Origin of the sequence: Streptomyces chengmaiensis, assembly GCF_029846775.1 — a bacterium.
GTDB lineage: Bacteria > Actinomycetota > Actinomycetes > Streptomycetales > Streptomycetaceae > Streptomyces > Streptomyces chengmaiensis.
The window spans coordinates 114,029-170,806 of record NZ_JARWBG010000007.1 but is presented as its reverse complement, the minus strand read 5'-3'; the positions used below and the strand labels follow the sequence as shown (position 1 = coordinate 170,806).

Annotated in this window: 49 protein-coding genes and 1 pseudogene (2 of these 50 only partly in view); 24 read left to right on the top strand and 26 right to left on the bottom strand. The window is 72.5% G+C overall.

All coding sequences use genetic code 11. The annotated features are described in order from the left end of the window. From QCN29_RS09275 to QCN29_RS09265, 3 genes are all read right to left on the bottom strand, one after another. Positions 1-931, bottom strand: partial view of an MDR family MFS transporter gene (locus tag QCN29_RS09275; RefSeq protein WP_279927253.1) — the 5' portion only. Its footprint begins 359 nt before the window's first position; 931 of the gene's 1,290 nt are visible here — the first part of the coding sequence; the start codon lies at positions 929-931; its stop codon lies off the left edge, out of view. Beyond that, the gene (locus QCN29_RS09270; protein ID WP_279927252.1) at positions 928-2,154 is read right to left on the bottom strand and encodes a PLP-dependent cysteine synthase family protein; all 1,227 of its coding nucleotides are present in this window, start codon (positions 2,152-2,154) and stop codon (positions 928-930) included. Before QCN29_RS09270 ends, QCN29_RS09275 begins: the two co-directional genes overlap by 4 nt. Positions 2,155-2,785: 631 nt before the next feature. Continuing rightward, entirely contained in the window at positions 2,786-3,124 is a 339-nt protein-coding gene (locus tag QCN29_RS09265) for a hypothetical protein (protein ID WP_279927251.1), read from the bottom strand. A gap of 274 nt (positions 3,125-3,398) precedes the next feature. Between QCN29_RS09265 and QCN29_RS09260 the strand changes: the two genes are divergently transcribed. The 5 genes from QCN29_RS09260 (at position 3,399) to QCN29_RS09240 (ending at position 12,521) form a co-directional block, all read left to right on the top strand. After that, a complete protein-coding gene (locus tag QCN29_RS09260) occupies positions 3,399-5,063 on the top strand; it encodes a TIGR02677 family protein (RefSeq protein WP_279927250.1) in 1,665 nt (554 codons plus the stop codon). Next, the gene (locus QCN29_RS09255) at positions 5,060-6,292 is read left to right on the top strand and encodes a TIGR02678 family protein (protein ID WP_279927248.1); all 1,233 of its coding nucleotides are present in this window, start codon (positions 5,060-5,062) and stop codon (positions 6,290-6,292) included. Before QCN29_RS09260 ends, QCN29_RS09255 begins: the two co-directional genes overlap by 4 nt. Next, complete coding sequence (locus QCN29_RS09250; protein WP_279927246.1) at positions 6,289-10,404, top strand: TIGR02680 family protein; 4,116 nt, start codon at positions 6,289-6,291, stop codon at positions 10,402-10,404. Before QCN29_RS09255 ends, QCN29_RS09250 begins: the two co-directional genes overlap by 4 nt. After that, positions 10,395-11,690: a TIGR02679 family protein gene (locus QCN29_RS09245; RefSeq protein WP_318036701.1), complete on the top strand. Its 1,296-nt coding sequence runs from the start codon at positions 10,395-10,397 to the stop codon at positions 11,688-11,690. Before QCN29_RS09250 ends, QCN29_RS09245 begins: the two co-directional genes overlap by 10 nt. Before the next feature lie 231 nt (positions 11,691-11,921). Continuing rightward, positions 11,922-12,521 (top strand): DUF998 domain-containing protein, encoded by a 600-nt coding sequence (locus QCN29_RS09240; protein WP_279927245.1) that lies wholly within the window; start codon positions 11,922-11,924, stop codon positions 12,519-12,521. Between the two features lie 39 nt (positions 12,522-12,560). Here the strand turns inward: QCN29_RS09240 and QCN29_RS09235 are convergent, their stop codons facing one another. Together QCN29_RS09235 and QCN29_RS09230 are read right to left on the bottom strand one after the other, a co-directional pair. Continuing rightward, entirely contained in the window at positions 12,561-13,232 is a 672-nt protein-coding gene (locus QCN29_RS09235; protein ID WP_279927243.1) for an HAD family hydrolase, read from the bottom strand. Between the two features lie 26 nt (positions 13,233-13,258). After that, a complete protein-coding gene (locus QCN29_RS09230; RefSeq protein WP_279927242.1) occupies positions 13,259-13,741 on the bottom strand; it encodes an Lrp/AsnC family transcriptional regulator in 483 nt (160 codons plus the stop codon). A gap of 271 nt (positions 13,742-14,012) precedes the next feature. On the opposite strand from QCN29_RS09230, the gene QCN29_RS09225 reads away from it, so the two are divergent. From QCN29_RS09225 to QCN29_RS09210, 4 genes are all read left to right on the top strand, one after another. After that, positions 14,013-15,521: an FUSC family protein gene (locus QCN29_RS09225; protein WP_279927278.1), complete on the top strand. Its 1,509-nt coding sequence runs from the start codon at positions 14,013-14,015 to the stop codon at positions 15,519-15,521. 482 nt (positions 15,522-16,003) lie between these two features. Beyond that, positions 16,004-17,029, top strand: a complete 1,026-nt coding sequence (locus QCN29_RS09220; protein WP_279927241.1) for a TAXI family TRAP transporter solute-binding subunit — start codon at positions 16,004-16,006, stop codon at positions 17,027-17,029. 261 nt (positions 17,030-17,290) lie between these two features. Then, a complete protein-coding gene (locus QCN29_RS09215; protein WP_279927240.1) occupies positions 17,291-19,285 on the top strand; it encodes a TRAP transporter permease in 1,995 nt (664 codons plus the stop codon). A gap of 197 nt (positions 19,286-19,482) precedes the next feature. Continuing rightward, positions 19,483-20,442: a TAXI family TRAP transporter solute-binding subunit gene (locus tag QCN29_RS09210; protein ID WP_279927239.1), complete on the top strand. Its 960-nt coding sequence runs from the start codon at positions 19,483-19,485 to the stop codon at positions 20,440-20,442. Positions 20,443-20,453: 11 nt separating this feature from the next. Here QCN29_RS09210 and QCN29_RS09205 read toward each other — a convergent pair whose 3' ends face one another. Together QCN29_RS09205 and QCN29_RS09200 are read right to left on the bottom strand one after the other, a co-directional pair. Further along, positions 20,454-21,902: a HAMP domain-containing sensor histidine kinase gene (locus QCN29_RS09205; protein WP_279927238.1), complete on the bottom strand. Its 1,449-nt coding sequence runs from the start codon at positions 21,900-21,902 to the stop codon at positions 20,454-20,456. 144 nt (positions 21,903-22,046) lie between these two features. Then, positions 22,047-22,703 (bottom strand): annotated as a pseudogene (locus tag QCN29_RS09200) (response regulator transcription factor); the annotation flags it as partial. Positions 22,704-23,058: 355 nt separating this feature from the next. On the opposite strand from QCN29_RS09200, the gene QCN29_RS09195 reads away from it, so the two are divergent. Further along, positions 23,059-23,502, top strand: coding sequence for an ATP-binding protein (locus tag QCN29_RS09195; RefSeq protein ID WP_279927236.1), 444 nt, complete (start codon positions 23,059-23,061; stop codon positions 23,500-23,502). A gap of 170 nt (positions 23,503-23,672) precedes the next feature. Continuing rightward, a complete protein-coding gene (locus tag QCN29_RS09190) occupies positions 23,673-24,758 on the top strand; it encodes a lactonase family protein (protein WP_279927235.1) in 1,086 nt (361 codons plus the stop codon). A gap of 91 nt (positions 24,759-24,849) precedes the next feature. On the opposite strand, the gene QCN29_RS09185 is transcribed toward QCN29_RS09190, so the two are convergent. The 4 genes from QCN29_RS09185 to QCN29_RS09170 all read right to left on the bottom strand — a co-directional run bounded on the left by QCN29_RS09185 (position 24,850) and on the right by QCN29_RS09170 (position 29,094). Then, a complete protein-coding gene (locus QCN29_RS09185; RefSeq protein ID WP_279927234.1) occupies positions 24,850-25,773 on the bottom strand; it encodes a hypothetical protein in 924 nt (307 codons plus the stop codon). Positions 25,774-25,913: 140 nt separating this feature from the next. Further along, positions 25,914-27,260, bottom strand: coding sequence for a BadF/BadG/BcrA/BcrD ATPase family protein (locus QCN29_RS09180; protein ID WP_279927233.1), 1,347 nt, complete (start codon positions 27,258-27,260; stop codon positions 25,914-25,916). Continuing rightward, entirely contained in the window at positions 27,257-27,934 is a 678-nt protein-coding gene (locus QCN29_RS09175) for a uracil-DNA glycosylase (RefSeq protein WP_240134727.1), read from the bottom strand. Before QCN29_RS09175 ends, QCN29_RS09180 begins: the two co-directional genes overlap by 4 nt. 74 nt (positions 27,935-28,008) lie before the next feature. Continuing rightward, positions 28,009-29,094 (bottom strand): WD40/YVTN/BNR-like repeat-containing protein, encoded by a 1,086-nt coding sequence (locus tag QCN29_RS09170; RefSeq protein WP_279927232.1) that lies wholly within the window; start codon positions 29,092-29,094, stop codon positions 28,009-28,011. 245 nt (positions 29,095-29,339) lie between these two features. On the opposite strand from QCN29_RS09170, the gene QCN29_RS09165 reads away from it, so the two are divergent. Next, positions 29,340-30,419 carry an NADH:flavin oxidoreductase/NADH oxidase gene (locus tag QCN29_RS09165; RefSeq protein ID WP_279927230.1) on the top strand — a complete coding sequence of 360 codons (1,080 nt, stop codon included), beginning with the start codon at positions 29,340-29,342 and terminating at the stop codon, positions 30,417-30,419. A 125-nt stretch (positions 30,420-30,544) separates the two neighbouring features. After that, positions 30,545-30,895: an ArsR/SmtB family transcription factor gene (locus tag QCN29_RS09160; protein WP_240134724.1), complete on the top strand. Its 351-nt coding sequence runs from the start codon at positions 30,545-30,547 to the stop codon at positions 30,893-30,895. 154 nt (positions 30,896-31,049) lie between these two features. On the opposite strand, the gene QCN29_RS09155 is transcribed toward QCN29_RS09160, so the two are convergent. Both QCN29_RS09155 and QCN29_RS09150 read right to left on the bottom strand, forming a co-directional pair. Then, positions 31,050-32,423, bottom strand: coding sequence for an FAD-dependent oxidoreductase (locus QCN29_RS09155; RefSeq protein WP_279927229.1), 1,374 nt, complete (start codon positions 32,421-32,423; stop codon positions 31,050-31,052). Positions 32,424-32,524: 101 nt separating this feature from the next. Further along, positions 32,525-33,196 carry a DUF305 domain-containing protein gene (locus QCN29_RS09150; protein ID WP_279927228.1) on the bottom strand — a complete coding sequence of 224 codons (672 nt, stop codon included), beginning with the start codon at positions 33,194-33,196 and terminating at the stop codon, positions 32,525-32,527. A gap of 223 nt (positions 33,197-33,419) precedes the next feature. Here QCN29_RS09150 and QCN29_RS09145 point away from each other — a divergent pair, with 223 nt between their 5' ends. Next, positions 33,420-34,940 carry an LVIVD repeat-containing protein gene (locus QCN29_RS09145; protein WP_279927227.1) on the top strand — a complete coding sequence of 507 codons (1,521 nt, stop codon included), beginning with the start codon at positions 33,420-33,422 and terminating at the stop codon, positions 34,938-34,940. 110 nt (positions 34,941-35,050) lie between these two features. Here QCN29_RS09145 and QCN29_RS09140 read toward each other — a convergent pair whose 3' ends face one another. The 3 genes from QCN29_RS09140 to QCN29_RS09130 form a co-directional block, all read right to left on the bottom strand. Continuing rightward, the gene (locus QCN29_RS09140; RefSeq protein WP_279927226.1) at positions 35,051-35,686 is read right to left on the bottom strand and encodes a TetR/AcrR family transcriptional regulator; all 636 of its coding nucleotides are present in this window, start codon (positions 35,684-35,686) and stop codon (positions 35,051-35,053) included. Positions 35,687-35,882: 196 nt separating this feature from the next. Next, entirely contained in the window at positions 35,883-36,632 is a 750-nt protein-coding gene (locus QCN29_RS09135) for an HAD family hydrolase (protein WP_279927225.1), read from the bottom strand. Then, a complete protein-coding gene (locus QCN29_RS09130) occupies positions 36,629-37,348 on the bottom strand; it encodes a phosphatase PAP2 family protein (protein WP_279927224.1) in 720 nt (239 codons plus the stop codon). Before QCN29_RS09130 ends, QCN29_RS09135 begins: the two co-directional genes overlap by 4 nt. Before the next feature lie 232 nt (positions 37,349-37,580). Here QCN29_RS09130 and QCN29_RS09125 point away from each other — a divergent pair, with 232 nt between their 5' ends. Then, a complete protein-coding gene (locus tag QCN29_RS09125) occupies positions 37,581-38,348 on the top strand; it encodes an NPP1 family protein (RefSeq protein ID WP_279927222.1) in 768 nt (255 codons plus the stop codon). A gap of 124 nt (positions 38,349-38,472) precedes the next feature. On the opposite strand, the gene QCN29_RS09120 is transcribed toward QCN29_RS09125, so the two are convergent. From QCN29_RS09120 to QCN29_RS09110, 3 genes are all read right to left on the bottom strand, one after another. Continuing rightward, positions 38,473-39,408: a M56 family metallopeptidase gene (locus QCN29_RS09120; RefSeq protein ID WP_279927221.1), complete on the bottom strand. Its 936-nt coding sequence runs from the start codon at positions 39,406-39,408 to the stop codon at positions 38,473-38,475. Positions 39,409-39,500: 92 nt separating this feature from the next. Beyond that, positions 39,501-40,076, bottom strand: a complete 576-nt coding sequence (locus QCN29_RS09115) for a DUF5134 domain-containing protein (protein WP_279927220.1) — start codon at positions 40,074-40,076, stop codon at positions 39,501-39,503. A gap of 334 nt (positions 40,077-40,410) precedes the next feature. After that, positions 40,411-40,809 carry a VOC family protein gene (locus tag QCN29_RS09110; RefSeq protein ID WP_240134714.1) on the bottom strand — a complete coding sequence of 133 codons (399 nt, stop codon included), beginning with the start codon at positions 40,807-40,809 and terminating at the stop codon, positions 40,411-40,413. Positions 40,810-40,886: 77 nt separating this feature from the next. Between QCN29_RS09110 and QCN29_RS09105 the strand changes: the two genes are divergently transcribed. Further along, positions 40,887-41,453 carry a GNAT family N-acetyltransferase gene (locus QCN29_RS09105; protein ID WP_279927219.1) on the top strand — a complete coding sequence of 189 codons (567 nt, stop codon included), beginning with the start codon at positions 40,887-40,889 and terminating at the stop codon, positions 41,451-41,453. A gap of 116 nt (positions 41,454-41,569) precedes the next feature. On the opposite strand, the gene QCN29_RS09100 is transcribed toward QCN29_RS09105, so the two are convergent. Beyond that, the gene (locus QCN29_RS09100) at positions 41,570-42,253 is read right to left on the bottom strand and encodes a glycerophosphodiester phosphodiesterase (RefSeq protein ID WP_240134712.1); all 684 of its coding nucleotides are present in this window, start codon (positions 42,251-42,253) and stop codon (positions 41,570-41,572) included. Between the two features lie 396 nt (positions 42,254-42,649). Between QCN29_RS09100 and QCN29_RS09095 the strand changes: the two genes are divergently transcribed. The 3 genes from QCN29_RS09095 to QCN29_RS09085 are packed head-to-tail and all read left to right on the top strand — an operon-like array spanning position 42,650 to position 45,977. Beyond that, complete coding sequence (locus QCN29_RS09095; RefSeq protein WP_279927218.1) at positions 42,650-44,098, top strand: DUF6421 family protein; 1,449 nt, start codon at positions 42,650-42,652, stop codon at positions 44,096-44,098. A 35-nt stretch (positions 44,099-44,133) separates the two neighbouring features. Continuing rightward, complete coding sequence (locus tag QCN29_RS09090) at positions 44,134-44,892, top strand: SDR family NAD(P)-dependent oxidoreductase (protein WP_279927217.1); 759 nt, start codon at positions 44,134-44,136, stop codon at positions 44,890-44,892. 23 nt (positions 44,893-44,915) lie between these two features. Next, complete coding sequence (locus QCN29_RS09085; RefSeq protein ID WP_279927276.1) at positions 44,916-45,977, top strand: threonine aldolase family protein; 1,062 nt, start codon at positions 44,916-44,918, stop codon at positions 45,975-45,977. A gap of 90 nt (positions 45,978-46,067) precedes the next feature. Here QCN29_RS09085 and QCN29_RS09080 read toward each other — a convergent pair whose 3' ends face one another. Beyond that, positions 46,068-46,784, bottom strand: coding sequence for a lysophospholipid acyltransferase family protein (locus QCN29_RS09080; protein ID WP_279927216.1), 717 nt, complete (start codon positions 46,782-46,784; stop codon positions 46,068-46,070). 247 nt (positions 46,785-47,031) lie between these two features. Between QCN29_RS09080 and QCN29_RS09075 the strand changes: the two genes are divergently transcribed. The 5 genes from QCN29_RS09075 (at position 47,032) to QCN29_RS09055 (ending at position 51,720) form a co-directional block, all read left to right on the top strand. After that, positions 47,032-47,403 carry a TlpA family protein disulfide reductase gene (locus tag QCN29_RS09075; protein ID WP_279927215.1) on the top strand — a complete coding sequence of 124 codons (372 nt, stop codon included), beginning with the start codon at positions 47,032-47,034 and terminating at the stop codon, positions 47,401-47,403. Next, positions 47,400-48,020, top strand: a complete 621-nt coding sequence (locus tag QCN29_RS09070) for a flavin reductase family protein (protein ID WP_279927214.1) — start codon at positions 47,400-47,402, stop codon at positions 48,018-48,020. Before QCN29_RS09075 ends, QCN29_RS09070 begins: the two co-directional genes overlap by 4 nt. A 242-nt stretch (positions 48,021-48,262) precedes the next feature. Beyond that, positions 48,263-49,048 (top strand): electron transfer flavoprotein subunit beta/FixA family protein, encoded by a 786-nt coding sequence (locus QCN29_RS09065; RefSeq protein WP_279927213.1) that lies wholly within the window; start codon positions 48,263-48,265, stop codon positions 49,046-49,048. 90 nt (positions 49,049-49,138) lie between these two features. Continuing rightward, a complete protein-coding gene (locus QCN29_RS09060) occupies positions 49,139-50,113 on the top strand; it encodes an electron transfer flavoprotein subunit alpha/FixB family protein (RefSeq protein ID WP_279927211.1) in 975 nt (324 codons plus the stop codon). A 317-nt stretch (positions 50,114-50,430) separates the two neighbouring features. Next, a complete protein-coding gene (locus tag QCN29_RS09055; protein ID WP_279927210.1) occupies positions 50,431-51,720 on the top strand; it encodes a DUF6986 family protein in 1,290 nt (429 codons plus the stop codon). A gap of 450 nt (positions 51,721-52,170) precedes the next feature. Here the strand turns inward: QCN29_RS09055 and QCN29_RS09050 are convergent, their stop codons facing one another. The 5 genes in view from QCN29_RS09050 to QCN29_RS09030 are tightly spaced (at most 30 nt apart) and all read right to left on the bottom strand, a layout consistent with a single transcriptional unit that may run on beyond the window. Beyond that, entirely contained in the window at positions 52,171-53,442 is a 1,272-nt protein-coding gene (locus tag QCN29_RS09050; protein ID WP_279927209.1) for an MFS transporter, read from the bottom strand. After that, complete coding sequence (locus QCN29_RS09045; RefSeq protein WP_279927208.1) at positions 53,439-54,596, bottom strand: ATP-grasp domain-containing protein; 1,158 nt, start codon at positions 54,594-54,596, stop codon at positions 53,439-53,441. The genes QCN29_RS09050 and QCN29_RS09045 overlap by 4 nt, the downstream gene beginning before the upstream one ends. A 30-nt stretch (positions 54,597-54,626) precedes the next feature. Further along, on the bottom strand, positions 54,627-55,292 hold the full coding sequence (locus QCN29_RS09040; RefSeq protein WP_279927207.1) for a metallophosphoesterase family protein: 666 nt from the start codon (positions 55,290-55,292) through the stop codon (positions 54,627-54,629). 20 nt (positions 55,293-55,312) lie between these two features. Then, positions 55,313-56,515: an ATP-grasp domain-containing protein gene (locus tag QCN29_RS09035; protein ID WP_279927206.1), complete on the bottom strand. Its 1,203-nt coding sequence runs from the start codon at positions 56,513-56,515 to the stop codon at positions 55,313-55,315. Next, on the bottom strand, positions 56,512-56,778 hold the 3' portion of the coding sequence (locus QCN29_RS09030) for a glutaredoxin domain-containing protein (protein WP_279927205.1). The gene runs 39 nt beyond the window's last position; the window shows 267 of its 306 coding nt (coding positions 40-306); its start codon lies off the right edge, out of view — the gene reads right to left on this strand; the stop codon is at positions 56,512-56,514. Before QCN29_RS09030 ends, QCN29_RS09035 begins: the two co-directional genes overlap by 4 nt.

Here is a 56,778-nt window from a genome sequence, read left to right as displayed (position 1 = left end):
CCGGTACGGGAACGGCCGTGGCGGCGAGCAGGGGAACGAACGCCACCCCCATCGCGAGCAGACCCCAGGTGAGAGCCCGGCCCGGTTCCATCCGGGCCTTGCACCAGCCGGTCACCCTCGTCTGGAAGAGGATGGTGCTCAGCCCGGAGACGGCGAACAGGACGGCCACGGCCGCCGTGCCGAACGTTCCCTCCCCTCCGAGCCGCCGCACCTCCAGAGGCAGCGCCAGATAGACCTGGAAGGACAGGACGTACGAGCCGATCATGGCCATGGAGAAGAGGAGGAACGGACGGTTGGCGAGGATGCTCCGCCACTGGGCCAGCACACCCTCGCCGGTCTGTCCCTTCGCTTCCGCGGCCCGGCGCGCGGGCAGGGCGCGGATCTGGACGATGCTCAGGACGGCGAAGATTCCCGCCGCGGCGAGGCATGTGATGCGGAAGTCGACGCCGGTCAGCACCATGCCGACCAGCGGCCCGAGCAGGATGCCCGCCTGGTAGAAGACGTTGAACAGGGCGAACGCCTCCACCCGGCGTTCGCCGGCGTCGACGGCGAGGTACGCGCGGCTGGCCGGGTTGAACAGCGCGCCGGCCAGACCCGTCGCCGCGGAGGCGGCGATCAGCGCCGGGACGGAGTCCACCAGGCCCAGGGTGGCGAAACCGAGGGTGCGCAGGACGAGCCCGGCGATGATCATCGGCTTGTAGCCGAGCCGGTCGGCGAGGGTGCCGCCGACGAGGAACATGCCCTGCTGGCTGAAGTTCCGCGCGCCGAGGATGAGGCCGACCAGCCAGCCGGCGAGCCCGAGGGGCCCGGCGAGGTAGGTCGCGAGATAGGGCATCAGCATGTAGAAGCCGAGGTTGATGGTGAACTGATTGACCATCAGCAACTGCACGCTGCGGGGGTACGAGCGGAACTGGGACACGGTGCTCTTCATCGGGCCCGCTCCTCGGCGGCGTCCCGGGCCTCGGCGTCCCCGGACTCGGCGTCCCGGGCGTCGGCGTCCCCGGACTCGGCGTACCGGGCCTCGGCGTCCCGGGCCTCGGCGCCCCCGGGCCCGGCGTCGTGGGTCGTTGCGTCCTCGTCGTCGAGCCTGAGGGGGTCGACCACGGTGGTGCAACGGGTCCAGCGGGTGACCTCCTTTTCGTCCAGGCGGCCGATTAGGTCCGGTTCGGCGGCGGGAGGGCCTGTGAGCAGGCCGTGGGCGGCGCAGTAGTCGTCGTCGTACACGGTGCCGAGGTAGCGCTGCGGTCCGTCCGGGAAGATCGCGGCGATCCGGGTCCCCTTGGGGAGCGAGCGGGCGAGCCAGCCGGCTACCAGGGCGACGGCGCCGACGCTCCAGCCGCCGGTGGCGTAATGGGAGGCGGCGAGCCGGCGGCAGGTCCACACCGCCTCGCCCGGCGCCACCCAGTGCACCTCGCTGAACTGGTCGTACGCGACGTTGCGGGGGTAGATGCTCGATCCGAGCCCGCGCATGAGCCGGGGCCTGGCGGGCTGGCCGAAGATGGTCGAGCCGATCGTGTCGACCCCGACGAGGGCCAGGTCCGGGTAGAGCTGGCGGAGCACGCGGGAAACCCCGGCCGAGTGCCCGCCGGTCCCGACGCTGCACACCAGGACGTCGATGTGCCCGAGCTCGGTGGCGAGTTCGAGGGCGAGCGGCGTGTACGCCGTGGTGTTGTCCGGGTTGCTGTACTGGTCCGGGCACCAGGAGTCGGGGTGCTGCTGGAGGAGTTGGGCGACGCGGTCCCGGCGGGCCTGCTGCCAGCCGCCGGTGGGGTGCGGCTCGGCGACCACCTTGACCTGGGCTCCGTACGCGGTCAGCAGCCGCGTCATGGACAGCTCCAGACCCGGGTCGGTGACGAGGGTGACGGGGTGGCCGTAGACCATGCCGGCCAGGGCGAGCCCGAGTCCGAGCGTGCCGCTGGTGGACTCGATGATGCGGGCGCCCGGGCGCAGGCAGCCGCGGGCACGGGCCCGTTCGACCATGTGGAGACCGGGACGGTCCTTGATCCCGCCGGGGTTGAAGCCCTCCAGCTTGGCCCAGAAGCCGCGGCCCGCCGGGGCGAGCGGCTCCGTCACATGCAGCAGAGGGGTGTTGCCCACCAGCCCGGACAGGGCGGAACGGGTGGGAGGGGTGACGTCGGTTGTCGAAGAGTGCATGGTTTCGCTCTCGGGTCGATGGTGCGCATCAGGGACTGTTCGTCCGCGAGCCGGGTGAGGACGGCCGCGGCAGGGAACGGCCTAGATGCGCCACCGGCACACGCGTATCTGCGTCGCTCGGCCGGAGCAGGCTCTGGGCGCCGTGTTGCCGGTCGATGCCATGGACCGCGTGTGCGGAGCCGACGCCGTGGAAGCCATGGGCAGTGCTGCGCAGAGGACTTGCGGGTCGACGGCAGGTGCGGGCTGTGCCCGCGTCGCGAGGCCGGTGGGCGCGCAGCCGACGCCGTCGTCATGGTGGTGGCCCGAGTCCAGGGCGGACGCGGCGGCAGCGGGGGTTCCAGCGGTCGGGTGCGGCGCGCTCTCGCCCAGATGCGCGAAGCAGAAAACGGCCGACAGGAGGAGGGCGCCGACAACGACGGCAGTTAACCGCGCTGCCCCATGGATGCGTTCGACGCAGGGGTGTGCGAAGGGATGGTGTGACACGGTCTCTCCGCGCGGACACGCCGCGCCGGCCCCGCGGCGGCAGGGCGGACGGACTTCCGCGAAAACTCAGGGGGTGGTGGGAGACGGGGCGCCGCTCACGCCTCGGCCGTGCGGATGCGCATCGGCCGCGGGGCGAGCGCGGGAGAATCTAGACCTGCAGGATGGCGGCAGTTCTCGGCGGCACCGGGGCGAGGGCGTGGGCTCGCGGCGTTGGGGCGGGCGCGGGCCGACCGGGACGGTCTGCCTGGGGCCTGTCGCACCACTGCGGCGTGAGCGGTCCGTTCTGCGCCTGCGTGCCCACCGGTGACCCGGAGTGGCACTCGTGCGAGGGGTGCGGCGGTTCGGGGTCGCCGGGGGCATCCATGACGTCGGCAGGCGCGATGATCGGTGCGCTGGAGGTGAGTTCGGCGGCGCCGTCCTCGGTTCCTCCGTGGCCGGCCAGAAGGCCGAACAGGAGGAGCACGGTCAGGCCGACGAGGCGCCGCATGGCCGCCGTGGGGCGGGAATGCGGAACGCGAGGGCGAGACCGGTTAGTCGTCACGCCGTGATCGTAACCCCCGTCTTCGAGCGCACCCGGAATTGCGTGGAAGCATGGCGTGAATCAATCGTATGAGTGCTCGACCGGTTGTCGGATTTCAACGGTTCTATCAAGGTGCTTACTAAGGACACCAGGAACAAATCGAGCACCCATCAGTGCTGAATCAGCCAGTTACCCTGGCCCATGACGGTGACGGGCAGCGTCTGAGGGAGAATGTCCGGCGATGACCGTCACCGCTTCCACCGCCTCGGCCGTTCCGGATCCCGAGCCGGCGGGATTTGGCCCCTTCGCCCACCTCACCGTGCGGAACACCCCGCTCTATCGCGGGGCGATGCGGGTTTTCCTGGTGGCCAAAGAGCGGTTCGCGGTTCATCTGCGCCCCGAGGACGTGCACGCCGCGCTGCCGGCGGACATCCGCCCCGCCGAGTTGGAGACCGTCGTCGGCGCGCTGGACAGGCTCGTCGGCTGGGGCAATCTGCGGGCTGACCCGGACACCGCCCGAGTGACCGCGGTCGAGGACTTCTACCGGAAGCGGTTCATCTACCAGCTGACGCGGGAGGGGGAGGCCGCCGAGGAGGCCCTCTCCGCCTACGACGAAGCGCTCGGCCGTCGCGGCGCGCTGCAGGCCGTCGCGCTGCACGACATCGTCACCCAGTTGCGCGCCCTGCTCGTCCTGGCCGCCGAGGACGAGCCCGACCCGGCCAAGGCACACCTGGCACTCGACGCGCTGGCCAGCCGCTTCGCGGCGCTCGCCGACAACGCACGGGCCTTCATGGGCTCGCTCCAGCGGACCATCGACCTGCACGACGTCGAGGAGCGGGTCTTCCTCGCGTACAAGGACCGGCTCATTCAGTACCTGGAGCGCTTCATCCAGGACCTCATCACGCTGGGCGGGCGCATCACCCGGCTGATACTGGAGCTGGAGGAGGACGGCGGCGCCGAGCCCCTGCTGAGGGCCGCCGCCGGCCGGGAGGCCGCCGACGCCGCGCCTGAGGAGGCCGAACGCGCCGAGGACGAGGCGTTCGAGCGGTGGGCCGCGCGCTGGGCGGGGCTCGGCGCGTGGTTCATCAGCAGGGACGGGCGAGAGTCGCAGGCCCGGCTGCTGCGAGGCCGGGCTCTCGGTGCGATTCCGCAGCTCCTGTCCGTCGTACGGGCGCTGAACGAGCGCCGGTCGGGGCGCTCGGACCGGTCCGCGGACTTCCGGACCCTGGCCCGCTGGTTCGCCGAGGCGCCCGACGACGACACCCGGCACCGGCTGTGGCGGGCCGCCTTCGGTCTCTATCCGGCGCGGCACCTCACCGTCGACGCGGACACCCTCACCGCCCGTGCGGCGCGGCCCGTACCGGCTGCCACCCCCTGGGCCGAGGCGGAGCCGCTGCGGATCAGCCCCCAGCTGCGCCGCACCGGGAGTTATGAGCGGCGCGGCAAGCCCCGCAAGGTCGAGGACCGGGAGGAGAGGCGGCGCGCTCTCGCCCAGACGGCCGCCAAGCAGGCCGCGGAGACCGCGGCCGCCCGGGCCCGGCTCGTCACCGACGGCGTCACCCGCCTGTCGGGCCTCGGCGAGCTCGACCCGGCCTCCTTCGGGCTGTTCCTCCAACTGCTCGGAGACGCGCTGGCCACCTGGCGGCCCGGGACGAGGCAGACCGTGGCCACCAGCAACGACGGCTCCATGGAGATCAGGCTCACCGCTCTCACCGACGGCACTGCCGCCGAGATCCGCACGCCCGGCGGAGTCTTCAGCGGCCCGGACCACCTCGTCGAGATCGTCGACCTGACGGACGGAGACGACCTGACGGACGGAGACGACCTGACGGACGGAGACGACCTGACGGACGGAGACGACCTGGTGGACGGAGACGAGCCGATGGACGGAGACCCCGACCGATGACCGCACCGCTCGCCGAGGTACTGGAGGGCCAGCACGCTGCCGACCTGCGCAAGGCAGCACGCGCCCTGCTGAAACACCCCCTCCTTCTCGCCCGCGGCCGGCACGCCGACGAGTTCCGTCTCGTCCGCCGGCACGCGCCCGAACTGAGGGAGTGGTTCGATCGCAACACGGGCTGGTCCCTCCAGGTGGACGCCGAGACGGCGCGGCTGCGCAAGACCCCCGGCGTCCTCACCGACCCCACGCACCCGGCCCGGGAGGCGAGCCGGGGCGCCGCCCCCTTCACCCGCCGCCGCTATGTGCTGTTCTGCCTCGCACTCGCCGTCCTCGAACGGGGCGAGGCCCAGATCGCCCTCGGACGCCTCGCCGACCAGATCGTCCTCGACGCGGCCGATCCCCGACTCGCCGCCGCGGGAGTCGAGTTCGTTCTGGAACGCCGCGACGAGCGCCTCGACCTCGCCGCCGTCGTACGGCTCCTGCTCGACCTCGGCGTGCTGCGTCGGGTCGCGGGCGAGGAGGAGGCGTACGTCAGCGGGGTCGGCGACGTCCTGTACGACGTGGAACGCCGGGTCCTGGCCGGTCTCCTCGCCACCCGGCGGGGCCCCTCCACCGTGCGGGCGGACACCATCGAGGACCGGCTCGCCGAACTCGTCGCGGAAACCGCACTGGACAGCGACGAACTGCGCTTCCGCGCCATGCGCCGCTCACTCACCCGCAGGCTCCTCGACGACCCGGTGCTCTACTACGACGACCTGACCGACGCCGAGCTCGGCTACCTCACCCGACAGCGCGGCTTCCTCACCGTCCGGATCACCGAGCTGACCGGACTCGTCGCCGAGGTGCGGGCCGAGGGGATCGCCATGGTCGACCCCGACGACGACCTGACCGACCTCCGCATGCCCGAACAGGGCACCCACGGCCACATCACCCTGCTGCTCGCCGAGCATCTCGCCGGCGCCGACGGGCCGGTCACCCTCGACGCACTGGCCCTCCGCGTCCGCGAACTCGCGGCCGAGCACGGCGGCTTCTGGTCGAAGTCCGCCCGGGAGCCGGGCATGGAGTCCGAACTCGTCGGTCAGGCCGTCGCCCGGCTTGCCGCGCTGGGCCTGGTCTCCCGCACCCCGCATGCGGCGGTGGCCCGCCCCGCCCTCGCCCGGTACGCGGTCGGGGCGACCGTCGTCCGCGAGCCCCGCTCCGCCTCCGTGCCCCCGCAGCGAAAGGCCGCTCTGTGACCCGCCTCCCCACGCCGCGGCGTTCCCGCTGGCAGCCTCTGCGCGTCGGGCTCGTCGACCTGTTCCACTATGACGTGGAGGAGTTCCACTTCCGGGACGGGCGGCTGTTGCTACGCGGCAACAACGGCACCGGAAAGTCCAAGGTGCTCGCCCTGAGCCTGCCGTTCCTGCTCGACGGCGACCTCAGTCCGCGCCGCGTCGAACCCGACGGCGACCCCGGCAAGAGGATGGAGTGGAACCTGCTCCTGGGCGGCGAGCACCCGCACTCGGAACGGCTCGGCTATACGTGGATCGAGTTCGGCAGGCTCGACGACACGACCGGCGAGCAGCACTTCCGTACGCTGCTGTGCGGGCTCAAGGCCGTCAGCGGGAGGGGTGTCGCCCGCCACTGGCACGCCGTCACCCGCCAACGTGTCGACCATGGCTCCGCCGATCGCACGGAGGACACCTTCCGGCTGCTCGACGCCACCGGCACGGCCCTGTCCCGGGACCGGCTCGCCGAGGCGGTCGCCGGGTACGGCATGGTGTACGACCAGGCCAAGGCATACCGCCGAGCCGTTGACGAAGCGCTCTTCGGCCTTGGAGAACAGCGGTACGCCGCCATGGTCGACCTGCTCATCCAGTTGCGCCAGCCCCAGCTCTCCAAACGGCCCAACGAAGCCGCGCTCTCCCGCGCCCTCACCGAGGCCCTGCCGCCCATGGACCAGGCCGTCATCGCCGACGTGGCCGAGGCGTTCCGCTCCCTCGACGAGGAGAAGGACGAGCTGGCCGCCGCCTCAGCCGCCGAACGGGCCGCCTCTGCCTTCCTGGAGCACTACCGGCGCTACGCCCGCATCGCCACCCGCCGCCGGGCACGGCTTCCGCGTGCCGAACACTCCCGCTACGAGCGCGTCCAACGGGATCTGGCCGAGGCGCAGGAACGGCGCAGGCGCGCCGAGGAGAAACGGGCGGCGGCCGGGGAGGAGGTCACCTCCCTGGCGGAGACCGCGGAACGCCTGCAGGCCCAGGAGAAGGCCCTGCGTGAGGCGCCCGAGATGCGCGACGCGCGGGAACTTGAACACGCCGCCCGGGCCGTGACGCGAACGGCGCAGGCGGCGGACCGGGCGCGGGAAGACCGGGAGCAGGCGAGGGCCCTTCACACCAAGGCGCTCGGGCGGCTCGGCGCAGCCGAGAACCGGCTCCGTGCCACGCGGCTCGGCGTCCGGGAAGCCTTCGCCCAGGCAAGGCAGCACGCCGCCGCCGCGCACATCGCCCTGCCCCTGGACGACCGGCTGCCGGAGCCCGAACTGCGGCGCGCCGCCGAGGACGCCGCCGACCGCGCCCAGCGCTCCCTCACCCACGTCGAGGGCCTCCTCGAAGCAGCCGACCGGGCCGCCGCCGTGCACCGCCGGGCGTCAGGCCGTCTCGACGAGGCGGAGACCGACCTCGCCCTGGCCGCCGAAGCGCACGGCGCGGCGGAGGAGGGCAGCGCGCGGGCCGGACGGGCCCTCCTGGACGACGTACGCGACCGCGCCCGCGCCTGGACGGAGCTGGCCTTCCCCGACGAGACCGGCCTCCTCGACGAACTCCAGGAATGGACCCGCCACCTCGACGGCCCCTACCCGGCACGCGCCCACGCAGCCAGGGCGCACACCGTCCGCTCGGCGGACCTCGCCGACCAGGCGGCCGAAACCGCGCGCCGGGCCGCGGAGCTGGCCCAGCGCACCGACGAGGCGAGGCGGGAGCTGGCCGCCCTGGAAGCCGGCGGCCAACGCGAGCCCCGGCCCCCGGCCACCCGCACCCCCGGCCTTCGCGAGCAGCTGCCGGGCGGACCGCTCTGGAGCCTGGTCGACTTCCGTGACGACCTGCCCGAACCCGAACGCGCGGGGCTCGAAGCGGCGCTCGAAGCCTCCGGCCTCCTCGACGCCTGGGTGCTCCCCGACGGCTCCGCCCTCGCCGTCAACGGGCACGACGTGCTGCTCTCCCCTTCGAACGGACCCGTGAGCGGGCCCTCGCTCGCCGATGTGCTGCGTCCGGCCACGGGCCACGGGGACGGGAGGACCGAGAGCCCGGACGAAGCGAGGGTGATCGGTCTGCTCGCCGCCATCGGCCTGGACGGCGGGGGAGGCGCCGGGACATGGGTGGCGGCGGACGGGCGCTTCCGTGTCGGCGCTCTCACCGGCACGTGGGCCAAGCCCGCCGCCGTGCACATCGGCGAAGGCGCCCGCGAGGCGGCGCGGAGGGCCCGCGTCGCCGCGCTCGGCATCGAACTCGCCTCCCTGCACGAGGAGTCGGCAGTCGTCGCGGAACGATCCGAGGCGATCGCGGGCCGCCGTCGCACCCTCGACGCCGAACTCGCATCCGTCCCCGACGAGTCGCCGCTCACCCGGGCACACGCGCTCGTGAGCGCCGCCGCCGACACCGTACGCAAGGCCCGCAGACGGTGCGAGGAGCGTGCCGCCGAGGTGACCGAGGCAGCCGGGCAGGCCGAGCGTGCCGCCGCCGAACTCACCGAGACCGCTGCCGATCTGGGGCTGCCCCCCGACCGGGCCGGACTCACCGCCGTACGCCACGCCCTCGGCTCCCTCGCCGCCGCGCTGGCCGCCCTGTGGCCCGCCGTGCGCGAACAAGGCGAGGCCGCACGCCGGGTGGACGACGAGCGCGCCGAGGCGACCGACGCGGAGCGGCGGGCCGTCGATCTCACCCAGCGAGCCGAGGACGCGGAGCGTGAGGCGGCAGCGGCGGACGAGCGCCACCTGACCTTGCGCTCCACCGTCGGAGTGGCAGTCGCGGAACTGCAACGGCGACTCGCCGAGACCGCCGAGGCGCAGCAGATGTGCGAGGCCGACCGGAAGTCCGCCCTGCGGCGTCACACGGAGGCGGACCGGGAGGCCGGCCGGGCCGAGGGGAGGATCGAGCAGCTGGAGAAGGACCTCACGGAAGCCGTCGGCACACGCGCGGAGGCCATCGCCGCGCTCCAGGGCTTCACGGCCACCGGCCTGGTCGCGGTCGCGCTGCCCGAACTCGCGGTCCCCGCCGCGGACGAAGGCCCCTGGGCCGCCACCCCGGCCATCGCGCTCGCCCGCGCCATCGAGACCGGGCTCTCCTCGGTCGACGACACGGATGCCGCCTGGGAGCGCGTCCAGCGTCGGCTCAGCGAGGAGCTCAAGACCCTGCAGGACACCCTCTCCCGGCACGGACACAGCGCCTCCGCCCGCATGGTCGAGGACGGCATGGTCGTCGACATCGTCTACCAGGGCCGCGAGCGGGCCGTACCCGAACTCGCCGAGGCGCTCGCCACGGAGGTCGGCGAGCTCACCCGCATCCTGTCCGCACACGAACGGGAGATCCTCGAAACCCACCTGATCACAGAGGTCGCCGGCACACTCCAGGAACTCATGGGCACCGCCGAACGCCGGGTGCGGGACATGAACGCCGAACTGGAGGACCGCCCCACCTCCACCGGCATGAAGCTCCGCCTGGTGTGGCGGCCCTCTCGCAAAGCCCCGCCCGGGCTCGCCCAGGCCCGAGAGCGGCTGCGCCAGTCAGCCGACGCCTGGACCGCCGAGGACCGCACGGCGGTCGGCGAGTTCCTCCAGGCCCAGATCGCCCGCCAGCAGTCCGACAACGGCTCGGGCAGCTGGCTCGAACACCTCACCGCCGCGCTCGACTACCGCTCCTGGCACGAGTTCGGCGTCGAACGCCACCAGCACGGGCGCTGGGTCCCGGCCACCGGCCCCGCCTCCGGCGGCGAACGCGTCCTCGCCGTCTCGGTGCCGCTGTTCGCCGCCGCCTCCTCGCACTACGCCAGCGCGGGCAGCCCGCACGCGCCCCGTCTGGTCACGCTGGATGAGGCGTTCGCGGGAGTGGACGACGACTCGCGAGCCAAGTGCCTCGGCCTGCTGAGCGCCTTCGACCTCGACGTGGTGATGACCAGCGAACGGGAATGGGCCTGCTACCCCCAGGTCCCCGGCATCGCCATCGCCCAGCTGTCCCGGACCGACGACGTGGCAGCGGTCCTCGTCACCCGCTGGGAGTGGGACGGCACGAGACGACGGCGCCGTGACGACCCCGTACGGCAACCTGCGCCGGACGCGGCGGGCCGGCCGGAACGGGAGCCACAGTGGGGCTGACGCCCGACGGGCACGCAGCACCCGCCGTAGCGCAGCCGGTCACGCGTGCCACGGTCGACGTGCCCCGGCTGCGCCGCCTCCTGGGCACGCCGGAACTCGAGTGGCTCGTCGAGCGGGTACGCGGCCGGCTTGTGGCCGGGCAACCCCTGGCCGGCGCCGTCTGCCTGGCCGCCCCCACCCCGGGCCAGCGATCCGCCGTCGAACGGCTGCTCGCCCGCCCCCCGGGTGGCGGCCGTTCCCTCACCGTACGGCTGGAGGCGGTCGACGCCGTGCTGCGCCGGTCGGGCACCAGCCCCGATGGCCTCGCCGCCGCCGTCACGGCGCTCACCGGTCCCGTCACTCCGCTCGCCCGGATCAGGGCCGAGGAGGACGCCGCCTGGGACCGGGCGCACGCACCCCTCGACGCGCTCGTACGGGACCGGCCCGAGCTCGCCGACTGGGCCGCCAGGGTGCGGGACGACGGCCTTGCCCGGCGACTGGGCCGCACCCCCGACTCCGTGCACACCCTGCTCACGGGAGTCCGCGCAGCCCTGCGCGTACTTCCGGCCGACCCCGCCGTCTCGCTTGCCGCCTTCGCCGCCCGCGTCCTCGGCTCGGCCCACGCGCTGGACGACGGCACCCCGCACGCCACCCTCACGCTGTCCGGGATCCGCGCCCTGACCGGGTTCGCCGACGGCAGCGGCGTCGAATGGCGACGGGAGGCCTGGGCATCGGCAGGCCTGCTGAAGGACGAACTGTCCTCGACGGTCCTCACCCTGAACCTGCGAGGGACCCCCGCCCTCGACTGGACGGCCGACGAGGGGGAACCGGCCGTTCTGACACTTCGCCAACTCCTCCGACGGCCGCCCTCCACCGCCTCCCCAGTGGTGCGGATCTGCGAGAACCCGGCCGTCCTCGCCGCGGCGGCGGACGCCCTAGGACCCGCCTGCCCGCCTTTGATCTGTCTCCAGGGCCAGCCCTCGGCCGCCGCACTCGCCCTGCTGCGCCACCTGCACGGCAAGGGCTCGGCCTTGCAGTACCACGGCGACTTCGACTGGGGCGGGCTTCGGATCGCCGGCGCACTGCTGCGCCGCGTCACATGGCGTCCCTGGCGGTACACCGCCGCCGACTACCGCGCGGCCCTGGCGGGAAGCGACTCGAGGCTCGAGCCCAGACCTCTCACAGGCGTCCCGACCCGGACACCGTGGGATCCCGACCTCGCCGAGGCGCTCACGGAAGCCGGCATCCGGGTCGAGGAGGAGCGAGAACTGGACCTCCTGCTGTCCGACCTGAGGGGACGCCCCTGAACCGGGTGTCCACGGCAACGGCCGGACGGGGCAGCGGCGGTCGCCGCGGCCCGCCCCCGCCGCCGACCGGCCGCGCTCCGCGTCGCCGTCGGACGCCCGGGGTGAGGCGGGCAGACGACGGCATACCCTCAGGGCTGCCCTTGCGTAGGTCGGCGGACACGAACAAGGACAATCCGGAGCGTCAGGTGCGGCCGCCGTTCCCGGCGCAGCGGGCGGGTTTACGGTGCGCTGATGCGATCTGTTCCCAGATGGGCCCTGCTTTCGTCGGGGTGCGCCCCCGTCCTGCTCATCGCAGGCTGGATCGTCGCGGCACTGCTGGAGGGGCCCGCCTACGATCCCGTGACGCAGACGATCAGCGTCCTGGCGTCCTACGGGGCTGCGGGTTTCTGGGTGATGACCGCGGCGCTGTTCGCCCTGGGCGTCTGCCATCTGCTGACCGCCTGGGGGCTGCGCGCCGCCGCGCCCGCCGGACGGGTGGCACTGGGCGGCGGTGGAGCGGCGGCGATCGCGGTGACCCTGTTCCCGGCCCCGAGCAGCGGGGGCTCGCTGAGCCATGGCGCGGTCGCGGCGGTCGGCTTCGTCCTCATGGCGGTGTGGCCGGTCCTGGCCGCGGATTGGGACGGCGCCGCCCCCTGGGGGCTGCGGCCCGTGCCCGCCCTCGCGGCCACCGCGCTGATGGTCGTCGGCGCCGGCTGGTTCCTCGTCGAGATAAACCGGCAGGGCGCCGCCGGCGTCGCCGAACGGCTCGTGACATGCGTGCAGTCCCTGTGGCCCCTGCTGGTCGTCACCTCCTGTCTGCGCAGTTCCGACGACGAAGGGCCTGCGACGTGACGGGGCCGAGAGCCGGGGCGGAGCTCCGCCCCGGTCCCCTCAGCCGCTCCTCAGAAACCGGTATGCCGCCTCGGCCGTGAACGCCTCCTGGCCGCCCGCGAACAGCAGACCCGCCGTCGCGAAAGCGGGGTCGCGGGCGGAGCCGGAGACGTACGGCACTGCGATGCACCGCATCCCCGCCGCGTGGGCGGCCGCCGCGCCCGCCGGGGCGTCCTCCAGGACCACGCAGTCGCCCGGCGCCGCGCCCAGCCGGGCCGCGGCCCGGAGGAAGACGTCCGGCGCGGGCTTGCCGTGGGCGACCTCTTCCGCGGAGACGGCGACCTGCAGATGCGCGTCCAGGCCGGTGCCCACGAGCACCGCCTCGATCGCGGCACGCGACGAGCCGGAGGCGACGGCCATCGGCACGCCCTCCGCGGACAGCCGCTCCACGAACACCCGCATCTGCGGAAAGACCTCGGTGGAGGCGGCCGCGAGCGCGAGGTAGTGCCGGTTCTTCGCCGCCAGGAGTTGCTCGACCGAGGCGTCGATGCCGCGCTCCGCCCGCAGGGCGGCGAGCGTCTCACGGGTGCCGATGCCGATGAAACGCGTGTGTTGCTCCCAGCTGAAGCCCCCCGCGCCGTGCTCGGCGAGAACCCTGCGCCCCGCCTCGTGGTAGTTCGGCTCGCTGTCCACCAGCGTGCCGTCGAGATCGAAGATCACAGCCGTGTTCATGGCGTCCAGCATGCCAAGCGGGGCGCTCAGCGGCGTTCGCCGGCCGCCTGCCCCACCGACTCCACCAGCGGCAGCAGGCGGTGCGGCACCCTCTCGCGCAGCGCCATCTCCGTACGGGTGCGCACCACGCCGGGCAACCGGATCAGCTGCTGGATCACATCCTCCAGATGGCCGTTGTCCCGTGCGGCGACCCGGGTCAGCAGATCGCCGCCACCGGTGATCGAGAAGGCCTCGATGATCTCGGGCACGGCGGCCAGCGCATCGCCGACCTCGTCCAGATGCCCCTGGGTGACCTCGATATGGACGAAAGCCAGCACGGGATGGCCCAGGGCGGCGGGGGAGAGGACCGGTCCCGTGCCCATGATCACGCCGTCCCGCTCCATCCGGTCGATCCTCGCCTGGAGGGTGCCGCGCGCGACGCCCAGGATCCGGGCGTACTCGCGCACGGAGGTGCGCGGCTGCTCGATCAGCAGCCGAAGGATGCGTGTGTCCAGTGCATCGACCGCCATGGTCCGTTGGCCTCCTTCTGGAATGCCTCACCTTCACTCCACTATGCCATTGGCTCAGTTCAAACCGCCTCGGTTGAGCCACTGACCGTGCTGGTGCTTTCCTGGGAGCAGAGATGGCGCCGCAGCGCCGGACGGCGAGGAGGCCGTGCCGGTCCCGCGGCGCCTTTGCCGTGTCCGACAGGGATGCCACAGGGACAGGGGGCGGGACGGCCACGTGATCAAGGTGATCGACGCGAAGGATGCGAAGAAGGTGCGCATGGGTGTGAAGCGGATGTTCGTCGCCCCCGACCCCGGGCGGCTGCGGCTGCGCACCTCGACGCGCGCCGTACTCGGGGTCGGCCTCGCCGTCGCCGCCGCGGAACTCGCCGGGCTCTCGCTGGTCGCCTCCATCACCGGCGGTCTGGCCGCCCTGCTCGCGCTCTTCACGGTCACCGACGCCACCGTGCGCCGCCAGGCGGTCACCACCGCCCTGCTGCCGCTGGCCGGCTTCCCCGTGCTGGCACTGGCGACCGTCCTGCACGGGCAGCCGCTGCTGCGCGCCGCCGCCTGGCTCACGGTGGTGTTCTGCGGCGTGTACGCCAGGCGCTGGGGCCCGCGCGGGCACGCGCTGGGCATCTTCGCGTTCATGATGTTCTTCGTCACCCAGTTCCTGCACGCCGTGCCTGCCCAGCTGCCCGAGCTGTACGGCGCCGGTGCGCTGGCGCTGGCGGCCGCCTCTGCCGTCCGCTTCGGGCTGTGGCCCGTCGAGCGCCGCACGCCGCCGCCCGTGGCGCCCGCGCCGCTGCCGGGGACCGGGCTGGCCCGCCCGACCACCCGGCAAGCCTTCCAGTCCACCGCCGCCTGCGGATTCGCCATCGCCGTCGGACAGCTCATCTCCGACGATCGCTGGTACTGGGCCGTCGGCACCGCATGGTGGATCTTCGTCAACACCGCCTCGCGCGGCGAGACGCTCGTCCGCGGCTTCCGCCGGGTCCTCGGCACCGTCGTCGGCATCGCGGCCGGACTGCTGATCGCCATCCCTCTCGGGGGCGCGCCCGCGCCGACCGCCGCGCTCGTCGCGGTCTGCGTGTTCGGCATCTTCTACACCGCCGCGCCGTCGTACAGCTGGATGATGTTCTTCGTCACGGTGATGGCGGGCCTGCTGTACGGGCTGCTGGGCGTCCTGCACCCCGGGCTGCTTCTGCTGCGCTTCGAGGAGACCGCCGTCGGCGCGCTCGGAGCGGCCCTCGGCGTCGCGCTGGTGCTGCCCGTCACCACCCATGCCGCGACGAACGCCTGGATCGGGCGGGCCCTGAGCTGCGTCCACGGCTGCACCGCGGCGGCCGCCCGCCGACTGGCCGGGGACGAGCAGGCCGACCCCGCGCCGTTGGCCGCCGAACTGGAGCTGCTGCTCGGCCGGGTACGGCTGGCGCTCGCGCCGCTCGTCCACCCGCTCAGCCCGCTGCGCGCCCGCAAGGCACGTGCCCGCCAGGTGATCGCGCTGCTCGACGACTGCGCCCGCGAGGTCCGCGGGCTGGTCCAGGTGGCCGGCGACCCCGACGCCTCCCACGACGCCCGGCTGGCCGCCGCCTGCCACCGCGTCGAGGAGGCGGTCCACGCCCTCGTGCCCTCCGGCGCGCGCTCCGCCGCCGCGCGTGCGGCCGGGGCGCCGGCGCTGCTGCCGCACCACCCCGGCGCCGAGGCGGCCCTGAGCCATCTGAACGAACTGGAGAAGGCGCTCACCGAGCTGTCCGCCCCGCTGCGCACCGCGCCGCGCGCTCCGCTCGCGCCCGCCGCCTGAGTAGCTGACAGGCCCTCAGCACCGGCAGCCGGCGGTCGCCGCCATGGGCCCCGGCCGAGACCGGATGCCGCCGGTCGGCTGCCTGTGCCCGGCCCTTCCGCTCGCACGCGACGCCACCGGGAGGCCGGAACGCGGCGCACGCGTCGGCGCGTCGTTCCCCTGCGGCAGCCGGATCGGCCGACCGTCGGCTCTCGGCTGCCCGCTGTCGGCTGTCGACTCTCGGCCCTCGGCCCTCGGCCCTCGGTCCTCGGTCCTCGGCAGGCTGTGTCCATCGGACGGCCGGCTGCCCCGGCCTCCCGGACGGGCGTGGGCCTGCCGCCGCGCCTGCGGGCGTCGACACTCCCGACGATCGCGAGCCTGAACCTTAAGGGTTGCTCAATAAGCACTTCCGAACGCTCTCCGGCCAGTCGTGCGCAAGTACCGTCCCAGCCATTCGCCCGTGAGCTGAGTCACGGAAATCCCACGACACCGAGGAGCGCTTCATGGGACGACAGCGCCGCAGACATGGCTTCGGCCTCGCCTTGGGCCTGTGCATCACGCTGCTGACCGCCGCCTGCAGCCAGCCCGCAGAGTCCGGCAGGAGCAACACCGGAGAGGCGCCGAGGATATCCATCGCCACCGGCACGACCGCGGGCATCTACTACCCGATGGGCGGCTCGATGGCGGAGGTGATCAACCGCAAGGCGAAGGGGGTGGAAGCCAGTGCGGAGACCACCGGGGGCTCGGTCCAGAACCTCCGGCTGATCGCCGGGGGGCAGAGCGACATGGCCATCGCGCAGAGCGATGTGGTCCATCAGGCCTACCACGGCCAGGGCGAGTTCTCCGGCAAGCCGGTCAAGACCCAGACCCTGATGGTGCTCTATCCGAACGTGTACCACGCCGTGTCGCTGCAGTCGCGCCACGACGACCTCGGCCTCGACTGCTTCGGCGACATCAAGGGCAAGCGCTTCTCGGTGGGCGCTCCCGGCAGCGGCAACGAACTGGCCACCAACCTGGTCTTCGACGCCCTGGGGATGTCACCCGACAAGGACATCGAGCGTCAGCGCTACGCCTACTCCGAAACCGCCCGAGCGCTGCGCGAAGGGCAGATCGACGCGGGCTCCTGGGTGGTCGGCGAAGGCCACGGATCGCTGCGGGAGCTCGAAGCCACCGACGCGCTGCATCTGATCCCGATGTGTGACGACGAGGCGACCGAGGTCACCGAGAAGTACCCCTTCTACAACAAGCACACGATCAAGGGCGGCGTCTACAGCACGGTCAAGAAGGACGTGCCGACTCTCGCACTGTGGAACGTGGTCGCCGTCCCCACGGACATGTCCGAGGAGCGCGGATACGAGCTGGCGCGCGCGCTCTACGAGAACGTGGCCACCCTCAACAAGGTCTATGAGGCAGGCGCCAAGTACCTCGTCCTGGAGAACCTGACGAAGAGTCCTGTTCCGCTGCACCCCGGTGTCATCCGCTACGCGGAGGAGAAGGGAGTGGAGATCCCCGACAGGCTCCGCCCCTGACCGGAGCAGCCGCGGTCCCGGGACGAGGCATCGCGCCGGCGAGCCCCCACTGCCCGGACCCGCAGGTGACGGCCCCCCGGCGCAGCCGTGCCGCGATCACCTTGACGCCGGGGGCGGCCGGACCGCCCGCGTCGCCCGGCACCGTCCTTGAGAACCCCCAACCAGCGATCCAGAAAGGGGCAGGGCGCCCGTCGCGCGTCTGCTGAGCGAGCTCGCTCAGCAGACACACCCCCCGCGCAGACCGGGCGCCCCCAAAGCGCCATGAGACAGACCACCGCCCCGGACACCTCCGACGACGCGCCTCCCGCCGAGGCGGCCGACGACCGGCCGCTGTGGCATCGGCTCGCCGCAGCCCGCTGGGGCCAGAGCCGGGCCGCGACCGCCGTGGGCTACGGCGTGCTCGCCATCACGCTCGCACTCGGCTGCTTCCAGATCTACACCGCCGTCAGTCTGAGCCTCAACTCCTACCTGCAGCGCGTGCTGCACCTGATGTTCGTGCTGGTGCTGGTCTTCGTCACCCGGCCGGCCGGCCGAGGCCGCTGGGCGCGACGGCTGCCGATGGCCGTCGTCGACGCTCTCCTCGTGCTCGCCGCGGTGACCGTGAGCCTCTATCCCGTACTGGACTACGACGGGATCGTAGCCCGCACCGGAATCCCCTCCACCGCCGATCTGGCCATGGGCGCGGTGGCGACCCTGCTGCTGCTGGAGGCATGCCGGCGGACCATCGGAACCTTTATGGCCGTGCTGGTGACCTGCTTCCTGGTCTACGCGTGGATCGGGCCGCTGCTGCCCGGTCTGCTGTCGCACCGCGGCTACACCGTCCAGCGCATCGTCTCCCACAACTATCTGTTCCAGGAGGGCATATACGGCCTTGCCCTCGGCGTCGCCGCCTCCTTCGTGTTCATGTTCATCCTCTTCGGGGCGGTTCTGGAGAAGACGGGCGGAGGCAACTTCTTCATCAACATCGCCTACGTGCTCACCGGCAAGTACCGCGGCGGCCCCGCCAAGGGAGCGGTCGTGGCGAGCGCCTTCATGGGATCGGTGTCCGGCAGCGCGATCGCCAACACGGTCACCACCGGCGCCTTCACCATCCCGATGATGAAGAAGGTCGGCTACCGGTCGCACGAGGCCGGCGGAGTGGAGGCGGCCGCCTCCACCGGAGGACAGCTGCTCCCGCCGATCATGGGCGCCGGCGCCTTCGTCATGGCCGAACTGATCGGCGTGCCCTACATCGAGATCGTCAAGGTGGCGATCATCCCCGCGCTGATGTACTTCGCGGTGATCTTCCTGTTCGTCGACATCCTGGCCCGGCGGAACGGGATCAGCGGGCTGCCCGCCGAGAACGTGCCCCGGCTGCGCGAGGTGATGGCCGGCGGCTTCCACTTCCTGCCTCCCTTCGTCCTGCTGGTCACCCTGCTCACCCTGCACGTCACGCCGCTGCTCGCCGGTCTGTACGCCACCGCGGCGCTGGCCGCGGCAGCCATGCTGCGCGCCGGCAGCCGGCTGACCCTGAAGGAGGCCGGGGAGGTCTTCACCCTGGCCGCCCGCAACACGCTCTCCGTCTCGGTGGCCACCGCGGCCGCGGGCGTCGTGGTCGGAGTGGTGGGTCTTACCGGGCTGGGGCTGAAGTTCTCCAGCATGATGCTGAGTTGGGGCGGCGGCTATCTGCTGCCCACGCTGCTGCTGATCGCCGCCGCCTCGCTGGTGCTCGGGATGGGGCTGCCCGTCACAGCCGCATACATCGTGCTGATCGTGCTCGCCGGTCCCGCGCTGCTCGACCTGGGCGTGCCGCTGATCGTCGCACACATGATCGTCTACTGGTACAGCCAGGACTCCAACGTGACACCGCCGGTGGCGCTGTCCGGTTTCGCGGCGGCGGGGATCGCCGGCTCCTCTCCCATGCGGACGAGTGTGGCGGCGTGGAAGTTCTCCAAGGGGCTCTATGTGATCCCGCTGCTGATGGCCTACTCGCCGCTCCTGCTCAACGGACCGCTCACCGAAGTCGTTCTCGCGGTGGTGACCGGCCTCATCGGCCTGCTGGCCTTCGCCGTGGCCATCGAGGGCTTCTGGCTGCGCAAGACCACGCCACTCGAGCGGCTGGCGGCGGTTGCCGCCACCGGCCTGCTGCTCAGCCCCTATCTGGTGGCCGACGCCATCGGGGCGGCACTGGCGCTGGCGGTGGTGGCCGCGCAGCTGAGGGGTCCCAGGCCGCCCGCCTCGGCGGCCCCGACGCCGGAGGCCGCCTCGGCGGTCTGAGGGACGGTCCGGCGGTCTGAGGGACGGCCCGGCGCGGACGGCCTCTCGGGCCGGGTCGACTCCAGACCTGGCCCGAGGCCCCCGCCGCCGCCACGGAACCGACGGGCGTCCTGGACTAGGCTGAATCGCACGGGCCGTCGGAGCCGCCGGCCGGCGGCTCCGCTGTCAGCCGGTTCGCCGTGTCCAGGGAGGCCTCCATGCGAGTGGCACGTCTCCTCGCCGCCGCCGTCGCCCTGATGACGGCGCTGCTCACCGCATGTGCGGGAAGCGATGCGCCGCCCCGGCCGACCGGGGAGATCAGCGTGGCCACCGGCAACCGGGGCGGCGTCTACGCGGCGTACGGAGCGGGATACGCCGAACTCCTCGATCAGCAGCTGCCCGGCGCGACCGCGCCGGTCCTGTACACGGGGGGCAGCGTCGACAATCTGCGCCGGGTGGGCGCCGGCGAGGCGAGGGTGGCCTTCACACTTGCAGACTCCGCCGCCGACGCCGTCGCCGGGCGCGCGCCGTTCGGCGCGCCGGTGCCCGTGGTGGCGCTGGCCGCGCTCTACGACAACTATGTACAACTCGTGGTTCCCGCCGACAGCCCGGTGCGCAGCGTGACGGATCTGCAAGGGCGGCGGGTCTCCCTCGGGGCCGTGGGTTCGGGCACCGCGGTCATCGCCGAGCGGATCCTGGATGTGGCGGGGCTTTCCCCGGACGGCGACGTGGACGCAGAGCGGCTCGATGTGCGCGCTTCGGCGTCCGCGCTGGCCGAAGGGCGGATCGACGCGTTCTTCTGGAGCGGTGGTCTGCCTACGGCGGCGATCACCGAGCTCCGCCAGAACACGCCTATCCGCCTTGTGGACCTCGGCAACGTGGTCGGCGCCCTCACCCGTTCCTACGGTGAGCTCTATACGGAGACCACCGTGCCGGCCGTCGTCTACGGGGAGCAGAGTGCGGTGACCACCGTGAGCGTGCCGAACTTCCTGGTGGTGCGGCCGGACATGCCCAAGGCGGAGGCGTACTGGCTGACCCGGCTGCTCTTCGACGGCCAGCAGGAGCTCATACGCGCCCACCCGGAGGCCCGCCGACTCGACCGCCGCACGGCGATCGCCACCTATCCGCTGGAGCTGCACCCGGGCGCAGAGCAGTGGTACCGGGAGTCCCACCCCTGACGTGTGCCGTGTCAGGACGCCGTGTCAGGGGTCGCGGGAGCGGCGGGCAGCCGGACGGTCGCCGCGAGGCCGTGCGGCCTCGCCTCCGCGAGTCGCAGTTCGCCGCCGCCCGCCTCGACCACGATGCGAGTGAGAGCAAGCCCCAGTCCCGTGCCCCGCACGTTCTGGTGACGAGGGCTGCGCCAGAACCGCCCGCCCGCCTGGGCCAGCTCCTCGGCGGTCAGCCCGGCGCCGCCGTCGCACACCGTCACTTCCACCACGCCGTCGCCTCGCCCGCCCCGCGCTCCCTCGCCGCCGCTGCCGTCAGGGGAGTCACCGCCCGGGGACCGGGTGACCGACACGCTCACCGGCGTGCCGTCGCCGAACTTGAGGGCGTTGTCGAGCAGGGTGTCCAGCGCATGGTCGAGACTGTCGGGCAGGGACAGCGCGCTCACCCCGTCCGGAATCCGCGTGGTGAGCGGGACGCCCTCCGCCTCGTAGGCCGTCCGCCAGGCGTCGACCCGGTGGGTGACCACCGCTGTGACGTCGACGCGTGTGCGCTCCGCCTCGGACGCCTCCGCCCTGGCCATTCGGAGCAGTCCGTCGAGGATCTCGCCGAACCGGTCGGCCTCCTCCGCGGCGACATGCAGTTCGTGCAGGCCACGAGGGTCGTTCACATAGTCCTCGAGGTTCTCCACGCGCAGCCGGAGCGCGGTCAGCGGATTGCGCAGCTGATGGGAGGCCTGCGCGACGAACGCGCGCTGCTGTTCCTGCGAGGCGTACATGCTGTCCGCCATCGCGTTGAAGCTGTTGGCGAGGCGGCGCAGCTCCGGAGCGCCCGTCCGCTCCGAGACCTTGGTCTTCAGCCGTCCGAGGGCGACCTCATGTGTGGCCCGGTCCAGCTCATGGACCGGGCGGAGCACCCACCGCACCATCGGGGTCGCGACGGCGATCACCACGGTGGCCAGTGCGGCGAGGCTGCCCAGGGCGACGAGGGTCAGGTGGTCCGAGACCTCGGAGCGGGCCCGGTCGGTGGGCGAGACGATGAGCACGGCGCCCAGCACCCGGCCGTCGCGCTTGACCGGCTCGGCCAGGACGAAGGGGCGGTCTTCCCACGGCCACATCAGGCCGGGCTGCCGCGCCGGGCGGTCGGCAAGGGCGCGCAGCAGCGCGGTGCGGACCTTCGGCTCCTCCAGGTCGAGCGGGCGCGGGGCGACGACGGTCTCGCCGTCCGCGTCGACGACGGCGACCTGCGAGTCGTACAGGGCGGCATAGCGGTCGGCCGCGGCCTCAAGGCGGTCGGTCCGGCCCGACTCCAGCGCGGTGGCGGCCATGTCGGCGAACCAAGCGCCGTCTTGGACGCGTCCGATGAACGAGGTCTGGACGGTGTGCTCCGCCGTGGCCCGGACGAGCGGGACGCTGAGCGCCAGGATGAGGCCCGCGACCAGGGCGAAAACGATGATGAGGAGTCGGCGGCGCATCGGCGATCGGCAGACTCAGGCCTCGGCCGCCGTGGGCGGCGAGGCAGCGGGAGGGTGGTCGGCCTGCGAGGCCGGGGGCGTTTCCGGCGTGGCGTCCGGAGCCGGATGCGAGGCCGAAGCCGCGTCCGGGGCCGTCCCGTAGGCGGCGGCGAGGCGGTAGCCGACGCCCCGCACAGTCCGCACCACGCCTCCTGCCCGCCCCAGCTTCCCGCGCAGGTTGGCCATATGCACGTCCAGGGTGCGCGACATGCCGTCGTACGTCGTGTGCCATACCTCGACGATGATGCGGTCCCGGGACACGGCGGCGCCGTCGGCGCGCACCAGCACCGCCAGCACGTCGAACTCCTTGCGGGTCAGCGGCACCGGCTGCCCGTCCAGGGTGACCGTGCGCCGCCGCAGGTCGATCTCCAGTCCGTCGACTGTGACGAGCCGGTCGTCCTCGGCGCGCTGGGGCATGCTGCGCCGGAGCACCGCCTCGATACGGGCGAGCAGTTCGGCGGCGCTGAAGGGTTTCACCACGTAGTCGTCGGCGCCGCTGCGCAGTCCTCGCACCCGGTCGGGTTCCCCTCCCCGTGCGGTCACCGCGATGACCGGCACCCTGCCGCGGGCACGCAGCTCCCGGCACACCTCGATGCCGTCCCGGTCCGGCAGGCCAAGATCGAGCAGGACCAGGTCCGCGGCGGGCGCGGCCAGTGCCTCGGCGGCGTTGGCCGCGCGCCACACCTCGTACCCGTTGCGGCGCAGCGAGCCCGTCAGGGCGTCGGCGACCCGGTTGTCGTCCTCTACAAGGAGTATGTGCACAGAGCCTCCCAGTGCCTCATGTGCCGGGTCCCGGTCCCCGCCAGGGCTCAGGTCCGAGGGCAGGGCTTGTAACGGGCCTTCGAGTCGAGCGTAGAAGTGATCTCCATCACTTAACCCTAAACCTATGTTAAGAGCTCGGTCGTGCTCTGTTGCCTGCTCGTCACGGCTGCCACGGTTCGGAGTAGAGCGAAGCGCCTAGTCCCAGGAGATGGCCGAGATGAGCATGGCAACAGTGCCGTCCGAGCCGCGGCGGCGAACAGTCGGCCAACCGGTGGTCCCGTGGGACGGCGCGGGCGTTGCAGGGGCCGCCTCCCCGGGGACTCGGCGCCAGGACCGGCGAGGAGGCCGGCGTCACATGCATACGACCGACACCTCAGGACAGCCGCCGGCCCACAGCTTCACGGTCCCCGCAGGGGACCCGGCCGCAGTGCCCAAGGCCCGTCGACTGCTTCTGTCGGCGGTCCGCACCTGGGAGCTCCCCCTCGTGGACGAGACGCTGCACGACCTCGCGCTGCTGTCGGGCGAGGTGATCGCCAACGCCGTGCTCCACACCGCCGGGCCGTGCTCGGTGACGGTGCGCTGGACCGGCGTCCGGCTGCGGGTGGAGGTGAGCGACACGGCGGGGACGCTGCCCACACAACGCGATCGCGAGCTGTATGCCGAAAGCGGCCGGGGCCTGATCCTGATCGAGACGCTGGCGGCGAGCTGGGGCAGCGCAGGCACGGCCACGGGCAAAGTGATCTGGTTCGAGGTGACGCCCGCGGCGCCGGCCGCAGCCCTCGACCGGCTGGCGTCCTGATCCCGGCGACCGCGCACTTTGACCTCCCGGACCCGGCCGTGTGCCGGACGACAGCGGTGCGTTCCCCTCTTCTGGTCTAGACCGACTGCTACCGTCGGCGGCGCATGGCAGGACATGGCAGTGCGTCAGCAACGCACCGGCAGCGCAGCAGCAGGCGGAGAGGGGAAGCAGTGGGCCGCACCAGCCCCGCAGGGGCGAACGCCGTCCGGGCATCTGCCGTACGGGCGTTCATCGGGTCGTTCACCTCGGCCGGGGGCCGGGGCGTCATCGCCACGGCCGTGGACCCGGACACGGGCGCGCTCACCGAGACGGGGGCGAGCGACGCCGTCGCCGACCCCTCGTATCTGGTGTCGGGCGCGGCCTTCGGCGGGACCCTCCTCTACACCGTCTCCGAGACGGAGGACGGCGCCGTCGCCGCCTTCGACGTCACCGGGCCGGCGCCACGCCCCATCGGAGGACGTGTGCCCGTGCGCGGCGCGGCCCCCACACATCTCGCACTCGCCGCGGGCCATCTGGTGACCGCCAACTACGGTTCGGGGAGCGTGAGCATCCTTCCGGTCGGGACGGACGGCGCTCCCGGGCCGGTCGGCGCGGTGCTGCACCACCACGGCAGCGGCCCCGACCCGGACCGGCAGGCCGGCCCGCACGCCCACCAGGTGGTCGCCGATCCGACCGGGCGCTGGGTGCTCGCCGTCGATCTGGGCACGGACCGGGTGTACGTCCACGCATGGGACGCGCAGGCCGGCGCGCTGACCCCGCACGCCGAGACGGCCCTGCGACCCGGCGTCGGACCCCGCCATCTCGTCGTCCACCCGGCGGGCACGCATGTCTACGTCGTGGGCGAGCTGGACCCCGTCGTCACCGTGTGCCGCTGGGATGCGGCCGGCGGACTGCTGAAGACGGTCGGCGAGCACCCGCTCACCCCGGGCGGCGCCACCCGGCCCGCCTACCCCTCCGAGGCCGTCGTCTCGCCCGACGGCCGCCGTCTGTGGGCGGCGGTACGCGGCCCCGACGTCATCTCCGTCCTCTCGCTCGACCGGGGTCCGGAGCGGCCCGAGCCGACGGCCGTCGTGGACTGCGGCGGGCGCTGGCCGCGGGATCTGGCGCTCGACCCGGCCGGCCGCAGACTGTACGCCGCCAACGAGCGTTCCGGGGACGTCACATGGTTCGACGTCGATGTCGACGCGGACGGCGGCATCCCACGGCGGGCCGGGTCGTTCGCGGCCCCTGCCGCATCCTGTGTGACCTTCATCTGACCGGACTCGTTCCGGGTCCTGGCAGACCGCAGGGCCCGTACCAGCCGTGAGCGGCGTGTACGGGCCCTGTGCCGGATGCGGTACGGGGTCTTCAGCGGGCGGGCGCGCCCTGCTGCTGCTGCGGGGCTATGCCCAGCGTGGTCGCGTACTGCGACAGCACAAGCTTGCCGATCGCCGGGTAGGCGCCCAGCGCCTCGGACGCCGGGCAACCCGCCTCCTTGGCGGCGGAGTCCAGCAACCCCGCCGGCGCCTCCGGGCCGACCAGGCAGGGGGCCAGCGCCAGCTGCACGGAGCCCGCGCCGCGCAGCTGCTCGGCGATGGCGGCGACCGCGCCGTCCTGGTCGAGGCCCGCGGCCATCACCGGCACGGCGAGCCGGGCGGCCAGCAGCATGCCCGTGATGCCGGCGGCCTGCACGGCCTCCTCGCCGCCGACGGTCGCCAGGATGATGCCGTCGGCCGCGGTGGCCACGGTGAACAGCCTGGCCCGGTCGGCGCGCGCCAGGGACGCCTCGGAGAGGCGGACGTGCAGGCCCTCGGCCAGCAGCGGGTGCGGGCCGAGCACATCGGTCAGCTCCGCGCTCGCGCCGCTGTCCGCGACGGCCCGGCGGATCCGGCCGGTCAGCTCGGCGTCCGGGCCGACCAGCAGCGGCACGACGACCGCCGCGGGGCCCTCGGGCTCGGCGACCTCGCGGCCGGCCGCCTTGGCGATCTCATACCGCTCGGTGCGCCGTTGCGCGGTGTACGCGAGGACGGAGGCAAGGGCGGGGTATTCGGCGTCGTCGCCGTCGAGGTAGCCGATGGCCGCCTCAAGGCCGGGCAGCTCGGACCGAGCGATGCTTATGACCTCTTCGGCCAGGCTGCGCGTGCCGGGTTCAGGCGTTCCGGGCACGGCCAGGATCAGCGCGGGCGCGCCCTCGGGAGCCGTCACGGGCTCCGGCCGGCGGTGCCGACCGGGCTGGCGGGGTCGCGGCATTCGTACAGGCAGGCCAGATGCGGGCCCAGTGGGGGAGCTCATGCGCCCGCATGCTACTGGTTTTGCCGGTGCGGCTGTTCGGGGAGGGGCCAACTCCATGACATCTGTCCGAATATGCCCGATGGGTCCTCCCGCAAACCCCGTCCCGGGGCGCTCCCGGTGTCCGTCAGCTGTACGGGCGGTCAACTGGCCGTCTCCGCAGGCCCCGGCAGATACAGCAGCGTCGGGTGCGGCGGCAGACGCAGATCGCCGAAGTGCAGAGCGGACGCCAGCAGCAGTGCTCCGCCGAGCGGGTCCCCGGCCGCGGACGTCAGCCGGGTGTGCGGCAGTTGCGCGGCGAGTTCGCCGCGCAGCGGTGCGAGCAACGGCTCGCCCAGCTTGAACAGGCCCCCGGTCAGGGCGATTTCGACGCTCGCCGCCGACTGGCTGCTCGGGGTCGCCCGGCTGCGTTCGACGGTCCCACCTCTCTCGCAGGCCCGGTCGTTCTGGGCGGTCCGGGCGGCCTGGCCGGCCCGGTCGTTCTGGGCGGTCCGGGCGGCCTGGCCGGCCTGGGCAGTTTTGTCGCTGTGGGCGCTCCTGCCGGGTTCGGCGTCCCGGCCGACCTCGGTGGCCGGTCCGGCCTCGGCGGCCCAGCCGCCCCGGTTGGTGTCGAAGGTGTGTTCTTGCTCGGTGGCGCGGGTGGCCCGGTCCGCCTCGGACTGGCCTGCCTTGCCGGCTCGGTCGTTCTGGGCGGCCCGGGCAGCCTGGTCGGCCCGGATCGCCCGGGCGGCCCCGGCGGCCCGGACTGCCGGTGGGCACACGGCGGCGGCGGTGTCCGCGATATGGCGTGCGGCCTCGGCGAGAATGCCGGCCGCCACGGGGTCGTCCTCCGCGCAGGCGGCGACCCGAGGGGCGAACGATGCCAGGACGGCGGGCCGGTCGGGCCGTGGATAGAGCCGCTCCGGCAGTTCGTCGGCCGGTCCGAACGCCGCCTCGGCATGTGAGAGCAGCGCCGCCGACCCGCCGCGCCGCCCGTCGTGGGCGCGCAGTGCGGCCTCCAGCCCGGCCCGTCCGATCCAGGCCCCGCCGCCCGCGTCGCCCAGCAGATGCCCCCAGCCGTCGGCGCGCCGCCAGCCCGACAGATCCGTGCCCAGAGCGATCACGCCGGTGCCGGCCGCGACGACCGCTCCCGGCCGCTGACCCAGCGCTCCGGCGTATGCGGTGACCCCGTCGGCCGCCAGCGCCGTACTCCGCACGCCCAGATCCGCGCGGAGGGCGCCGGGCAGCCGGGCGCGCAGCGGCCCGCCCAGCGAGGCCGTCCCCGCTGCGCCGATCACGGCCGACGCGACGTGGCCGCCCCCGGCCCGGCCCAGCAGCGAGCGGACCATCGGCAGCAGCTGCCGCAGCAGATGCCCGGCGTCGACGCCGTCCGGACCGATGCGCACCGGTTCATCCGATACGGCCGTCTCGGCGCGCGTGATGTCGTCGGCCGGGGCGAGCGCGGCGCGCAGCCCCGAGCCGCCCGAGTCGACGCCGAGCACCCAGGTCACGGCAGTCGCCAGTCCACGGGCTGCGCCCCCTGCCGCACCAGCAGGTCGTTGGCGCGGCTGAAGGGGCGCGAGCCGAAGAATCCGCGGTCCGCGGACATGGGGGAGGGGTGCGCGGACTCCACGGCCGGCGACTCGCCCAGCAGCGGGCGCAGATTGCGCGCGTCACGGCCCCACAGCACGGACACCAGGGGCTTGCCGCGGGCGACGAGCGCCCGGATGGCCTGCTCGGTGACCTCCTCCCAGCCCTTGCCGCGGTGGGCGGCGGGCCTCCGGGGCGCGGTCGTCAGCGCCCTGTTGAGCAGCAGCACGCCCTGCCGGGTCCAGGGGGTGAGATCGCCGTTGGCGGGGCGGGGCAGGCCGAGGTCCGTGTGCATCTCCCGGAAGATGTTCTCCAGGCTGCCGGGCAGCGGCCGCACCTCGGGCGCCACGGAGAAGCTCAGCCCCACCGCGTGACCGGGCGTGGGGTACGGGTCCTGGCCGACGATCAACACCCGGACCTCGTCGAACGGCTGCTGGAAGGCGCGCAGCACGTTCGGTCCCGACGGCAGATAGGTGCGCCCCGCGGCGATTTCCGCGCGCAGGAAGTCGCCCATCCCGGCGATGCGTTCGGCCGCCGGTGCGAGGGCCTCGGCCCAGCCCGGCTCGACGATTTCTCTCAACGGTCGTGCTGCCACGGAGCGTCACTCTACTGGTCGAGCGGCGGGGTTTTTCAACTCGAGCCCCTCGGTCCCGGCCGCCGTCGTCGCCGTCAACTCAGGGCCGCCGCCCGCACGCAGAGCACATCGGGCAGATGTCGGGCGAGCTGCTGCCAGCTGTCCCCGTCGTCGGCGCTGGCGTACAGCTCGCCGTTGCGGTTGCCGAAGTAGACGCCTGCCGGGTCGGCGTCGTCGGTCCGCAGCGCGTCACGCAGCACCGTGCCGAAGTGGTCGCCCTCGGGCAGCCCCGCGGTGAGCGGCTCCCAGGTCTCGCCCGCGTCCCTGGTGCGGTAGACGCGGCAGCGCCGTCCGGCGGGCACCCGGTCGGCATCGGCGTTGATCGGGAAGACATAGGCGGTGTCGGGGCGGTGCGGATGGGCGGCCATGGCGAAGCCGAAGTCGGAGGGCAGGCCCGTGCCGATGTCGGTCCAGCTCGCGCCCGCGTCGTCGCTGCGGTAGACGCCCCAGTGGTTCTGCAGATACAGGCGGTCCGGATCGCCCGCGTCCTGGGCGATCTTGTGGACGCACTGCCCGAACTCCGGGTGGGGGTCGGGGAGGAAGACCGCGGACACTCCCCGGTTGGACGGCGCCCAGCTGGCTCCGCCGTCGCGGGAGCGGAAGACCCCGGCGGTCGAGACGGCGACGGTGACCGCGTCCGGGTCGCGCCGGTCGGTGACGACCGTGTGCACGGCCTCGCCGCCGCCGCCGGGCACCCATTTCGAACGGGTGGGGTGCTCCCAGAGGGGACGGACCAGCTCGAAGGTCTCGCCGCCGTCCGCGGAGCGGAACAGGGCGGCCGGCTCCGTGCCCGCGTACACCAGGTCCGGGGTGTCCGGCCCGGCGGGGTGGAGCTGCCAGACCCGCTCCAGGGAGGCCCCCGTGTCCCGGGGGAACTTCACCGCGGGCCGCGAGGGCTCGGTCCAGGTCGTGCCGAGGTCGTCGGAGTGGAACACCGAAGGCCCCCAGTGGGAGCTGTCGCCGCCCACGAGGAGGCGCGGGGTGGCCCTGCGGGTGTCGATGCCGATGGAGTAGATCGCCTGCGCATTGAAGTACGGCCCCTCGAACTCCCATGTGCCGCGCCTTCCGCGGCCGATGAAGAGTCCCTTGCGGGTGCCTACGGTCAGAAGAACATCGGTCATCGCCGACACCTCTTGTTCTCGAGCAGCACGGTGTGCCTCCTCAGTACGGAGTACAACACGGACGACTCCCGCGCATCAGGAAACTCATCGGCGTCAGGGGTGAGGCCGTCCACGCGGCCCTCCGGGGCCCTTGTACGACGCCTCTCGTAATTCGATGAAGTTCGTAGTACGGTGTTCCTCGTACAAGGGGTCGCCCGGCCGGCCCCGTCTGTGAACCCGGCCCCGCCTGTGAAACGGAGTCCCCCATGAGCGCCTTGTTCGAGCCCTACCCGCTGCGTTCGCTCACCGTCCCGAACCGCGTCTGGATGGCCCCCATGTGCCAGTACAGCGCGGCGATGTCGGGGGCGGACACAGGAGTGGCGAACGACTGGCACCTCGCCCACTACGCCGCTCGCGCGGCCGGCGGCGCCGGGCTGATCCTGCTGGAGGCCACCGCCGTCGTCCCCGAGGGCCGCATCAGCCCCGCGGACCTCGGCATCTGGAATGACACCCAGGTCGCGGCGCTGCGCCGGATCACCCGCTTCCTCAAGAGCCAGAACACCGTCCCCGGCATCCAGCTCGCCCACGCGGGCCGCAAGGCGTCCACCGGACTCCCCTGGCAGGGCGGCGCGCCCGTCGGCCCCGACGAGCACGGCTGGCAGCCCGTCGGCCCCAGCCCGCTGCCCTTCGACGACGGACACCCGGTGCCCGACGAGCTGACGAAGGCGCAGCTGGCGGAGGTGGTCGGACACTTCGCGGAGGCCGCCCGACGCGCTCTGGACGCCGGGTTCGAGGTCGCCGAGATCCACGGCGCACATGGTTATCTCATCGGCGAGTTCCTCTCCCCGTACAGCAACCGCCGTACCGACGCCTACGGCGGCTCATTCGAGAACCGCACTCGCTTCGCCCTGGAAGTCGTGGACGCCGTCCGCGCCGTCTGGCCCGACGAGCTTCCGCTGTTCTTCCGGATCTCCGCCACCGACTGGCTCGACGAGGCCGGCTGGACGCCCGACGACACGGTGCGCTTCGCGGCGCTGCTCCGGGAACACGGCGTAGACCTGCTCGATGTGTCGAGCGGCGGCAACGCGCCGGGTGTGCGCATCCCCACGGGCCCCGGCTACCAGGTGCCCTTCGCCGCGCGTGTCCGGGCGGAGACCGGCCTGCCGGTCGCCGCGGTCGGGCTGATCACCGAGCCGGAGCAGGCGGAGAAGATCGTCGCCAACGGCGAGGCAGACGCCGTGCTGCTGGGCCGTGAGCTGCTGCGCGACCCCTCCTGGGCCCGGCGGGCGGCCCGTGAGCTGGGCGGCGAGGCCCATGTGCCGGAGCAGTACCACCGCTCGGTCTGAGGATCTCCCCCGGAAGGGAGCGGAAGCGACCAGACGCGATCCCCGTCGTACTACGGTGACTCTCGTACGATGGAGGCGTCGCATCGCCGGAGGCCGCACCGAGGGATGGGTGGGAGTGAAGCCGTATGACCCGTGAGACCGGCGGCGGCCGGGTGCTCGAGCACCCGGAGCCCGCCGCGATCCGCCTGGAGGGCGTGCTGCACGCGCTCGCGGACCCCATGCGGCTGAGGGTCGTGTGCGAACTGGCGTCCGCCGAGTCCGAGCTGTCCTGCTCGTACTTCGACCTGCCCGTCACCAAGTCCACGACCACGCACCACTTCCGCGTCCTCAGGGAGAGCGGAGTGATCCGGCAGTTCTACCGGGGCACGGCGAAGCTCAACGCCCTGCGCCGGGACGATCTGGCCGCGCTCTTCCCGGGGCTGCTCGACGCCGTCCTCGAGGCGGCCGGCAAGGAGGAGGCCCGGCTCGGCGTCTGACCGGCTCCGGGCTGCGGACGGGCCCGGGGTGGCGGACGGGCCCGGGGTGGCGGACTGGCCCGGGGCGACCCCGACAGCGGACGGGGCGGGGGGCTGGCGCGGCGACGGGGGAAGCGGCCGCGCCGCGAGTGGGGCGGCTGGTGCGGTGCGCCGCTCAGCGCGGCGTCGCCGCCTGCAACAGCCCCGGCCAGTCGGGGATCTTGACGATATGCCGGCCCAAGGACGCCCCGAGCGCCGCCTCCGCAGACTCGATCGCGAGCCAGCCCGGCCACAGCACCGGACGGCGGCCCCACTCCCGCAGCCGGGCCAGCGGATCGTCCGCCACCGCCCGCCGCGCCAGCTCCGGCGCATCCGCGAGCAGCGACGCCGCGGTCTCCTTCGCACACGGCCGGTTGGTGCCGATCACGCCCGTCGGCCCGCGCTTGATCCACCCGGCCACATACTCACCGGGCGACGGCGTCCCGTCCCGCAGCACCCGTCCGGCCCCGTGCGGCACCGTGCCGCGCCGCTCGTCGAACGGCAGCCCAGGCAGCGGCGCCCCCCGGTATCCCACCGCCCGCAGCACCAGCTGCGCCTCGATCTCCTCGTACGCACCCGTACCGCGCACCCCTCCCGACCCGTCAGGCACGGTGCGCTCGAACCGTACGGCCCTGACCCGTCCTTCCCCTTCCAGCAGCTCGACCGGGCGCAGGAAGAACCGCAGCCTTATCCGGCGGTCCCGCCCGGGCTCCGCCCGCCGTGCGTCCTCCGCCTCCGCCCAGCCCCGTACGACGCCGAGGTTGCGCCGGTTCACCGCCGGGAGCGCGGCAAAGGCCGCTCCGGCCGGATCGGCGTACGCGGGATCGAGCTTCAGCTCCGCCGGGTCGACCGCCACCGCGGCCGAGGGCAGCGCGCCCAGCTCCCGCAGCTCCTTGGTGGTGAACTTCGCCTGCGAGGGGCCCCGTCTGCCCACCATGTGCACCTCGCGCACCCGGCTGCCCGCCAGCGCGCCCAGTGCCGCGTGCGGCATGTCCGTGCCTTGGAGCTCTCCCGCCTGACGCGCCAGGACACGTGCCACGTCGACCGCCACATTGCCCACGCCGATCACCACGGCCGACCGCACGTCCAGGCCGAAGGCGCCGCCCGACGCGTCCGGGTGCGCGCTGTACCAGGAGACGAAGTCGGTGGCCGAGTGGCTTCCGGGCAGGTCTTCGCCCGGTACGCCGAGCCGCCGGTCCCGAGCCGCCCCGACGCAGTACACGACCGCGTGGTAGAGCTCCAGCAGCCGCTCGGGGCCGAGCCCGTCGGCGCCGACCTCGACATTGCCGACGAAGTCGATCCGGTCGTGCTCCAGCACGGTCCGGAGATTGTTCTGCAGTGACTTGATCTTCTCGTGGTCGGGCGCGACTCCGTACCGCACCAGGCCGTACGGGCACGGCAGCCGGTCCAGCACATGGACGCGCACATCCGGAACCGCCGACTGCTGTACCAGGGACTGGGCGGTGTAGACCCCGCTGGGGCCCGATCCGACGACGGCGACGCGAAGCACGGGTGCGCTCCTTCCCACGGGGTGGGGTTTCCAGCATGGCACCACGCGACGGCGCTGGGGAGTGTCCCCCTCCGCCCGGCGCGCCGCCGCCCGCCGAGTCGTCACATGGCGCGCATCCGGTTGATCTCGCTGGTCTGCTGGGCGATCACATCGGCCGCCATCTCCTCGATCAGGACGTTGTTCCCCTCCGAGAGAACCTCGGCGGCCATGGTGACCGCGCCCTGGTGATGAGTGATCATCAGCTTCAGGAACAGCTCGTCGAACACCGTGCCGCGTGCCGCGCGCAACTGCTCCAGCTGCGCCTGGGTCGCCATGCCGGGCATCAGGCCGTGGTCGTGGCCGCGCCCGGTGTCCTGCCGCCGGTCCCCGCCGTTGTTTTCGAGCCAGGCCTCCATCGCGCCGATCTCCGGCTTCTGGGCGGCGGCGATCCGCTCTGCCACCTTCTTGACCTGTGGAGACGTCGCGCGGTCGGGAACCAGGCCGGTCATCGTCAGCGCCTGGGCATGGTGGACGATCATCATGCGGGTATAGCTGAAGTCCGCCGCATTGGGACTGTCGTCCGGGGTGGCCTTCGCGGCCTCCTCGGGGGACAGCGTCCTGGCCGGCTCGCCGGGTTTGCCCGGCGCCACCACGGGCGGGCCCGCAGCCCCCTTGGCCTCCGCGGGAGCGCTCGGCTGCGCATCGCAGCCGGTGAGGGCGAGCAGGGCCGCCGCGAGTGCCGCCGCGGCCGCGGGCGGCGTGAGCGGGACGAGGCGGGGGCGGGATCCAGTCATACTGCGACGGTTCGCACTGCGACGGTTCACACTGCGACGGTTCAACACGCGGACCTCCTGTGGCACTTGTGGTGGTTGGGGGTCGTGCTGCGCGCCTGCGGGCGGCCGCGGTCAGGTCGCCCTCACGTCGTCTCCAATGCCCACTGTTGATATGTCCATGCAAGGGACGATACTGCCGGGGTCCGTCAACCGTTCCACCGCGAACGGACCGAGGGAGGACGCAGTGACCCTGTTGCACACCACCCGCGTACGGCGCAGACGACTGGGCGTGGCGACAGCCGCCGCCGGTCTGCTCGCCGCCCTGCTGACGGCCGGACCCGCGGCCGCCGTCCCCGACCCCGGGGACTCACCCGTCCGGCAGGACATCACCGCGCGGCAGGCGGCCGACACCCGCGCCGCCATCGCCGCGGGGGACATCCCCGATGTGGACGAGGTGGTCCACAGCGACAACGTCGAGCATCTGGCCACCATCCCGAAGGACGCGCTGAAGGGAACCAACTCGGACCTCGCCTTCCAGGGCCGATACGCCTACGCCGGCAACTACGACGGCTTCCGGATCTTCGACATCGGCGACCCGGCGTCTCCCAGGACCGTCGCACAGGTCCTGTGCCCCGGTTCGCAGAACGACGTCTCCGTCTCCGGCGACCTGCTCTTCCTGTCCACCGACTCCTCGCGCAGCGACGACTCCTGCAACAGCACCACCCAGCCCGCGACGGAGAAGTCGTCCTGGGAGGGTGTCAAGATCTTCGACATCAGCGACAAGCGCAGCCCCCGCTATGTCGCGTCGGTCGAGACCGCCTGCGGCTCGCACACCCACACCCTGGTGCCCGAGCGGCGCAACGTCTACGTGTACGTCTCCTCGTACTCGCCCAACGCCGCCTTCCCCGACTGCCAGCCGCCGCACGACGGGATCTCGGTGATCAAGGTGCCCCGCGCGGCGCCCGAGCGGGCCCGGGTGGCAGCCTTCCCGGTGCTGTTCCCCGGCGACGGCCCGGACGGCGGCGGCAACCCCGGCGGGCCGGCCAACCCCGGAGTCGCCAAGACCACCGGCTGCCATGACATCACCGTGCTGCCCGCCAAGGACCTGGCCGCCGGCGCGTGCATGGGCGACGGCATCCTGTTCGACATCAGGAACCCGGAACGCCCCCGGGTCATCGACCGCGTCCAGGACAACGTCAACTTCGCCTTCTGGCACTCCGCCACCTTCAACCAGCGGGCGGACAAGGTCGTCTTCACCGATGAGCTGGGCGGCGGCGGGGCGGCCACCTGCAACGCCGAGGTGGGGCCGGACCGCGGCGCGGACGGCGTCTACGACATCGTCGGCAGGGGCGCCAAGCGCAAACTGGTCTTCCGCAGCTACTTCAAGATCCCCCGGCACCAGGCCGACACCGAGAACTGCGTGGCCCACAACGGCTCGCTGATCCCCGTTCCGGGCCGCGACATCATGGTCCAGGCCTGGTACCAGGGCGGCGTCTCGGTATGGGAGTTCACCGACTCCCGGCGCCCAAGGGAGATCGCCTACTTCGAGCGCGGCCCGCTCAGCGCGGACACCCTGCGCGGCGGCGGATCGTGGTCGGCGTACTACTACAACGGCCATGTCTACTCGAACGACATCGCCAAGGGCCTCGATGTGCTGCGGATCGACGACCGGCGCACGGACTGGGCGAAGCGGCTGCGGATGGACGAGCTGAACGTCCAGACCCAGCCCGACTACTTCCGCGACTTCTTCCCCTTCCGGGGCTGAGGCCGTTTGCCGGGGCCGTTCCCGGGGCCGACAGGGGTCGTGGCGAAGACCGTTGGCCGGAGCCCGGGCCGCGCCGGGGCGGCATCTGCTGCGGGGGAGTGAAGCCGTGCTCAGCCGTGCAGCATCTCCGGCACCGTTCCGCCGGGCGGCCTCTCGCCCGGCGGGACGCCCAGCTCCCAGTCCAGCCCGTACCGCTGGAAGAGTTCTGCGCGCAGCCGCTCCCGGGGCATCGGCGCGCCCGGGAGCAGCACCGCGAACACCGCGCCCATGAGCAGGGCGCGCAGCATCGGATAGTCCGCTTCGACGTCCCGTGAGCCGTACCGCTCGACGGTGTCCCGCAGCAGGAACGCCAGTCGCTGCTGCTCAGGGCACTGCACGAAGCCCTCGGCCTGGAGCACCCCCGACATATGGGTGCGCATCAGCAGCGGACGGTCGACGGCGAGCCCCAGGATCGCGTCGACGGCCCGCGCCAGCCGTTCCCGGCCGTCCTCGGGCCGCGGTTCCCGCTCCAGTGCCGCCTCGAGGGTCAGATGCATCAGCCGGTGCACCGCGGACTGCAGCAGCTGGCGCTTGCCGGGGAAGTAGTACGACACGAGCCCGCGTGCCGCGCCCGCCCGGTCGGCGATGTCGCCCAGCGTCGTCGCCTCGTAGCCGCGCTCGCCCACCAGATCGACCGTCGCCTGGAGCAGACGCTCTCGGGAACGACGGCGGAGCTCTTCATTGACCGATGGGCTCCGCGGGGACATGCTTGACTCCTGCGTTGACTGGCTCCGAGCCAATATACTCAGCGCGGCCCCGCTGTGCCGGTGCCAGGGCCTGGTCAGCGGGGATGCCGCCCGAACCGGGCGACGCGGGGGATCGTCCGGTTCAGGCGGTTTTGCCGCGCCTTCATTCTCTCTCCGGCCGTTCGGTCTGCGGTGCCCGGTGCCCGGTGCCCGGTGCTCAGCGGGCCGCGGCCGGACCGGCCGACGGGCGGGTGATCCCGGCGCGGTCCAGCACCGGGAGCAGGCCCTTGGGCCGCTGGTGGACCGGCAGATGGTCCACGAAGTGCACGGCGCTGCCCAGCCTGACGGCCCCGCCGTCCGCCCTCTGGTCGTCGCCGACCATCAGCACCTCGCGCGGGTCCAGGCCGATTGCCTCGCAGGCCGTGCGGAACAGCCGGGCGTCCGGTTTCTGGACACCGTGCTCATAGGAGAGGACATAGGCGTCCACCAGCGGATCCAGTCCATGGGCACGGAAGACCGGCCGCAGATCCCAGCCGATGTTGCTGACGACGGCTACCGCGAGCCCGTGGTCGCGCAGCGCTCCGAGCACCTCGCCCGCGTCCGGATAGGGGCTCCAGGCGTCCGGCGTCATATGCCGGTCGTACAGGGCGTCGTACAGCCCCTCGTCGGGCAGCTCCACCTGGCGGGCGAGTCCCGTGTACGCCGCCCGGTGGTGCTCCCCGCTGATGTCGCGTGTGCGCCACAGCTCGGACAGCTCATCGGGCATCCGCTGCGGAAACGAGCCGCCGGGCAGCGCCCCCGCCGCCTCGAGCCCCTCGGCGCACCGGGCCAGTTCCGCCTCGTCCAGCCGCTCCCCGCGGGCGTCGAGGACCGCGCGCAGCCAGTCGGACGTCGACTCGATGCGGAACAGCGTTCCCGAGAAGTCGAAGAGCACACCCTTGATCGTCACTGCTTCCTTGACCGTCATGGTCCCGGATCCTCGCCGGACGGCCCCATGCGCCGCAAACGGGTCACGGCGCGTCCGGCCCCGGCGTACGAGGCGATGGCGAGCCCGGTGATCAGCGCCCCCAGCAGCCAGCCGCCCACCACGTCCGACGGCCAGTGCACGCCCAGATACAGGCGGGTGAAGCCCACTCCGGCCACCGACACGGCCGCGGCTGACGCACACCACGCCCATGGCCGCCCCCGCACCCCTTCCCGGCGCAGCAGCCACGCCAGCAGCCCGCAGGCGACGGCCGCCGACATCGCATGACCGGAGGGGAAGGCGGCGTAGTCGGCCGAGTCGACGGGGTCCGCCCAGCGCGGGCGCTCCCGGTCGACCGCCGACTTCAGGCCGTGCTGGACGCCCGTGCCCAGCACGCTCGCCGCCGCGACCCACACGGCCAGCAGGCGCTCCCGGCGCGCCCACAGCCAGACGGACGCGGCGAGAGTGAGCACTCGCATCGTCCAGGGGTCCCACACCCAGTCCGACAGCACCCGGTTCAGCCGGGTGAAGCCGGGCTCGGCGACCGCCGAGCGGTGCAGTTCCCCGGCCACCGCCCGGTCGAAGGAGAGCAGCGGGGCCCAGTCGAGGGCCACCAGCACCGTCAGCGCGGCCGCGGCGGCGGCGCACAGCGCGAGATACGCTCCGCGGACTGCGGTGGCCGCGGTGACGGGGCGGGCCTCCGGATGCAGCAGGTGCATAAGGAAATCCTCCCCGCTGCCGGGCCGCCCCACCAGGCCGTGCCGGGGGCGTTCATTCAGCCGGCGACGGCGGCCGGGTCCGCAGCGCCCGGTGCGGACGCCCCGACGCCTACCGGGCTCTTCTTCCGGATTTTCGGCTCCCGCCTCTTGGCCTCTGCCCCGAACACCTGGAGGCTGCGGTGGACACGTCAAAGTGGCGTGTGTCCAAAACCGTGGCTTCCAGGAGGACTTGGTGCTGAAGAGCGCACGAATCCGCAAGGCTCCGCTGATCCTCGCGGGCGCTTTCACCTTGGTGCTCGCCGTCCCGAACGTCGCTTTCGCCGCCCCGCCGCCCGCCCTGCCGGCCAACGCGGACACGCTGGACCGCACATTCCAGCCGGGATACGACTACGACACCGACGGCTGCTACGCCGTGCCCGCCATCGGCCCCGACGGCTCCATCAACGGCGGTCTGAAGACCACCGGGTCCCTCAGCGGCAGCTGCCGGGACGCATCGGACCTCGTCAACACCAACGGGTACTCGCGCTCCAAGTGCAACAACGGCTGGTGCGCCATCATGTACACCTCGTACTTCGAGAAGGACCAGGCCATCCCGGGCTGGGACCCGTTCGGGCACCGGCACGACTGGGAGCACGTCGTGGTCTGGGTGCAGGGCGACGAGGCGAAGTACGTCGCCACCTCGGCCCACGGGGACTTCGACGTCTACCCCCGCGACAAGATCCGCTGGGACGGCGCCCATCCGAAGGTCGTCTACCACAAGGACGGTCTGTCCACTCACTGCTTCCGGCCCGCCAACTCGAACGACGAGCCGCCGGAGAACCACCAGCACACCTGGCAGTACCCCGCCCTGGTCGGCTGGAACGGCTACCCGGCCGGTCTGCGTGACAAGCTGGCCAACGCCGACTTCGGCAGCGCGCACTTCGGGATCAAGGACGGCAGCTTCGAGGGCAACCTCGCCGAGGCGAAACCGTCGGGGGTCCCGTTCGACCCCTACGCCTGAGCAGCAGCCATGCCTGAGCGGCAGCCATGCCTGAGCGGCAGCGCGTTGGGCCCGTAGGTCTCCGCCGTCTGACGTTCAGGGCCGCCCTGGTGGCCAGGCCGTGTTCGGGAAACCGAAGCGCGGCCTAGCCCAGCGCCCGCAGGCCCGGGGCGAACGCCACCAGCAGCGGCGCCACGGGCGCCAGCGCGGCCGCTGCCGTCAGCCTCAGCCGGCGGCCCGCGGTGAGCCGCGGGACGGGGGAGAGCAGCCGGTTCACACGTTGCGGCAGTTGCCCGTCAGGCGTCGGGCACGGCCCGAACACACCCCGGTCCTCGTTGAGTTCGACCAGTGCGAGCGCGATCGTGAGCCGGCCGAAGCGCCGCGAGGCCACGTCGTCCGCGGCCAGCTCCACCAGTCGGTGCATCTCGTCACGGAACGCCGCGAAGACCGGCACCTGCGGGAACCCGGCGGCCAGCGCCCCGGAGCAGTGCAGCAGCCAGTCGTGCCGCGCCCGTGCGTGGCCCTGCTCGTGCGCCAGCACCGCGTCGAGCTGGCGGCCCTTCAGCCGCCGCAACGCCGCGGTGGTGACCACCAGTTGGGGGGTGGGGCCCGGAAGCCACCAGGCGTCCGGGCGCTCGCCCTCCAGCACGACCAGCGGCTCCCCGGCCGGCTTCTCCCCCGGCAGCAGCGGCGAGCGCGCCAGCAGCTCCGCACGCCGCCGCTTGCGCCGGAGCTGCGCCCGGCGGATCTCCCGCGCCAGCATCGCCGCCGTCCACAGGCCGCCGCAGGCCAGGGTGACCGCCAGCACCGCGGACCACGGCTCATGGGCGGCCAGTGCATAGGCCTCGACGACGGCATGCGGGGCGGGGGCGAAGACCTGGCCCCGTACGAGCTGCCAGGCGGCGGCTGCGCTGAAGGTCATCGACAGGGCGAAGGACAGCAGTACGGCGGCCACGGCGCACTGCCATACCCAGAGCGCCACCACCGGCTCGCGCTCCGCCCAGTCGGCCCTGGCCAGCAGGCGCGGAGCGACGACGGCGACCAGCGTGCCGAGCGAGAGCAGCGCAAGGGAGACCACCATGCAGTCCACCCTATGAGCGTGCGCCTACCCGGGGGTATGGTCGCGGGCTCCAAGTGACGCACGCCACGGTTTGCACTCCGAGAGAATCCGTCTCACAGAGCGAGAAGCATCGTCAGCATCGCCATCCCCATCGACACCCGGCAGGCCAGTGCCAGTTCCGGCCGTGCCGCCCAGGCCACCGAGGGTGGCGTCGCCACGCCCGCCGCCGCGGGCGCGGGTATCAGCCGCGCCCCGGAACGCAGCACATAGACCGTGTAGTAGACGAGCAGCAGCCCGGTCAGCAGTGGCGCGCCCCCGGCCGGGTGACTCCCGACGGCATGAGCGCCGTGCCCGGATGTGCCCGCCGCCAAGGGGTGCGCCGCGGCCATGTAGACCATGGCCAGCGAGCCGACAAGATGGTGCAGATGGTGTGTGCTGCGCACCGCGGGACGCAGGGCCGGCAGCGCGACCGCGCCAAACACCAGCGCGTACACCCCCCAGGTCCACTCCGGCGGGGTGAACACCGCGGTCGGGGCCGCCATCGCGGCCATGCCGATTCCCATCAGAGCCTCGCTCCCGGCCGCCTTGCGCGCCGCGCCCGCGCAGCGGCGCATCCGCAGCAGGCAGTAGCCGCCCGTCGCGCCGCACAGCGCCATGAGCAACCAGCCGGCCGCCGACGCTCCATACACGGCGTACCCCCCTTCGACCGTGTCGAGGAGTGAATGCCCGTCCAGACACCGCCTACGCGAGCGCACAGGCGTGCGAAGGGGGCGCGGGGCGGCGAATCGAGCGACGCTCCGCCCCGGCTCCAGCGGAAGGCCGCCCTCCGCGGTGCGGCGCCCGCACGGCGACCCGTATGCGGCACCCGGACGCCGACGAGACGCAGAGCCGCGCCCCGCCGCTCCCGCGCCGCTCCCGCGCCGCTCCCGCGCTCCGCCCCGCCGCGCTCGCGCGGCGGCCGCACGGCGCACTTGTACGCCGAAGAGGCCGCCCGTCTCCCCCGCCCCGGTCGGCCGTCGCCGTTCAGGGGCGGTAGCGCAGCGGATGGTCGGCGGGCACCTCGACCACGGCGATGCGATGGCCGTCCGGGTCCGCGATCCACATCTCGATCAGCCCCCACGGCTCCCGCACCGGTTCGCGCAGCACCGTCACGCCCGCCGCCGCCAGCTCCGCGTGGGCCGCCGCCGCGTCCTCGACCTGGAACCAGAGCTGCACCGCCGGCGTCGCCCGTGGGCCCTCCCCGTCGGGCAGCCGCCCCGACACCTCAAGGAAGCCGCCGCCGAGGAAGTAGACCGTGCCCCGCTCCGGGCCGGTGCCGAACTCGCGATAGACCGGCAGCCCCAGCTGCTCCCCGTAGAACCGCCTGGACCGCTCTGGATCCGCCGGACGCAGCAGGGTCCGGCTGCTCAGCACATGAACCATGGTCCAAACAGTAGGCCCGTCGGCGGGGTTAGGCTCAATGGCGCCCCAACCGACCATGGACGACGGAGAGTAGCCGCATGGACACCGCACCGCCCCCGAGTGCCGGCGAACTGACCTACCGCGACGCGGTCGAGGCCGATGTGCCGGCGCTTGTGCCGCTGATCGAGTCCGCCTACCGCGGCGACGCGAGCCGGGCCGGCTGGACCACCGAGGCAGATCTGCTCGACGGCCAGCGGACGGACCCCGAGGGCGTGCGCGAGGTGATCACCAAGGCCGGCAGCCGGCTGCTGGCGGTCGCGCGGGACGGCGAGCTGATCGCCTGCTGCCAGTTGGAGCGCCGCGGTGACGCCGCCTACTTCGGGATGTTCGCGGTCCGGCCCGAACTCCAGGGGTCGGGCCTGGGCCGCCGGATCATCGCCGAGGCGGAGCGCACGGTGCGCGACGAGTGGGGCGTGCGCGAGATGCATATGACCGTGATCTCTGTGCGCGAGGAGCTGATCGCCTGGTACGAGCGGCGCGGCTACCGCCGTACGGGACAGCTCAGCCCCTTCCCGTACGGCGACGAGCGCTTCGGCATACCCCAGCGTTCCGACCTGGCCTTCGAGCTGCTGGTCAAGGAGCTCGGCCCTGCGGAGCTGCCCTGACGTACTGCTCTGAAGAGCTGCCCTGAAGAGCTGCCCTGAAGAGCTGCCCTGAAGATCCGCCCGGAAGGTCCGCCCGGAAGATCCGCCCGGAAGAGCTGCCCGGAAGCGCCGGCGAGTCAGGCCGTGAACCGGCCCGTGCGTCTGATCTCCGGGAAATCGGTCGTCGCGCCGTCCAGCTCCAGGGCGCGCACCAGCCGCAGATGATCCTGAGTGTTGACCACCCAGCCGATCACCCGCAGTTTCTCGCCGTGCGCGCGCTCGACCGTCTCCAGCGTCAGCCGCCGGATGTTCAGCGCGAGCGCGCCCGCGCCGACCGCCTTGGCCCGGTCCACGATGTCCGCCCCCCAGCGGCTGGCGACCAGCACCGTGCGCACGCCCGGCACCAGCCGGGCGATCTCGGCGACCGCGTCGTCGTGGAAGGACGACACCTCGACGCGGTCGGTCAGATCGCGGCGCAGCATCACCTCGGCCAGTGACTGCGCCGCGGCCACGTCCTTGATCTCCGCCTGAAGCGGGGAGTGCACGGCATCCAGCACTTCCTCGAAGAGCGGGACGCGCTCGCCCTGGCCGGCGTCCAGCTCCCGCAGCTCCGCCAGGGTCTTCTCGGCGATGGGCCCCTTTCCGTCCGTCGTGCGGTCCACGTCGGCATCGTGCATGACGACCAGCGCGCCGTCCTTGCTGAGGTGCAGATCGAGTTCGATGGCGTCCATGCCGGACCGTTCGGCGCGGACGAACGAGCGCACGGTGTTCTCCGGCTCGACGCCCATGACTCCGCGGTGACCGATGGTGAGGAAAGTCAAGGTTCTCTCGCTTCCGTCGACGGCGGCTCCCGCGGCCGCCGCCCGTCGGCGGCCGCGCGGCAGCACGCAGCCTAACGGCCCCGTCCGGCGGCGAACCCGGTCCCGCACGGGAGGCGCCGCACTCCGTCACCCGCTCGTGGGCGTGTCCCGCACGCCTTGACGCGGGGGCCGCGACGCAGGGGCGGGCGAGCCTTGCCCGGGCCCGGCCCCGGTGCCCCGCAGCCGCCCCCGAGACTCTGTGTTCTCGCAGAAGCGAGCGTCGGCAGGGTTGCCGACAGGAAAAACTTCGGCGATCAGGGGGTGTGAACGAGAGTATCTTTCATGGGCCCCCTTGCTGTAGGAATCCGGTGCTGGATACGGTGTGGTGACGCGAGGTTCTCCCGTGGAGGAAGTGACATGACGGAAATTCTTGTGCAGGACGCCGCCGCCGGAGGTGTTTCCCGCGGGGCCGCACCCCAAGGCGACCCGGTGATCGAGCACCGGGCCTGGCCGGCGCTCAAGAATGCCGTCGAGCAGATCCGCCCATGGCAGTCCAAGGACGGATCGATCGACTTCACCGCCGAGGACGCCCCCGAGCGCGCCGCCGCAGAGGCCGTGCTGGGGCAGGTGATCAAGGGCGTCGAGGAACTCTCCCCGCTCGTCTCGCACGACGCCGCCTACCACCGTGCGCTGGTCGCCGACCTGCGCAAGTGGGCGGACGACGGCTTCGGCGCGCCCGACTTCCTCGACTCGCTGCTCGCCTTCCAGCCCGCCGCCCACCGCGTGGACGGGCTCCAGCACCTGGTGCTGTTCCCCATGTACACGCAGAACGGCAACCCGGACCGCAACCTCGAAGCGGTCGTGCTGCGCATGGTCTGGCCCGACTGGCTCGCCGAGCTGGAGGCCACCCGCTATGACAACCCCCTCTTCTGCGGCATCACCTTCGAGGACTTCACCGCGGGATACGACACCAACTCGGCCGTTCTCTTCCCCGAGACGATCGCCGTCCGCGAGGCCCCCGAGCGGTTCAGCTGGGGCGGCATCTTCTGCGACCGCGAGGCCGCGCGCTTCCGCCGCGTCACCGAGGAGGCCGTCCGCGTCCTCGGCCTGCAGCTCCCCGACGACATCCGTGAGATGGTCGGCGACCAGGAGCGCTGCCAGCAGGCGTTCGTCCTGTGGGACATGGTCCACGACCGCACCCACAGCCACGGCGACCTGCCCTTCGACCCCTTCATGATCAAGCAGCGCCAGCCGTTCTGGATGTACGGCCTCGAGGAGCTGCGCTGCGACCTCACCGCCTTCAAGGAGGCCGTGAAGCTGGAAGCCGAGGGCAACCAGCACGGACGCGACGTGCAGTACGCGGTCCTCTTCGACCGGATGTTCCGCTTCCCCGTCAGCGGCGACCGGGTGCGCAACTACGACGGCCTCGGCGGCCAGCTTCTCTTCGCCTACCTCCACAAGCACGATGTGGTGCGCTGGACCGACAACACCCTCAAGATCGACTGGGAGCGCGCCCCGCAGGTCACCAACCAGCTCTGCGCGGAGATCGAGAAGCTCTACCGCGACGGCATCGACCGCCCCAAGCTGGTCCACTGGTTCGCCGCGTACGAGCTGGTCTCCTCCTACCTCGCCCCGCACCCCGGCTCGCGCTGGGCCAAGGGCCCGGACGCCCTCGACCTGACCCAGCCGCCGCGCAAGCTCGTGGACGACGTGCTTCCGGACGAGTTTCCGCTGAGCATGTTCTATGAGGCGCTGGCCAAGAAGCTCAAGGGTGTGATCGCCTCCACGAAGGGCATCACCGCACAGAGCACGGCACAGAGCACGTCGGCCGGCGAGGCGCAGAGCGCCGGGCAGGCCGCCGCGTGAGCTCCCCCACCCACAGCACCCAGGAGGCGACGCCCATGAACGCAAACGGCAACGGAGGGCCCCTGGAGGGCGCCGTCGTCGCGGTCGCCGGAGCGGCGGGACCGGCAGGACGTGCGACCCTGCTGCGCCTCGCCGAGGCCGGTGCGACTGTCGTCGCCTCCGACGCCGACCCCGTACGCCTCGCCGAGGCCGTGGACGCCGCCCGCTATGCGCACGGCGGCTCGACCGTCACAGGGGACACCGTCGACCTGCTCGACCTCGGCGCCGCCCGCGAATGGGCGGCCAAGACCGAGAAGGAGTTCGGCCGGGTCGACGGACTGGTCCACCTCGTCGGCGGCTGGCGCGGCAGCGCCACCTTCGCCGACACCGACCTGGCCGACTGGAACCTGTTGGAGAGGCTGCTGATCCGCACCGTCCAGCACACCTCCCTCGCCTTCCACGACGCGCTGCTGCGCAGCGACCGCGGCCGCTATGTGCTGATCAGCGCCGCCGGAGCGAGCAAGCCGACCGCCGGGAACGCCGCCTACGCCGCATCCAAGGCCGCCGCCGAGGCCTGGACGCTGGCGCTCGGCGACGCCTTCCGCAAGGCGGGGGGCGAGCACGGCCCCGGAGCCGCGGCTGCCATCCTGGTCATCAAGGCACTGGTGCACGACGCCATGCGCGCCGAGCGCCCGAATGCGAAGTTCGCGGGCTTCACCGACGTCAAGGAACTGGCCGAGGCCATCGCCGGAGTCTGGGACCGGCCCGCCGAGGAAGTGAATGGACAGCGCCTGTGGCTGACTCCCAAGCCGTGACCGTGGTGAGCGCCGGGACACCGGTGAAGACCGACGCCCGACGTCACCACGACCCCGAGGTCCGCGGCTTCGCCAGCGACAACTACGCCGGTGTGCACCCCGAGATCCTGGCGGCGCTCGCCCTCGCCAACGGCGGTCACCAGATCGCCTACGGCGAGGACGAGTACACGGGGCATCTCCAGCGCGTGATGCACAGCCACTTCGGCCCCATGGCCGAGGCGTTCCCCGTCTTCAACGGAACCGGCGCGAACGTCGTGGCGCTCCAGGCGCTGACCGACCGCTGGGGCGCCGTGATCTGCGCCGAGTCAGCGCACATCAACGTGGACGAGGGCGGCGCGCCCGAGCGGATGGGCGGCCTGAAGCTCCTCACCGTCCCCACCCCCGACGGCAAGCTCACCCCCGAGCTGATCGACCGGCAGGCATGGGGCTTCGACGACGAGCACCGCGCCATGCCGCAGGTGGTCTCCCTCGCCCAGAACACCGAGCTGGGGACCGTCTACACGCCCGCCGAGATCAAGGCGATCTGCGAGCACGCCCACGGCCTCGGCCTGAAGGTGCACCTCGACGGCGCCCGGATAGCCAACGCGGCGGCCTCGCTCGACGTGCCGATGCGGGCCTTCGCCAACGCCGCCGGGGTCGACGTCCTCACCCTCGGCGGGACCAAGAACGGCGCGCTGTTCGGCGAGGCCGTCGTGGTGCTCAACCCGGACGCCGTCCGGCGGATGAGGCATCTGCGGAAGCTGTCGATGCAGCTCGCCTCCAAGATGCGCTTTGTCTCGGTGCAGCTGGAGGCGCTGCTCGCCCGCGACCTGTGGCTGCGCAACGCCCGGCACGCCAACACGATGGCCCGGCGGCTCGCGGAAGGCGTGCGGGCCGTCGAGGGGGTGGAGATCCTCTACCCGGTGCAGGCGAACGCGGTCTTCGCCCGGCTGCCGCACGCGGTGAGCGAGCGTCTGCAGAAGCGCTTCCGCTTCTACTTCTGGGACGAGGCGGTCGGCGACGTCCGCTGGATGTGCTCGTTCGACACGACCGAGGACGATGTGGACGCCTTCGTCCAGGCGCTCAAGGAAGAGATGGCGCACTGAGCGACGCGTGTGAAGCGCGCGTGTGAAGCGCTGTGGGCTCCCGTCCGTCCGGACGGGAGCCCACAGCGCTTCAGCGGATCGTGCCGCCTCTCAGTCCCGTACGGCAGCCGGCGTCGGGGCGGTGCCGCCCAGGTGCGCCGGAATCCACCAGGTGTCGTCCGCGTCCTTCGGGCGCACCGGATAGGCGCGCTGCGCGGCTTCCAGCAGTTCCTGCGCCCGCTCGCGCAACCGGCGGGTGATCGCCCCCGCGTACTGGTCGGACGGCGCCTCGACGGGTTCGCCCACCCGTATCGTCACCGGGATGTGGCTGCGCCTGAAGTTGCGCGGGCGGCCCTTGGTCCACAGTCGCTGGGTGCCCCACAGCGCCATCGGGATCAGCGGCACACCGGCCTCCTGCGCCAGCCTCGCCGCACCCGACTTGAAGGACTTCAGAGTGAAGGACTGCGAGATCGTCGCCTCGGGGAAGACCCCGACGACCTCGCCGGAGCGCAGCGAGTCCAGTGCGTGGGCATAGGCCGCCTCACCCTGTCTGCGGTCCACCGGGATGTGCTTCATACCGCGCATCAGCGGCCCGGAGATCTTGTGCCGGAAGACGGAGTCCTTCGCCATGAAGCGCACCAGCCGCTTCTGCGGGAGGGCGGCGAGGCCGGTGAAGATGAAGTCGAGATAGCTGATGTGGTTGCTCACCAGCACCGCGCCGCCGGTACGCGGGATGTGCTCGGAGCCCTGGGTGTCGATCTTCAGGTCCAGTGCCTTGAACATCGTCAGTGCGGCGCCGATGACCGGCCGGTAGACGAGTTCTGCCATTGGGAGAACACCCTTTCGTCATGCCCGGGGAAGGAGTGTTCTCCCGGCGAAGTTACGCAGCCGTAGGTTTTCGGCATTGCGCAGATCGTGCCCCATGTGTGCCGTCCTGGCCAGCCCTGGGCGCTTCAGGGGGCGAGATTCTCGTCACGTCGCGNCTGGGCGCTTCAGGGGGCGAGATTCTCGTCACGTCGCGTCACGGAGCGGCGGGAATGTTTGCGGTGCGGTGAGCAGTTCGGTGCAGGATGTCATGAGGACGGTAAGGAGGAGCTCAGTGCACAGTGGAACCGAGCCACATGGCCGAACGCCCGCCACACGGCTCGACGCGCGGACGCTGGGGGCGGCCGCGCTAGGGGAGAGGGCCACGCTCGTGCAGTTCTCCAGCGCGTTCTGCCAGCCTTGCCGGGCCACTCGCCGCACCCTCGCGGAGGTCGCGGACATGGTCGACGGCATCGAGCATCTGGAGATCGACGCGGAGGAGCGGCTGCCGCTCGTGCGGAGACTGGGCATCACCGCCACACCCACCGTGCTGGTGCTCGACGCGAGCGGCCGGATCGTGGTCCGGGCCGCGGGCCGGCCCCGCAAGGCCGATGTGATCGCGGCGCTGGGGCGGGCGGTATGACGACGTCCCGGCTCGACGCCGCCCTCCCCGCCGCCCTTCCCGCCGCGCGCGACCGCTCCGCGGCGTCCGCTGCCGACGTGCCCGCCGCGCGCGACGGCGTCGCGGTCTCCGACGTCGCGGTCTCCGGCGTCGCGGCCGCCCTGCCCGGCTCCGCCGATCTGCTGCGGTCCGTCTTTCGGCGGCACGCCGCGGGCGTCGCCGTGATCACCGCCCACGGCGAGTGCCCCGTGGGCTTCACCGCCACCTCGCTGACCTCCGTCGCAGCCGAGCCCCCGATGGTCTCTTTCGGCGTAGGGACGGGCTCCTCCAGTTGGCCCGTGCTGGAGGAGGCCGAGCACATAGGCGTCCACATACTCGGCGAGCACCAGCAGGACCTCGCCGCCACCTTCGCCCGCAGCGGCGCGGACCGCTTCGCCCCGCCGACCCGCTGGCGCACGGGCCCCGAGGGCGTGCCGCTGCTGGAGGGGGTGCTGGCATGGCTGGTGTGCCGGGTGGTCGCCCGCGTCCCGGCCGGCGACCACCGCATCGTGATAGCCGAGGCGGTGTCCGGCGACCCCGCGGGCGCCGGCCGTCCGCTTCTCTACTGCCAGGGGCGCTTCAACGCGCTCCGTGACTGATTCACGCCCCTGGAGCGGGCGTCGGCACATCATGTGCGCCCCGGTGCAACCGCCGGTTACGGAGCGTTGGCAAGGTCACACTTCCAAGCGCTTGCTTACCGGAAATACAATAGGTGTACTGGTGAGTAATATTTCGTTCGGAGCGCGGCCCGCCCCGACCGGGATCCGCCTGATCGGACGCCTATGCTGCGTGCAAAGGCAGTTCGTTAGTGACGTAGTGACGATGCAGTAGGAGAGCCGGCGTGAGCTTGAGGATCGTTGTCTGTGTGAAGTACGTGCCCGACGCCACCGGCGACCGGCACTTCGCCGATGACCTGACCGTCGACCGCGACGACGTCGACGGCCTGCTGTCGGAGCTCGACGAGTACGCGGTCGAGCAGGCGCTGCAGATCGCCGAGGAGGCGGACGACGCGGAGATCACCGTGCTGACCGTCGGACCCGAGGACGCCAAGGACGCGCTGCGCAAGGCGCTGTCCATGGGCGCGGACAAGGCCGTCCACGTCGAGGACGACGACCTGCACGGCACCGACGTCATGGGCACCTCTCTGGTGCTCGCCAAGGCCGTCGAGAAGACCGGGTACGACCTGGTCATCTGCGGTATGGCCTCGACCGACGGCACCATGGGCGTGCTGCCGGCGGTCCTCGCCGAGCGTCTGGGCGTCCCGCAGGTCACGCAGCTCTCCGAGGTCTTTGTCGGGGACGGCGTCGTGAAGGGCCGCCGCGACGGCGACACCGCCACGGAGCAGCTCGAGGCGTCCCTGCCGGCCGTCGTGTCCGTGACGGACCAGTCGGGCGAGGCCCGCTACCCGTCCTTCAAGGGCATCATGGCCGCCAAGAAGAAGCCGGTGGAGTCCCTGGACCTGGAGGACCTGGAGATCGAGGCGGAGGAGGTCGGCCTCGAAGGCGCCTGGACGGCCGTCGAGTCGGCCGCCGAGCGTCCGGCCCGCACCGCCGGCACGATCGTCAAGGACGAGGGCGAGGGCGGCAAGCAGCTCGCGGCCTTCCTCGCGGAGCGGAAGTTCATCTGATGAGCAGCCTCGCGAGCCGCAAGTTCATCTGAGCTTCGGTCATCACCCCAACCGCCCCGCACACTTCGCAAGCAGGAGAGAAGAAGTCCCATGGCTGAAGTTCTCGTCTACGTCGACCACGTGGACGGCGCCGTCCGCAAGCCCACCCTCGAGCTGCTGACGCTGGCCCGCCGCATCGGCGAGCCCGTCGCCGTCTCCCTCGGCGCCGGCGCCGAGGCCACCGCCGCCGCGCTCGCCGAGCACGGCGCGGTCAAGGTGCTCACCGCCGACGCCCCGGAGTTCGCCGACTACCTGGTCGTGCCCAAGGTGGACGCGCTGCAGGCCGCGTACGAGTCGGTGTCCGCCGCGGGCTCCCCGGCCGCCGTGCTGGTCCCGTCCTCCGCCGAGGGCAAGGAGATCGCGGCCCGCCTCGCCGTCCGCATCGGCTCCGGCATCATCACCGACGCCATCGACCTGGAGGCCGGCGACGAGGGCCCGGTGGCCACCCAGTCGGTGTTCGCCGCCGCCTTCACCACCAAGTCCCGTGTCTCCAAGGGCACCCCGGTCATCACCGTGAAGCCGAACTCCGCCCCGGTGGAGGCCGCTCCGGCCGCCGGCGCGGTCGAGGCGCTGTCGGTGTCCTTCTCCGAGAAGGCCACCGGCACCAAGGTCGTCGCGCGCACCCCGCGCGAGTCGACCGGCCGCCCCGAGCTGACCGAGGCCACGATCGTGGTCTCCGGCGGCCGCGGTGTGGGCAGCGCCGAGAGCTTCTCCGTGATCGAGTCGCTGGCCGACTCGCTCGGCGCGGCCGTGGGCGCCTCGCGCGCCGCCGTCGACGCCGGCTGGTACCCGCACTCCAGCCAGGTCGGCCAGACCGGCAAGTCCGTCTCCCCGCAGCTGTACATCGCCTCCGGAATCTCGGGCGCGATCCAGCACCGGGCGGGCATGCAGACCTCGAAGACCATCGTGGCCGTCAACAAGGACGCCGAGGCCCCGATCTTTGACATGGTCGACTACGGCGTGGTCGGAGACCTCTTCGAGGTCGTCCCCCAGCTCACCGAGGAGATCAAGTCCCGCAAGGGCTGATCCTTTCTCGGCTCGGTCCCCAGGGGCGCTTCGGCGTCTGTGGCTCACTCGCCCATGGGGTGGAGGACCGGCGATCGGCACCGCACGGGGCCGCGCGGCGAGGCTCGCCGCGNTCCCGCAAGGGCTGATCCTTTCTCGGCTCGGTCCCCAGGGGCGCTTCGGCGTCTGTGGCTCACTCGCCCATGGGGTGGAGGACCGGCGATCGGCCCCGTGCTGTTGCAGGGGACCATTGACGCAGATCACGGCTGCGCATTAACTTCACCATACGGATGATTGATTCCGTTCAGCGGAATATCGAGAGTGTGGAGGGTGCGGGAATGGGCCAGCAGGACACGGTGGCGACAAGCCTCGCCGGAGCGGTCAGCGAGGCGGTCAGCGCCTCCCTCGCCCCGGTGGACGCGGAGCTCGCCCGCCGCTACCCGGGAGACCCCGGCACCCGTCAGCCCGTCCACACCGTGTACGTCCCCGGCGAGGCCTTCGCCCCGGACACCCTCCGCAGCTGGGGCGACGCCGCGCTCGCCGCGCTCGACCAGCACGCCCCCGACGCGGCCGCGTTCGCCGCGGTACTGGGCCTCCCCGAGGAGCTCGCCGCGCCCGTCCACGACCGCGTGCGCTCCAAGCTGGAGCGGGAGCCCGTCGAGGACCTGCGCATCGACTTCGAGGACGGCTACGGCGGGCGGAGCGAGGCCGAGGAGGACGAGCACGCCGCCCGCGCGGCCCTGCTGGTGTCGGAGGCGTACGCGCACGGAACCGCCGCCCCTTACACGGGCATCCGCATGAAGTGCATGGAAGCCGGTGTACGCGATCGCGGCATCCGCACCCTGGACGTCTTCCTCACCGGCCTGATGCGGGCCGGAGGGCTGCCCGAGGGGCTCGTGCTGACCCTCCCCAAGGTCACCTACCCCGAGCAGGTCAGCGCCTTCGTCCGGCTTCTGGAGGCCTTCGAGAAGGCCCACGGCCTGGACGCCGGCCGCATCGGCTTCGAGATCCAGATCGAGACCAGCCAGGCCATCCTGGCAGCCGACGGCACCGCCGCGGTCGCCCGTATGATCGACGCCGCCGAGGGCCGGGCCACGGGCCTCCACTACGGCACCTTCGACTACAGCGCCTGCCTCGGCGTCAGCGCCGCCTACCAGGCCAGCGACCACCCCGCCGCCGATCACGCCAAGGCCGTGATGCAGGTCGCCGCAGCGGGCACCGGCGTCCGCGTCTCAGACGGCTCCACCAACGTCCTGCCCATCGGCCCCACCTCGAAGGTGCACGACGCCTGGCGTCTGCACTACGGCCTCACCCGGCGCGCCCTGGCCCGCGCCTACTACCAGGGCTGGGACATGCATCCAGGCCACCTCCCGACCCGGTACGCGGCCGTCTTCGCCTTCTACCGCGAGGGCTTCGAGCAGGCTGCGGCCCGGCTCGCCGCCTACGCCGGCCGGGAGGGCGGCGACGTCATGGACGAGCCCGCCACCGCCAAGGCGCTCAGCTCCTATCTGCTGCGCGGCATCGACTGCGGCGCCCTGGACGCCGCCGAAGTCGCCCGCCACACCGGACTGACCCGCGCCGACCTCGACGGCTTCGCCGCGCCGCGGCGGGGGGACCTCACGCCGTAACCCCTTGTGGCTCGGCTCCCCCCCCCCGGACACCGTCCGGGGGCTCCACGCGGTTGCTTCAGCGTCCGTCGACGGTCGGCCATGCTCGGCCCTTGTGCCTGGGGGCCTGCGCGTTCCCCCGGCCGCCGCTTGGAGGCGCCCGCACCCTTCGGCGCCCGCGCAACCTCTCGGCTCACTCGCCCATGAGGTGAGGGGGCTGTTCTGGCAGGCGTGCGAGCCGCTGGTCGCCGACTACTGCGAGCAGGCCGGGATGCCCGTCATCGCCGCGGCGTTCACCGCGGCGCTCAAGCAGCAGCTCACCCAGGTGGCCGCGAAGGTGGACGCCGGGTACCCCCACAACGCGGACCTGACCATCGACCCGCGTCGGGGAAGACCGTGCTCGCCCCGCGCAAGGGCAAGGACCGCCGCAAGTCCGAGCAGGACTTGGAGGCGGAGTGGCCCGCGGGCCGTTTACTCCGTGGCAGTCGACGGGGAGGGTTCGAGCACCGCCGCCCCCCGCACCCGCAGCGCCAGCGGAGCCGCTGCCCCCGCCACGACGAACAGGGTGCCCAGCACAAGCCACCCCTCTCGCGGGCGGCTGCCGAGGCAGAGCACCGCTATCAGCACCGGTGCCACCGCGGTCGCGGCACCGCGCCCCAGGGAGAAGAAGCCCTGGTACTGGCCGTGCATGCCCTCCGGGGCGAGTGAGAAGCTCAGCCCGAACGAGCCAGCTGACAGCCACAGTTCACCGAAGGTGAGGGCGGCCGCGAACAGGAGCAGTAGAACCGTCGCCGACCAGCCGCCCATCCCGCCGGTGAACGCCACCACCGCGCACCCGGCGAACAGGGCGATTCCTGCGTTGCGGCACATCCGGGCGGCCCGGCTGTCGTCCTCGGCGCCACGGCTGAACCGTATCTGCAAGCAGATCACCAGCGCAGTGTTGACGGCGACGATGCCCGACACCAGCACCGGCGGCGCCTCGGTGTGCTGGAGCACCCACAGCGGTACGGCGAACGACAGCACCTGCGACTGGAGGGAGAGCACACCGCAGATCAGGGTGACGGCCGCGTACCGACGGTCGCGCAGGACCTGCCAGCCGGAGCCAGTGTGCGCCGCCCTCTCGGCGGGCCGGGTCTCGCATGCCCGCAGCCACCGTAGCGGCACCGCCGCGCCTGGGTAGGTCAGGGCGGTGCACCACAGCAGGGCTATGTACCCGGCCTCGGTGTCGGCCTGGATGACCAGCGCCGAGGCCGCCGCACCGATCGTGATGCCGACGTTGGTGACCACCCGCAGGTAGGCCCGCAGCCGTACCCTCTCGGCGCCCTCCCCGACGGTGGCGACCAGTGCACCGCGGGCCGCGGTGCTGCCCTGCTCGGCGACGAGGAAGACCAGGATCAGCGCCAGGAACGCCGGGAAGGTTCGGGCGAAGGTCAGCGCGGCCATCGTGGCGAACTGGACGCCGAGCAGGACGGTGTACGTCCGCCGGGGGCCGAAGCGGTCCGCCAGCCTGCCCAGCGGTACGGCACCGGCCAGCGCCACGATCCCGGCGACGGTGAGGCCGGAGGCGACCTGGTGCACGGGCAGTCCGACGACCCGGGTGAAGAACAGGGTGCTGGTGGTCAGGTAGAGCCCGCTGCCAACCGTCTTGACCAGCCAGGACACCGCGAGCAGTCGGGGTTCGCCGGGGGCGGGCAGGCAGGCGTGGAGCATCGCGCGCGCCCGGCCGGTAGCGGGTGTGGTCATGCCGTGCGCCCTGCCATCTCGTGCAGCCGCGCGATGAAGGCCTCCGCGGCCGTCTCGTCCGCGGCCGTGAAGTATGCCTCCAGGTGTCCCGGGCTCGCGCACTCCTCGGGCGTCAGCACCTCCAGCACTCCGGGCAGGGCCAGTACGAGCCCGCGAAGGCCAGGCAGCGCGGGCAGCCGGGTGCGGCCGATGGTCTCGGCGTGTGGTGCGCGGTCCGGCCGGCTGGGCCGTTCGCCGGTCGAGACGCGGACGAACTCCTCCCACAGGTCCACCCCGAAGGCGTGCCACCACATCCGGGCGATGCCCATGCCACCCGGCCGTACGGCCACTTCGCCGATGACCGGGCCCGCCTCCGTGCGGAACATCTCCAGGTGCGTGACCCCGGCCGGCAGACCGAGCGCGGCGACCACCCGGCGGTGCAGGTCCAGGACTTCCCGCGAGAACGGGTCCGTCTGGTCGGCGACGTACCCGCTGTTCAGGTTCGGCGAGGTGCGCAGCGGAGGGAGGAAGTAGCGGGAGACGGCCGCGTGGGCCACCTCGCCGTCGTGGACGACGCCGTCGCAGTGGTACTCGTGCGTGAACCGCACCAGACGCTCCACCTGGACTGGCAGCCGATTGTCCGCGAGGTCGGCGAAGCCGCCGGCACGGAGCCGCTCGGCGAACTCCTCGGGGGAGTCGACTCGGTAGGTGCACTTCGAGGCGGAGCCGAACACCGGCTTGATCATAACGGGCCAGCCGGTCCGCTCCGCCGCGCGGGGCACCTCGTCGACCGTGGCGGCCTGGGCGTATTCCGTCACAGGAAGACCGGCGGCGCGCAGCCTGTCCTTCATCGCCCGCTTGTGGGCGCCCCACAGGGACTGGTCGAAGCCAGGCCCGGGCACCCCGAGCAGGACGCGGACCAGCCCGGCCGCTACCACGCTCTTCTCCGTGGCCGCGACGATGTGGTCGATGGGGCCGTACACGGCGAGTTCGTACGCCGCCCGCTCGACCTGTGTCAGGTCGGCGAAGCTGTCGACGTACGCCACATCATGGTTCCGGTACAGGTCGGCGTACACCTTGCGGGTGATGACGCGGACGGTCACATCAGGGCGGCGGGCCAGGGCCTCGAGAACCTCGGGCTTGTCCGAGTTGAGCAGGAGTACCTGCCGGGTCACTTCTTCTCCGTGGGGTGTGGGGCCCGTGGCTCAGGGGGCCGTGGGCTGCGGGGTGTGGTGGTACGTGACGGTGGCGGCGGCCTCGTCGACGACGGCCCAGGCGGGGGAGGGTCCGCGGTCCGCGTCGCAGCCGGTGACGGAGCCGACGTTGACGACGTAGCGGCCGTCCGCCGCGAGCGGGACCGGCTCCCCGAAGCGGACGGGCAGGCGCTCCACCCTCACCGGGCGGCCGGTGCCGCCCGGCCACAGCCGGTACAGGGCGCTGCGGTGATGGTGCCCGTGTACCAGGGCCCGCCCGGGGAAGTCCGCGTCGGCCGGGCACCACAGCCCCGGCTCCAGTTCGCGCCATGGCAGCGGATGGCCGTGGCAGTACAGGGCGAAGTCGGTACGGCGCTCCAGGGGAGCGTCGAGTAGCGGGCGGGTCCAGGCGGGCAGGTCGGGGTCGGGCACGAGGGCGCGGATCCGCTCCTCCTGGTTGCCCCGCACGAGGCGTGCCCCGTCCAGGAGCCCAGCGAGTTCCGGGTCCGGGTCGAAGACGTCGGTGAGCCGGCCGCCGTACTCGTACCCGGCGACCTCCCGTTTCCCGATCCGGCACTCGAAGATGTCGCCCAGGCAGACCACCTGGTCCACCGCTTGCGTTTGGATCTGGTCGAAGACGGCCCGCAGTTGCGCGGTGGCCCCATGGATGTCCGTCACGACGGCATGGCGCACCGCGGTCACTCACCCGTCTCGATCAGCACCCGGCCCGCCAACTCCTCGCAGAGCAGGGCCGCGTCGGCGGCGTTGCCACCTTCGCCGATGACGTAGCCGGCACGGTCCTGCGAACTGCGCACCGGGCGGATCCGGTCGCCGACCGCGACGTCCAGCCGGATCTCGGCAGTGGTGCCGTCGGTGTCGGGCAGGGCGATGTTCTGGACCGTTCCGGGCGGCGGGGTGAGGAAGCGGATGGCTGCTCCCCGCCGGGCCACGGGCGGGTCGGCGGGCGGCCGCAGCAGACCGAGCGGGCAGCCCGCGGTGAGGGCCACAACGTCCAGTCCATAGGCCCGGCGCAGCAGTTCGCGGATCTTGTCGCCGCCGATGCGGTTGTGCGACTCGAGGATCCGTGGGCCCTTCTGGGTGACCTTGACCTCGGTATGGGCGGGGCCCTCTGCCAGGCCCACGGCGTCCAGGAAGGCGTGGACGAGCGCAGCGACCTCCGCCAGGACTGGCTCGGGCAGGGCGCTGGGCTGAGTGTGCCCGGTCTCCACGAACGCGGTGCCGACCAGCTTGTCGGTCACCGCGAGCACGGTGTGCTTCCCGCCGTACGAGAAGCTCTCCACACTGATCTCGGGCCCGTCGAGGTACTCCTCGACGATCGGCTGGGTGCCGCCCGCCGCCTCGAACGCCCGCCAGACGTCCTGCGCAGCCTCCGCCCCGGCCATCCGGAACACGGCCTGACTGCTGGTGCCGGCCGCAGGTTTGAGGATGACCGGCCCGCCCGCCGTACGGCAGAACGCGGCGAGGTCGGCCGGGCCGCTCGGGGCGGCGGTGTGCACCGGGCCGATGCCGCGGGCGTTGAGGAGCTCCCGCATGCGCTGCTTGTCCTGCAACAGGCTCACGGTGTGCAGCGAGTTGCCGGGCAGGCCGAGCCGCTCGGCGACCGCGGCCGTCGGCAGCAGACCGCGCTCGGTGAGCGAGAGGACGCGCGCGAACGGCTGCTCGGCGTGCAGCGGTGCCAGAGCCGCGTGCAGTGCGTCGGTGTCCGTCAGGTCCACGGCGAGGGCCATGTCGGCTTCTGCGGCCACCGGCGGTGCCGACTGCGCCGCGTGGTGCACGAAGACGGTTCCGACGCCCAAGGCGCGGGCCGCACACACCAGTTGCGGGGTGCCCGCGAGCACGGCGATACGCGGTGTCGCGGGCACCTGCTGCCCGAAGGTCATGCCACGGGCCCCGGATGTGCTTCCACAGGGGTCCCCGCCTCGGGCGCCACCGCCTCCGGGTCGCCGAAGCGCTCCTTGAGGTAGGCGATGATGTCGGCGTTCTCCCGCAGCTTGCCCGGGATGATCGTGGCGCCGTCCACCAGGGCCGGGATGTACTTGCTGCCCGTGGTGCGGATCAGCTCGTGCCGCTCTTCGCGCGGCTTGGGCACGTTGATATTGATGTAGGAGACCTGGAGCCTGGTGAGCAGTTCGCGCACCGGCCT

Bases quoted from the DNA above. Each gene is read 5' to 3' on its own strand.
- QCN29_RS09270 (WP_279927252.1), bottom strand. From the start codon at position 2,154: ATGCACTCTTCGACAACCGACGTCACCCCTCCCACCCGTTCCGCCCTG.
- QCN29_RS09265 (WP_279927251.1), bottom strand. From the start codon at position 3,124: ATGCGGCGCCTCGTCGGCCTGACCGTGCTCCTCCTGTTCGGCCTTCTG.
- QCN29_RS09260 (WP_279927250.1), top strand. From the start codon at position 3,399: ATGACCGTCACCGCTTCCACCGCCTCGGCCGTTCCGGATCCCGAGCCG.
- QCN29_RS09255 (WP_279927248.1), top strand. From the start codon at position 5,060: ATGACCGCACCGCTCGCCGAGGTACTGGAGGGCCAGCACGCTGCCGAC.
- QCN29_RS09240 (WP_279927245.1), top strand. From the start codon at position 11,922: ATGCGATCTGTTCCCAGATGGGCCCTGCTTTCGTCGGGGTGCGCCCCC.
- QCN29_RS09235 (WP_279927243.1), bottom strand. From the start codon at position 13,232: ATGAACACGGCTGTGATCTTCGATCTCGACGGCACGCTGGTGGACAGC.
- QCN29_RS09230 (WP_279927242.1), bottom strand. From the start codon at position 13,741: ATGGCGGTCGATGCACTGGACACACGCATCCTTCGGCTGCTGATCGAG.
- QCN29_RS09225 (WP_279927278.1), top strand. From the start codon at position 14,013: ATGTTCGTCGCCCCCGACCCCGGGCGGCTGCGGCTGCGCACCTCGACG.
- QCN29_RS09220 (WP_279927241.1), top strand. From the start codon at position 16,004: ATGGGACGACAGCGCCGCAGACATGGCTTCGGCCTCGCCTTGGGCCTG.
- QCN29_RS09215 (WP_279927240.1), top strand. From the start codon at position 17,291: ATGAGACAGACCACCGCCCCGGACACCTCCGACGACGCGCCTCCCGCC.
- QCN29_RS09210 (WP_279927239.1), top strand. From the start codon at position 19,483: ATGCGAGTGGCACGTCTCCTCGCCGCCGCCGTCGCCCTGATGACGGCG.
- QCN29_RS09205 (WP_279927238.1), bottom strand. From the start codon at position 21,902: ATGCGCCGCCGACTCCTCATCATCGTTTTCGCCCTGGTCGCGGGCCTC.
- QCN29_RS09195 (WP_279927236.1), top strand. From the start codon at position 23,059: ATGCATACGACCGACACCTCAGGACAGCCGCCGGCCCACAGCTTCACG.
- QCN29_RS09185 (WP_279927234.1), bottom strand. From the start codon at position 25,773: ATGAGCTCCCCCACTGGGCCCGCATCTGGCCTGCCTGTACGAATGCCG.
- QCN29_RS09170 (WP_279927232.1), bottom strand. From the start codon at position 29,094: ATGACCGATGTTCTTCTGACCGTAGGCACCCGCAAGGGACTCTTCATC.
- QCN29_RS09165 (WP_279927230.1), top strand. From the start codon at position 29,340: ATGAGCGCCTTGTTCGAGCCCTACCCGCTGCGTTCGCTCACCGTCCCG.
- QCN29_RS09160 (WP_240134724.1), top strand. From the start codon at position 30,545: ATGACCCGTGAGACCGGCGGCGGCCGGGTGCTCGAGCACCCGGAGCCC.
- QCN29_RS09150 (WP_279927228.1), bottom strand. From the start codon at position 33,196: ATGACTGGATCCCGCCCCCGCCTCGTCCCGCTCACGCCGCCCGCGGCC.
- QCN29_RS09140 (WP_279927226.1), bottom strand. From the start codon at position 35,686: ATGTCCCCGCGGAGCCCATCGGTCAATGAAGAGCTCCGCCGTCGTTCC.
- QCN29_RS09135 (WP_279927225.1), bottom strand. From the start codon at position 36,632: ATGACGGTCAAGGAAGCAGTGACGATCAAGGGTGTGCTCTTCGACTTC.
- QCN29_RS09130 (WP_279927224.1), bottom strand. From the start codon at position 37,348: ATGCACCTGCTGCATCCGGAGGCCCGCCCCGTCACCGCGGCCACCGCA.
- QCN29_RS09120 (WP_279927221.1), bottom strand. From the start codon at position 39,408: ATGGTGGTCTCCCTTGCGCTGCTCTCGCTCGGCACGCTGGTCGCCGTC.
- QCN29_RS09110 (WP_240134714.1), bottom strand. From the start codon at position 40,809: ATGGTTCATGTGCTGAGCAGCCGGACCCTGCTGCGTCCGGCGGATCCA.
- QCN29_RS09105 (WP_279927219.1), top strand. From the start codon at position 40,887: ATGGACACCGCACCGCCCCCGAGTGCCGGCGAACTGACCTACCGCGAC.
- QCN29_RS09095 (WP_279927218.1), top strand. From the start codon at position 42,650: ATGACGGAAATTCTTGTGCAGGACGCCGCCGCCGGAGGTGTTTCCCGC.
- QCN29_RS09090 (WP_279927217.1), top strand. From the start codon at position 44,134: ATGAACGCAAACGGCAACGGAGGGCCCCTGGAGGGCGCCGTCGTCGCG.
- QCN29_RS09080 (WP_279927216.1), bottom strand. From the start codon at position 46,784: ATGGCAGAACTCGTCTACCGGCCGGTCATCGGCGCCGCACTGACGATG.
- QCN29_RS09075 (WP_279927215.1), top strand. From the start codon at position 47,032: ATGAGGACGGTAAGGAGGAGCTCAGTGCACAGTGGAACCGAGCCACAT.
- QCN29_RS09070 (WP_279927214.1), top strand. From the start codon at position 47,400: ATGACGACGTCCCGGCTCGACGCCGCCCTCCCCGCCGCCCTTCCCGCC.
- QCN29_RS09060 (WP_279927211.1), top strand. From the start codon at position 49,139: ATGGCTGAAGTTCTCGTCTACGTCGACCACGTGGACGGCGCCGTCCGC.
- QCN29_RS09055 (WP_279927210.1), top strand. From the start codon at position 50,431: ATGGGCCAGCAGGACACGGTGGCGACAAGCCTCGCCGGAGCGGTCAGC.
- QCN29_RS09050 (WP_279927209.1), bottom strand. From the start codon at position 53,442: ATGACCACACCCGCTACCGGCCGGGCGCGCGCGATGCTCCACGCCTGC.
- QCN29_RS09035 (WP_279927206.1), bottom strand. From the start codon at position 56,515: ATGACCTTCGGGCAGCAGGTGCCCGCGACACCGCGTATCGCCGTGCTC.